This window comes from Spiroplasma endosymbiont of Nebria brevicollis (genome assembly GCF_964030895.1).
Classification (GTDB): domain Bacteria; phylum Bacillota_I; class Bacilli_A; order Mycoplasmatales; family VBWQ01; genus Spiroplasma_E.
In genome coordinates this window covers 692057-749727 of the sequence record NZ_OZ034986.1, presented here as the reverse complement: position 1 = coordinate 749727, position 57671 = coordinate 692057, and the positions used below count along the sequence as shown (strand labels likewise).

Genomic DNA, 57671 nt, shown 5'->3' with positions numbered 1-57671 from the left:
TGAATATGATTTAATTGATATTATAAATTTACAATTAAAAACTAATTGACACTTTGAAAGTTTAAAGGCAATTGAAAAAGCAATTTTAATTTTAGCTTCTTACGAAATTATCCATACTAATATTGATAAAAAAATTATTATTAATGAGGCAATTATTATTACTAAAACCTACTGTCCTAATGATGCTTACAAGTACATTAATGGTGTTTTAGATAAAATTAATAAGCAGTAACTGTAATTCATACATCCTATCAATGATATAATGTTAGTATAGTAATTTTAATAGTAAATTTTGGATTGGAAAAACAATATGGTTCCTGAGTATCGATTAATTAATCATTTGTTACTTTTAAAAAGTAACTATTTCTTTAAACGTGAAATTAAAAAAATCTTAGCAACTTTGCCGAGCAATGACTTTCGAACAGCTTATCATTTGGTTTTTAATAGTAACAAAAATTTAATGTTTATGAAAATTATTAGCGTTTACTTAGAATTAAATAAAATTAATTACAAAGAAAATATACAACTTGTTGCTAATTTTATTTTAACTATTACAGCTTTAAGTCCTGTTTTCTTACGTCAAACAAAATATTTAGGGAACTATGAACATGTAAAAACTGCCTTGTTACATATAGGTTCACAAGATATTTTTAACCAGTGATATAATGAAACCATAAAAAGTGATTTATTACCTGACTTTTTAAACAATAAACCACTACCTACTGACAAAGCTGATCATTTGCTAGCAATTAAAAAACTAATGCATATTAGTGGTCAAATATTTGTTCGTCTTAATAACAAGCCAACAAATATTTCTTATAATTATGATTTTGGTAAATTTTTAATGTTATTTTATCTGTTAGATTTAGAAACTAGAAAAACTTTAGTAAACCGTGATATTACTAGTTTCAATCTAAAAAGTGTTATTCCATATCAACAATTATTTACGAATAAATTATTAATTTTAGACAGTTTAATTAATAGCGCTATGTTTTTAGAACCAACGAATTTTAATTTATATATTAGAATTATGAATTATACTTTATTAGGAAACTATGAATAATTATCAAGTACAAGTTATTAGTTATGCTAGTAAGATGCTAAGTGTGAATAAAGATATTATTATTGCCTTACCACCTAATTTTGAAGAAACTAAAAGTTATGTTACTTACTTAGTATTTGATGGTAAAGATTTGTTATTAAATGACCATAATATCCTAACCAATAATAATAGTAATTGTGTGTATATTGGTATTAGTAGCACTAATAATATGACAAGATTTAATGATTTAACAACATATACTAATAGTGAAGTAAAAACATTAATGACAAAATATTTTCCGATCCTTGCTACTAGTGATATTAATAGTTTAGGTGGCAATGGCAAAAACTATTTAGCATTTATTGAAAATGAAGTCTTAACTTTTATTACTAATAAATTTAAACTAAAAATTACTTCATTAAATGCCCTTGGTTGCTCATTAGGAGCCTACTTTTGCTTACAAATGTTATATTGTTCAGCATTAACTTTTAAAACTATGATTTTACTATCACCTGCAATTTGATTTAATGAACAAATTATTAATGATTTGTTCATTAAAACTCTAAATAAAAATCAACCCCTAACCATTAAGTTATGAGTTGGTAAAAAAGAGCCCAAGTTTTTTGAAGGTAAAATCAATGCTAATTATGAAAGTAATAGTATACGATTAGAACAACTACTAATATCGCGTAAAATTACTACTACTATAATGATTGATAAAAATGGTAGTCATGGCTTTAAATGATGAATTAACTACCTAAATGATAATCCCTTAATTTTTGTTTAAAAAGATTAAGGTTTTTCATGTTTTTTAATAATATTAATAATTTTTAAAATTAAAATCATGCTTGCAAAAACTGCTACAATACTATTCGTAACAATAATAGCTGGTTGATTTGAAAGTGCGGCAAATGTAATTCATACTACCGCTGATAATTCAAAAATAATATACATATATAACGACAATGATTGCGTGTCACACGTTCTAATAATTTTAAAACTTTGTGGTATTAAAACAATACTAGTTAATACTGCACCTATCCACGATAAGATGGTAATGGTTGTCTCCATTTGTTATCTCCTATTTCTATGTTGGTATAATTAATTATCTCTCATTTTTCCAATTTTTCATACAATAAACTGCTTAATTAAAGAATTAACCAGTGATATTTAATAAAAAATCATTAATTTTAGTTATAATTACTTTATATTATAACAATTATACTTTATTTTTATTAGGAGGAATTATGTCAGAAGTTAAAAAGATTGTTAATTTTAATGACGAAGAAATTAAAATAATTAAAGATGATGTGAATAGTATTTATCAAAAAGTTTTAAATACTTCATTTAAACGTTTCTTTATTAGTAATAAATATAAATGATTGTCATATATAATTTTGATTGTCGGAGCCATACTATTTATTGCTGGTATTATTTATATAATGTTGCTTGAAGAAAAACTTTCAAAATAACATTTCTTCTTCTTCTTCTTCTTATTTCTGGTCTTGTTAGCATTATTTTTGCTGCTATATTTTTAACAATTGGACAATTTTTTAATAAAAAAATAAAAATGCTTTTCGTCAACATAATGCTAAATACATTAAGATGGCAGCTCATAATGCCTTTGAACAATTAGAAATTAAAGATAATTTTACGATTATACCAAAAAAATTTTTAGTATTTGGTAGTGGCATGAATCATCATGTGTGAACCGAAAAAAGTCTTAGTTGGCAATATTAATAAACAAGATTTTAATTGTGGAACAATGATTGAAAAAATTGTTCGTGTTCAAAGAACAGGAAAAACAACAACCACCCGCACTATATATAATCGTTATTTATATTTTACTTGTAATATTAATGCTCAAGATGTTGTAACTACAATTCAACCAGAAACTTTAGGTTCAAGAATTCTGGGTTCTAACCGTGGTGATCAATTAGAATCACCAGAGTTTGAAAAATTATTTGCACTTGATTATAGTGACCCAATAAAACTAAGAAAATTATTAACACCAAAAGTTATGAGCAATATGATTGATTTAGCTGCTACGCAAAAACCATTACCAAATATTTTTGTTAATGAAACACAAGTAACACTAATGTATTCATATATGAATATTAGTTCACCTAATAGTAGTAGTGCTAATCTACTTAACTTAATTATTAAAAACAGTAGTGAAGAAGACCTATTAAATGATGTTTTTGCCATGCTTGATTTTACATTAAACATTTTTATCAGTTCTTATGCATGAATCAGTAGTTTAGATTTAAATTCCGCGTTAGTTAATAAAAACTAATTAAGGATATAATAACAAACATTCCTGAGCAAAAAATGAGAAGAAAAAATACAATTGATAAAAAAATTTCTGGCTTATTAAAACCTACTGAGATATCTAAATATGAAATTGATAAAAACTCAAGAGAGATGGTTATAATGGTACCTAGAGTAAACAAAAAGATAAGTCGGTAGTTTAATCTTTAAAACGAATATAAGTATTAAAAATTGACTGGTATATATACCAGTCAATTACAATTTATATTAATTTTGTCATTTTAATTTTTTAGCAGTAATTCCAATAAAACCAGCAAGTATTACTAAACTAACTCCCCCATAAATATACATTTCCCATGTCATTTTAAATGTTCCTGATCAACAATTAAAATATGGTAAGGTTGAATATTTAGATGGTGAGCAATAACTAATAACATTTAAGGCAGGAGTTCCAATAATTAAATCAATTGGTAAGATAGAACCAACCACTCAAATAAGCAATCGGTAAATATAATACATTAGCTACAGCAAAAAATGAAGTCATTGTTTTAAATAACGATGCTAACATTAATCCCATGCTAATGGTGCTAACAAAGATAATTAAAATTCACGGAATAGAAATGGCAATTTGTTTAGGCAAAGCAATATTTCCTCAACCATAAGTTCCACCAAAATAAACTCCACCTCATAGTAATGTTCATAAGAATGAAATAATTGACATAACTAATCCCATGACTATAACAGCACTAACAAAAAACAAGGGATGAATATTAGTTGCTCCAATTCTTTTTAATAAAACAGATGTTTTAAATTCAATAATTGTTTGAGGAATAACAAAGATACCAACAGAAATAATATTAACAATGGCGATTCCAGCAATCATTTGCCGCACTAATGCTAATCTTGCTATAAAACAGACCCAGCATTTTGAATAGAGAAACCTTGAATTCCCAAAATTAAGATGGGATAAATAATTAAGAAAAACGGAACAAAGAAACCTTTCAAGTAATATTTAAACATTAATTTTAACAGCGATCGCTGTTTTTTAGGATTAGTACTTAAGGCATTAACTATTTTATTAGGGTCAGTTTGACCTTTTTTATTACGTAATAATTCTTTTCCAACAGCAACACTTGGTTTTTTATATTTTTTAAATTGTTGGAATGTATAGTCATGAACTGAACCATATTTTTTAACTACATCCTTAACTGTATGTTCTTCAATGATATCACCATTGTGCATATAGATAATACGTGTACAGAAACGTTCAATATCGCTCATGTTATGAGAAACTAGAATCATGGCTACATTTTCTTAACAATATTTTCTTCTAAGAATTCAAAGATTTCTTCACGTACTTCAATATCTAACCCCGTAGATACTTCGTCTAAAACACTAAGTCAGGTTTATGAATAACGCTTAACAAGATGTTTAAACGTTGCTGTTAACAACACCTTCTTTTTTTCAATTGTTCCTGAAGTTGGTTTTCGAATTGATGCTAAAATTTCAGTAATAGTTGATTTACCACTACCATTAGCACCAATAATACCAATTCTTTCACCAGGTTTAATTTCAATATTAAAACCTTTTAGTACAGTTTTTTCACTTTGTTGCTGAGTTTCATTCATAAATTTTTCTGAATTATCTGAGTGCGCTTGAAATTTTTTTAATTTTGCCACATTTAAACTTCCTTTCTTTTAAATAACTATTTACACTATAAGTTTATCATGAACATTAAAATAACCTTAAAAATTTAATGATAGTAAACTATTACATTAAAATAGGATTTGCTAGCACAACATAATATTATTTTTATTATTGTATCTAGAGCTTTAACTAATAAAAAATTATCAAAGAATGAAGAAAAATTATTTTGGTTTTCCTTAAATAAAATTGGACAAATGAAATAGATTGAACTGTATCAAATGAATTTAAAAAAATTGTTAATTATTTTTGTAAAGAGCAAGATTTTAATTTTGTAGTTACACTAATTATTAAAAATATAAGAGAAAATTTTGTTCTTAAAAAACGAATTGAAAAACTAGAAAATTTGGTTTTAAAAGAGGAGAATAATGATGATGAAATTAGGAAAAGGATTTTATAAAACTATAAAATCACAAGAAGATATAGACCAATGATGAAATTCAAAAATTTAGCAGCTAAATTACCTAAAACAACAATTGATAAAAAATCATATATGACTATATATTTAAAAAAATCAGTTCAAGTTAAAATTGATGAAATGGCTAAAAAATTGGGTGTTTCTAACGGATCAGTAATAGAACTTATAATTAATGAATTTGAACAAAAATAAATTATACAATACACAATATATTTTATAATGAGGTCTTAAATATGCGATTAATTTTAAAATTTTTAGGAATTATAGGTTTAACATCATTAACAACTATGACAATAATTGATTGTACAGCAAATGTTCCTACACCACCTAAGCCAACAACACCAACTTATAACGTTTCTATTGAAAAAATAACAAAAATTTCATTTTGACCTGTTATAGGTCATGAAAATGATAAAGCAATGAGATTTGAACAATATGATGCTGTAAATGTAAATGGTGTCACAGACTCTACATTTTGAAACACTAGTTTTGGTAGTTTCTTTTATGGCGTGATTAGTGATAATCCAACTTTAGTTTCACAAATAGAAAAGAAATTAAACATAAAAATAAATAATATGATTATTGACTTGTCAGTTAACATTAGTAATATTTCATTAACTTATTATAATGAAATATATACTCATGAGATTAAAGATTTTTTAATGAATTAAATGTCCAATTTTTTATTTGCGAACTTTTTTTGTATAATTTATTATTAAATAATGAAATAAATGATATTAATATTGTAAAAGTTAAACAATGTGATAATATTTGGTTATAAACATATAAGTTTTTAAACCCATTACTTTATTTAAAGGAGGTAAGAAAAATGATTTCAACCAAAACTATAATTGAAGAAGAAATTCAAAGTGATACAAAAGAAGTTTCATTTAAATTCATAAAACATGATGAAAATTGACATAATGGTAAAACATACAAATTTGATAATAAATCTGATGAAAGATATTCTCAATTTAAAACCGTTATAAATGAAGAAAATCAAGATTATTTTATTTATGATGAAATAATAAGAAGAAAAGAAAAACCAGTTTTGTTTTTACGTTTATTTGATATCAAAAGTGATGAATATTTAGAACTAATAACTTATCTTGAAAAAAACAAAGTAGTGCAACAAATTAGACATTTAAGTTATGAACAATTTTTCAATGAAATTGAAAATGATGAAGATCCAATTAAATCAGATGAAAGTAAAAATACAACCATTATTAAAACATCATTTTTAGATTTTATAGAAAATGTTAATCAAGAAAAAAATGATTGTTTTATAAAACAAGTAACAAAACCTTTTTGAAAACGTGTTCCATGAAAAATAGTCGGTTTAGCAGTATTTTTGGGTGCTTGATGTGCTATTCCAGTAATTGGTAATTTGGTTATAGCTCCTTTACTTGTTGGTGTGGTATCAGCTTCCATTTTGACTTGATTACCCTTTGTTACAGCAGGTTTAATAACAGGTTGTGTAGTTTCTGGTTACAATAAATACAAGTCAAGATTTAAAAAATGACTTTTTCCTAATTGAAAATCTAAAAATGAGATAAATTTAGAAAATAAATTGCAAGAACAAAAATTAATATTAGAAAAGGAACACCAAAAAGAACTATTTTTAAGTCTCACTCAAGAAGGAAAACAAGAAAGAATTTTGAATAGTTTTCATCAACTTTGAGAAAGAAATAAAAATAAAACTTTTGTCTCTTTGCAAAGTGAATTAAACGAAAAATTTTCTAAAAATAAAAAAGAATTAAACCAACAGAATTTAGAAAATTTTTGTAAAAGAAAAAATGAATTACAAGCAAAAGCAGAAGTTGAAAGAGCAAATTTAAGCACAAAACAAAATGTAATAATAAAAGATAGTTTAGGAATGATTGATTTTGTAGTTAGTAAAATTAATAAAGAAAATCAAAAACCTCAACCTGATGAACATGGTTTAAGAATTTATGAAAAAGAAGTTACTAATTTTTCCGAAAAAATAGAAGAAATTTTAAATAAAAATAAAAAAAGTGATAATATTGAGGAAGAAGATGTTAAAGAAAAATCACCAATTAGAAAGATGAGACAAATATCTTTATAATTTAAGAAGGAGGACAAAATTATGGATGAAGAAAATCAAGATTTAGCAAAAATACTTCGTAAACAAGCAGCTGAAGAAATGAAAAGAGAAAGAGATAGACAAAGACGTGAAGTTATAGAAAAAGCTGAGCGTGAAGAACGAGAAAAAAGAGAGAAAGTAGAAAAAGAAGCTCGTGAAAAACAAAACAAAGCTTCTTCAAGTCGCAGTTGATTTTAAGCAATCAAATTTGCTCATAGACAAATGATTTAATTTAATTCACAAATACATATGTTAAGCAATTCATTGATTTCTTTATTTTAACCCTTTGTTGCAATACGACCCGTTTGATAAAAATACTGACATAATCGTTGTATATGGTATATAATATATACATCATAATAGTGATGTGTCTAATTCTGTAAAGAGTTAGAAGTCTGATTTCACCCGAAAGGGTATGCCTTACGAAAGTAAGGAGTTTAAAAAGGTCTTTAAAGACCTTTTTATTTTTTATTTATTAATAATTTAATTAATTCTTTTTCAATTAAATTAATTAGGTAATAATTATTTTTTTTAATTCGTGATGAATTAATGCTACTACTTTACTAGCTGCTCTAATATTTTGAAATTCTTTATTATTAATCATGATTCAAAAATTACTTTAATAATTTTCTTGTTAGTTGACTAAAACTTAAGTCATTCTCTTTACAATATTGTTGTATTTTATCTTTTAATTCCTTTTCCGTTCAAACTTGAACTCTTACATCTTTCATGATTATCATTCATTGATAGCTAATTTGATGCACAATAACAAAGCTGATGTTCAGTTTGTATATAGACTTGCAGCAATCGCTTGACTCATTCCCGTTAGAGATTATCAGTACAAGCGATTAAGATATCTTTTAGACCCCTATTTTTCATTTCTGTTAGGTTTGCTAGTCAAAACTTGGCACAGTTTATTATTACAATTTAACTTTTGAAAAATTCAAATAAAAAAGACCGCAAGGTCTATGAACTTGTTTATTAATCTTTATTTAACTGTTTTTATTTGGTTTAGACCCACAAGGTAACCTTTCTAAGACCTTTAAACTGTCTAAAAAAGAGGCAAATTCAAAAAAACTTTTTACGCAAAATATCGATATCATTAATGAAAATATAATTGAAGAATGAAAGCATGGACAGTTAAGCGTTGATGTAATACCAACCAACATAGCAATGACAACCCTAGAAGATGAATTGCATACTAGAAACAGCACGTGAAGCTATTTTAAAACGTATGTTTGTTAAAAACTTTGAATTATTAAACAATATGACTATATTATTTTTGACACTAACCCAAGTATTAATATTGTAAATAAAAATGCTTTAGTAATTGCTGATGAAATCATTATTATAAGTGATAATTCAATCTATAGTCTTGAAGCTGTTAATATGCTCTCAAATAACTGAGAAATTATTTGTAAAGATTTAGGAATTAAAAATAATATTAATACTATTGTTTTAAATAATTTTGATCACTATCGAATTTCAAAAGACTTTGCAGAATATATTACTAATAGTAAATTTAAAAGTAAAATTCTTAAAACTCAAATTAAACGAAAGCAAAAATTTAAGAAAGCCGAAATAATGAGCATACCTTCCATTCTACTGGAGAAAGTAGAAAATCATACCTATTATATCACATCTACCAAGAACTAATTGAAAGAGGGATATTATAATGCCAAATAAAGCAACATCTAACTTATTCTCAAATTTTGATGATGTAGGTACTGAAGCTAATGCTGAAATTATTAAAAATAGTATAAACAGTTCTAAAAATACAATAGACAACGACCAATTTACTAAAGAAATAACTGAATCAAAAAAACTAATTAATGAGATTTCTAGTGGGTCTAAATTGACAAATATTAAATTAGCAAATTTAGTTCTAATCTATCTAAGGTAACAATTGATAAAAAATCATATATGACTATATATTTAAAAAAATCAGTTCAAGTTAAAATTGATGAAATGGCTAAAAAATTGGGTGTTTCTAACGGATCAGTAATAGAACTTATAATTAATGAATTTGAACAAAAATAAATTATACAGTACACAATATATTTTGTAATGAGGTCTTAAATATGCGATTAATTTTAAAATTTTTAGGAATTATGGGTTTAACATCATTACCAACTATGACAATAATTGATTGTACAGCAAATGTTCCTATTAGTGTAGAAATAGCAAGCATTGATAATATTTTCTTCATGTTATTTGCTCTCCTTTTTTGCTTTGATTTAATAATGTTTTATTTTGTACTAAGTTTTATAGGTAAGGGTTTTTCTTTTCTCCCACAACAAGCAAATACGCTTGTACTAACTGTCGATGTTAAACCCACAACACTTAAAATACTTATTAGTTTTTTCATAAATTTTTCTCCTTTAATTTATATTTTATTTGTAAGTTAGCATTGATTACCACAACCGTCTCAATCAACAGTTTTATCATTTTTCATAATTCCAGTAACAAATATTCCTTTTTTATCATCTACATCGTTTAAATGATTAATATTTTCACAAATAATTAAAGACATTCCTTTTAAAAATAAATTTTTATCGATAATTTGTTGTTGTAAGTCAACAGGGAATCTATTTAAAATATCATTTACATCTTTTTTAGTTTCATTAATGTTTTCTAATTTTAATAAACCATTAATCATTACCAAATTATTGAAGTCAATATAAATATCTATGTATTTATCTTTTTGATGTTCAAAGATAAATTTAATGAGATTAATACCTATTTCTTTTTTAAGATTATTTACTTTTTGAGTTAATTTAGTTTTTAAAACCATATTGGCACTTGGTACACTGGTTAAAGCAAGCATTCCTACTGTTAACATACTTAATAGTTTTTTCATATTTTTCTCTCCCTTTTGAAATATATCTTTACTTCGTTCATAGTTGCTGTTTTTTGCGTTGTTTAAGAATATCGATGTTTTTTGTGTATTAATATTCTTAAATTCAACGCTTTACCCTTGTTTAAACACTATATAAACATAATAATTATACAATGTTTTTAATTGATTTCAAATTTGACCTTTATTTAAAACTTTTTAAAGCAAAATCTTTTTCAATTTCTAAGATTTCTTCTAATAAGAAAAATTTAACAAATTTTTCACCTTCTTTTGCTTATTAAAACCTCATTTTATTTTTAAATAAAAATTAATGAATAAAACTTATACTAAGTTTATGTATATCTTCTAACAAATTTTACAAATCAAAGCATACAACTGAAAATTAGACCAACACCATGTAAAAATATTTAATGTAAATAGTTAAAATTACTCAATTGAGTAATTTTATTTTTTCCTTAACTTTTACAGTCATTTTTTGATTAATTTATTTTTTTAAGTAAAAAAATAAAAGAGTAGAATGTAGACGATAATTAGATTCATAAAAATCTCAACTGAAAGAATTTAAAAAGAGAGGTATAAAAATTATGAAATATTTTAGTCCAAGTTATTGATTTAAGTTGTGAGTATTAAGCGCTCCACTTTTTCAAGATAAGACCCAAGGTATTAATGTTAAGTCAATTGATACTAAAAATATTAAAGATTGAGCTAGCAAAAATACCACTAATATATTAGTGGCAGAACATCAACCATGAAATTTTACTAATTATAATCAAACAGATTTTATTATTAATAATTCAATAATAAATACTAGTATAACGACAGAATTATCAACTATTATGCCACATAAACATCGACATGAAAAGCACAGAAATAGACATAAAATTTATACTAAATGGAAAAGAAATTATGCAAGAAATAAAAATAGAAGAATTAAATAAAAATGTACAAGGACTAAAAGCAGATTTTGAGGATTTAAAAGAACAAGTTAATAATTTAACTGACAGAGTTACAAATTTAGAAAGAACATCAAATTGAAATTGTGCAAATATTGCAACAGTTACTGCTAGGGTTGTTTCTGTTATTCCTGTAATTAATACCATTGATGGAGCCATTGCAACAGTTACTGCTGGATTTTGTGGGATTTTAGGATTGTAGTATAAAAAAGATAAAGATACTTAGAAACATAAAAACCATTGAAGAATTAATAGATATTTCTGAAAATTTTTTACTTGATATTGAAAAAAACTTTACAGTTTTTAAAGAAGAATACAAGAAATCTCTTTTAAATTTACAAAATTATATGCATATTAACAATGAATCCAAAGAAACAAAAGAAGTTATAAAGCAAAAAATATTAGATTGAATAATCCCAGATTCTTTAATATGAAAATTTAAATTTTTTTAATTTTATAAACTTAGAAGGAAGGCACACTAATAAAGATTTAAAAGGAAACAGAAAGAAAGAAAATATAGAGACTAATGAAAAAGTATGAAAAAAAAATTACAATTTTGATTTATATAAAATTTAGTAGCCACTCATCCTGAGTGTAATGTAGAACTATATTAGTTATTGAAAAAGAAAGGATTTGTCCATGGTAATCGTAGCTAAAAGTGTAGTTACAAAAGATGTTCCCTCTTATGCTATTGTTGGAGACAACCCAGCTAAAGTTATAAAATATCGTTTTTCTAAAAAATAATAAAAAAGATTCAAAATCTAAAATGATGATTATTTAATTAGTACCCCATACCATAAATGAATATATAATAGACTTATTCCGGAACTAAAATATCTTTAGAATATAGGGGACTGATAATATTACCCTCATAAATCCTTTGCAAATTACCTACTTTTATTATTCCTTGTTTATTATTAATATTTATATCAATGTCATATTTAGTTCTATTTTCTAAATTTGTAGTTAAAGGAATGATATGTACTGCAATGATTGGTCTTACTTTCGAACCTTTAATTTCTAAAAAATTAACTCTTGCATTGTAAATATTTCATTTAATTATTTGAAGTTTCTTATTATTGCTCATTTTTTAAGAACTCCTTTAATAATTTTCTTGTTAATTGTGATAATGTTGTTTCATTTGCAGAACAATACTTTTGTATCTGCTCTTTTAATTCTTTTTCAATTCAAATATGTATTTTTTCTTGCATTATTTATCACTATTTAAAATTTCTTTACATGCTCCAATTTGACATTCTAGTTTATTATTTGCCATTATAATGACCACCTTTCAATTTTTTAATCTTAGTGATTGATATTATAATTATATACCTATAAGGTATATAATTCAAGTAATTATCACACTTAAAAAACAAAAAAAGTTACCAGAAATGGTAACCATTATTCATGCTAGATGCCAACCTTAATGAATAAATTTTTTCATACTTACCCTAAGTAAGTAATTTAACTGATATTATTATTCCCCTTAACTTGTCTTTTTGTACTATTAACTATTTATATATTAATTACTACTCAAAATGGTATGCAAATCAAATATTCAAAAATATGTACTTATATTTTAAAATTAGTTATTTTTTAACTAATTTTTTTGTAATTTCTCTTAAATCTTTATCTTTTTTTGTTTCTTTAAAACCATGGTCAATTAACATTTTATCATATTTAAACTGTTTGAATTTCATAATAGCACCTCTTATTTTTAATTTTACTATTTAATTATATCATATTTTAGATTACTAGTTTTCGTTTACTTCAATTCAAGAATTACTTAAGAACAAAGACTTTAAAAATAGTTCTCTAGTATTTGTTTTTTTATTATTGAAATTAATTTCATTATTTTGTTTAATATCATCAAAATCATAACCATAGGTACCTTTAGCAATATCTACCATTAAATTTTCTCAGTATTTTAAATAAAATTGTCTATCAGAACTTCATTTTAAATATAAACCAATTGAATTTAAAAATACACTGCATGATAATAAAGCTAGTCTTTTATTACCATTTGTTATTGAATGACTACGACATGTTCTTATCATTAAATCTATTGCCATATCTAGATTGACCTATTGAAAATATTGTTAAAAATAACAGATTTATTAAAACAAAATCTTAATATTGAAATATTACAAGAACTTATAAAACAAGGTAATACTTTAAATTCATTAAAGGAGAATAAATAAAACTGACATTATGACTTTTGATTATGTCTCAAAATTCTTTAAACATCCCCAGAATTTCTATGACCCATATGTTGAATTATCTAAAAGCAAAGAAAGAATTAGTCAACTAGTTGATTTTATTAATAACTTATAAGAAGAAAATTTAAAGCTTAAAACTAAATTGGAAACATTAAAAAAATAAAAAATTATTTTGTTGCTATATACTTCTCTCTTTAGGGGCATAAAAAACATTGATTATTAAGGTTTTATAAAAATTTTTACGAGAAAACATGAGTGGCATATTTTCATTTGCGAGTAGACCTGAGTTGTTGTGCTATAATTTTTCTATTATAGTACGAGTTAAATTAGTAGAGATGGAGTGTTTAAAAGTTTATGAAAAAAAGGGAGCGTGGCAAAGATGTCGATAACTCATCATTTTTATAAATAGATTCCTTGCTAACCCTCATTAGTAAATTTTTAATAAAAACAAGTAATCAAGTAGCTAGATTTAATAAACATTATTTATTAAATTTATTCAATAAAATCACAAAATAATTTCTGATTATTTTTCATAATAATTTAGGGAAAATACAATTATTTTGTTAAAATAAAAGTGATTTAATTTATTTCTGAAAGGGGTAATAATAGTGGAACAATATTTAAGTTTATGCCGTCATGTTATGACGCATGGCTACCAAAAAGATGATCGAACAGGAACAGGGACCATTTCCACTTTTGGTTATCAAATGCGTTTTTATTTAGCAGAAGGTTTTCCTTTATTAACTACCAAAAAAGTCCACTTCCCAGCTATTGTTCATGAACTATTGTGATTTATTGCTGGTGATACTAATATTGAATACTTAGTAAAAAATAATGTTCGTATTTGAAATGAATGACCATACAAAAATTATGTTAAAAGTGAATCATATCAAAATGAAACATTACAAGAATTTATCGAAAAGATAAAAACTGACCATAACTTTGCTGTTCAGTTTGGCGATTTAGGACCAGTCTATGGTAAACAATGACGTAACTTTAATGGTATAGATCAACTAGTTGACCTTGTTACAAATCTAAAAAATAATCCATTTTCACGAAGACATATTTTATCAGCTTGAAACCCTAGTGAAATTAGCAATATGGCTTTACCACCTTGTCATACTTTAATTCAATTTTATGTTTCTAATGATAAGAAATTATCTTGCCAACTATACCAACGCAGTGCTGATATCTTTTTAGGTGTTCCTTTTAACATTGCTTCGTATGCTTTATTAACTATTATGTTAGCACAAGTATGTGGTTATGAATTAGGTGACTTTGTTCATACCTTAGGTGACGCTCATATTTATAGTAACCATATTAGTCAAATCAATGAACAATTACTGCGTGCACCTAAAAATTTACCAAAGTTAGTTGTTAATAAAAACATTAGGAATTTATTTGATTTCCAATATCATCATTTTACTTTAGAAGGATATGACCCACATCCATTAATTATTGGTAAGGTTGCTGTCTAAATGATAAATTTAGTATGAGCTATGACTGAAGAGGGAGTTATTGGTACTGATAATTCCTTACCATGAAACATCAAAGCAGAAATGCAATACTTTCGAAGTATTACTATTAATACAACCGTAATTATGGGTGCCAAAACATTTGAAAGTATTGGTTTTCCTTTAAAAAAACGCTACAATATAATAGCAACACATCATCGAGAACGTTATCAACAATGACACAATATTGATAATATTGCCTTTAGTGATAATTTATTAGAATATTTACAACCATACAAAGGTAATAAAACCAAAGATATTTGTGTATTAGGCGGGAAAACAATTTATGAACAAGCATGAAAACTTGCTGATTACTTATATATTTCAATTATCAAACACCCCTACTCAGGTAACATCATCTTTCCAAATTTAGATTTTTCAGATTTTAAATTAATTAAAACAACCAATTATGACCAATTTACAGCTAAGATTTATCAAAGAAAGGAATTAATTTAAATGAACATATGAAAAGCCATTTTAACTTGACCCTACTTATTACAAACGTATACTAAGTCAGGTTCAATGACCAAAAAAGTATTAAAAGACCCTAGTTTAGTATCAGAAGCAAAACGCTATATATGACTAAAAAAACGAGTACGCTATATCAAATGATTATACAATATCAAACTAACTGTCCATAATGTTGACTTATGACCAAAACGTAAAGGTTGTGTTATGGTTGCTAATCACCAATCTAACTTTGATCCGCTGCTAGTATTATCAGTTAATGATTTTAGTTTACATGCTCCTTTAGGTTTTATTGCCAAAGAAGAACTTAAAAAAAGCCGTTTAGCACGACGTTTTATCTTTTTAATTGATGTGTTATTTATTGACCGTAATAATCCCAGAACAGCAGTTACTGCTTTTCAAGAAGCCAAAGAATTAATTAGAATTCCTCGTACTATGATGATTTTTCCTGAAGGAACGAGAAGCCATGGCCAAGAAATGGGCGAATTTAAAGCAGGCGCTTTAAAAATGGCATATCAAGCTTATGTTCCAATTATTCCAGTTTCAATTATTAATTCTTATCAAATTTTTGATAAAAAACATAAAGGAAAGATTCATGTACAACTTGTTTTCCATAAACCAATTGAACCAAGCCAATTTATCCACTTATCAACTGATGTTTTATCAAAACAAATCTTTAATATCATTAAAAATGGCATAATATCCTATGATAAACAAAAATAATAATTGCTTTTATAGTATAAAGGTGTTAAAAAGAAAGAAGTGAACATAATGCCTATAGAAATAGAAAATAAAGATAATACTATAATAGAAGAAATGAAAAAACAATTTAAAAAGATGAGTGTTGTCGGTATATCTAGTTTTGCTCAAACTATATTTCAATCATTAATTAGTATGAAAGTAGCACAAACGAAATTAAGTTGAGATAATTTTAAAAAAAGTTCCATGTATAGTTCAGGAATTATTATCTTAAACACATTTGTAGAACCAAAAATTTTTCAGTAAATTAGTAATATAAAATCTTGAATTTATAGTAAAATTAATCCACAAAAACAAACTAATGTTACTAAATTACAACTTGGATTATCAATGTTGAAGTTTACTATCACTAGTATTTTTCAAAGTTATGGTGAAGTAGTTTTAGATAAATTATCTAACAATATATTTGAAACTTTTCTTGATTTAGATATTTTAGAAAGTACTTTTACTAATGCACTTTTTACAGCAGCAATATCAATTATTGAAGAAAAAATAATTGATATATTAAAAGAAAATCTTGAAAAATTTGAAACTAATAAAAATGAAATCAGTGATTTAGATGATAGTAAAAGTCAAGATATAGAATCAGCAGGTATTATTGAACAAGAAGAACTAGAAAATAGTTCAATATCCAGTGATAGTAATGATGAAACAAAATTATTAGATGTTGAAACTGAAAGAGTTAGTTATAAATCTTTGCTACTAACATTACCATTATTTTTAAGTTCAACACTACTTGTATGACTTAATGAATCAGTTGATAATGGTATTGATATTAATTTTAAAACATTATCAACTGCTTTACCTCTTCTTACATTGTATAATCTAGATTCAGTGTTTTTTTCATTAGTTAATTGTATAGTTAATGGAGACGAGTTACCTTTTATTTCCTTATTCAAGAAATGTAATAAGAGTAATGAAATTGCAGTTGTTGTGGATAATAGTATTACTAATATTGAAGATCTTAGAGAAGTAGTAATTCAAGTTGATCAGAGACAAATTATTCCTATTAATATTAAAGAAATCAATGAAGAATATGATAATGAAAAGAAATATTCTTCTTGACCAAATTTAAGTACTGATAATTCAAAATCAAAAGAAGAGATTAGAATTAGAAGCCTTACTTTTTAAAAAAAGTAGCATTTTAAAACAATTCCATTTATAATTACTTGATATAATTTTTAAACATTAGAATGGAGAAACAACTATGAATAAACAAATCCAAGTATACAGTTCCAATGAACCTATTGGAGCCAAAAGTGTTACTTACAAAGAATTCTTAATTGTTAATAAAGTTAAAAGCAGAAATGCTTTTAGTAACATCGGTTCTGGTTTCAAAAGCATGTTCGGTGGAGAGATTAGTGGTTTAACAAAACTAACCAGTGATATTAGAAATGAACTACTAAGTTAATTATTAGCCCAAGCGCAAAGCATTGGTGCTAATTGCATTCTTGCTATTCGTTTTGAAACTAATGAATTATTCGAAGAAATATGAGACTAGATAAACTGAAATAAATAATGGATTAAACTAATTTACAAATGTTTATGAGTCTGTACTTTACGTAATCTCTCTTCTGTTGGTGCAAGTGTTTGTGTATTAACTTTGTTTTTATTAAAAGAAATATTTGTATTTTGTATTGCAAAATGATTTGAATCTTTTGAGTAGTCACTTGATTCAATTTCATGATCAGAAGTGTTGTCTCCATTAAAACTAGAACTTTCAAAATTCATACCACTATCTGTAGATATTTCTGAATTAATGCTACTTCTATGATAATCATTTTTAACTGAGTTTTCAAATTCGCTACTATTTCCTGAATTAATGCTTATACCACTATCTTGTCTTTTTATTAAGTTAGGATTAATGGGCAAACTTGATTGTTCCAAGTCATCTAAATTATTAAAACCGCGTTCTAATTGTTCAGATGATAATAAACTTTCATCTAAATCTGAAACTTTTGAATTGATAGAACTAACACTATATTGTCTAGAAAAAAACTCCTTTTTATTTTCTATTTCTAATATATTTTCGTTATTATTTCCAAGCATTCATTGATCACAGTGCTCTGATAAAAAAGCTAATGCTGCTGTTGGCGTATTAACTTTTGCTTCAAGTTCAAGTTTTGCATTATTTAATGATTCTTTGCTTCTAACAAAATTAGAATTTGTTGTTTTAAAAATTAAATCACTTGCTTTTTTAATTTCATCAATCATATTTTTAGTTTTTTGTCATGTTCAAGAAAATATATTTCGCACCTTTTGTCATCAATTGAGTTTTTGAAACTTAACTTTTTTTATTTCATTTATTTTACTTTCAACAGTTGTAATTTTTGCTTTAATATTCTCGAAATCAAAAAATTTAGAAAGTTGATAATCCTCAAAACTATTATATGAAAAATGTGTAGATAATTTTCATTAATAATATCATAATTTTTATCTCAATATAAAAAGTATTTCATTTCTGATGGTGTTGTTTCTGTTGCTTTCGCGTAATGATTAATAAATTTTTGATAATCATTATCTGCTAAATGTTTCTAATTCTTTATTAAAAGACTCAATTTGTTGTTTGTTGTAATTCTTTTTGGTTGATTTGATGAACGCTTAAGTTTGTATGAGTACTTAATTTACTTAATTCTGTTTTTTTATCTGCGCAATTAAAAACTGAATAATATCTGTTTGTATTTTTATTAATTGTTCGATGGTTTTTTGCTTGTCTTCATTAACTGCTATTACTGCTTCTTTTATTTTCACTATTAATTCCCTTATATTTTTTAGTTGTGTTTTTGCAATTTTATTTCCTCTATTAATTTGAAATTTAATGTTTGGTGTTGCAATTTTATATTTAATATCACTAAATTCAGTATGAGCAAAAATGTTAAAACTGATTTCTATATTCTCTGCTGTTGAACTTGCATTTTCAATATTTTTTTGCTTTCTTCAGTAGTCTCAAAACTTACTAACCCTTTTATGATATCCTCTTGCATTTGTTCTGGTAGTTTACTTTTTATTGCTTCTAAGTTAACGTCTCATTCTCAATCTTCTGAAATATTTTTTTTATTAAAATCAAAAAAATATAATAATGGAAATTCTAATTCTTTTAATTTTTCAGATACTTCTAATGCTTTAGAAGATAAATTGGGGTATCCTCATTCAATATACTCGTTTATTATTAATGGTGATTTAAGAATCTCTTCAGGTTCCAAAAATTGTACAAATTCATCATTTAATTTTAGCAAAATAGCAGTACAATTAGTAGCCGTAATTTCTCTAATTCATTAATTAGAACAGCTTTTGGCTTTTCTTTTACTAATTCAGTAGCAAACAATAAATAAGCACTTTGATTATCTGTTCCAATTATAATATTACCTTGACTATCTACTGCTATTGTTCTTACTTGTGTATTTATATCAGTAATTTTTGTAATTCAATTTTCATTATATTTTAATTCATATCCACCTGTAGATGTTGCAAAGAAAACATTATCTTTACCATCAATTGCTATTTCTTCAATACTAGAATTATTTTCTATGCCAATTACCTTAGTAGCTATTATTTCTTTATTTTTACCATTATATACCATTCCAGCACATTTATATAAGGATGGATTAAGACATATTCATCCGGACTCATCTCAAGTAAGAACAATAACAGTTAGAGAAGCCGCACGTTTACAAACTTTTTCTGATGATTATATATTATTGGAAGTCAAATGGCGCAATATAAATACACAATTAAAATAATTGCACATAGTCCTCAAAATCATGGATAATCTGGGTTTGATCATGGTTGACCCTCTAGATTTGATACTTGATACAAAATTATGAAAGAGTTTGGATTAGTATATTATGAAATTGGTAAACCTATAGAAATTTCAACAGCAGGACATAAATTAGTTCATTCCATGCAACAAGAAAAATCAGATTTAGAAGAACAAGTACTTTTAAATATTTTAATAGTAAACACAGAACTGTTTATTTCATTTACTTTAATTGGCATTTTTTGATTATTTTCTATAATATATAATCCATTATGTAAACCATAATACACATTATTTTGATTATCAACAGCAATTACATTAATGCTGCTGTTATTTTCTAATTTTATAAATGGGTTTCTTTTTATTAGAAGAATTATAAAGTATAATATTTCCATTATTCTCTTTTTTACTTAAAACTTTAAAAGTAGTAACTTCACTACTGTTTATTCCTGAAATATCTTTAATATATGCTGATATAAGATCATTAACTTTTCAGTCACCTTTTTGTATGCGTTCTTTTTCTTTTGCTTCATAAACTTTTTGTTCACTAATTTTAAACGTTTCAATTAATTCTTCTTGAAAACCTTTTGCTTCAATTTGATGTTTTTCTAGTGTGCTTATAGCTTTATCAAATTTTTGGTTTGTTTTTTCATAGCCATCTAATTTAATATCTGAACTTTCCGAATTAATTTCCTCTGGTAATATGAAATAGTTTCCTAACGTAAATTTATTAATACTTTCTATTCCAAGATAAGTATTAAGTAATAAATCAATATTTTGTAAATCTCCTCATAGTTCATCTTTTAAAACTCTTAATTTTTCTTTGTCCTTATTATTGCTAGTTTTGTTAATTTCCTTTAATACTTTATGTAATCTTTTTGGTTGATCTTCAATATTTATAAGTTGTAAATATTTTTTTGCCATTTCTATCTCATCGAATTTGTCTGTATTTTCTAATGCTTGTTTTTTTATTATTAGTGTTTTTAATTCATCTAAGTAAATAAAACATCTTAAAACTGGAAAATTTGATTTATCTATAAATTTTGGTAGAGATAATTGGTATATTTTTCAACAAGTTCAGAAAAATTTTCACTAAATAACTTATCTATTATCTTATTGACACTTGCTTGAATTTTTCCACTATTATTTGGTGATGTTTTAATGATTTGTTCTAAATAATTTTCAACATTCTGAAAACTTAATTTTAAATCATGGATTTTAGCAAAACTATCAGCCTTTATTAAAAAGTCTTTATTTTCTGCTAATAGTCTTTTTTGAAAATAATTTATTCTTTGAATATTGTTAACAAATTCAATTTTTTTAAGCAAAATATTTAATTTTTCTTGTTTATTATTTTCGAATATTTCCAGCGTTTCTTGTTTTTCTGAATCTTGCTTCTTAATTTCTTTATCTTCTTTTGCAATTAAAGATAATAATTCTTTCTTTAATTCCTTTATTTTATCTAATTGGTTTTGTATTTCTTCATCTATATTTGATTTACCTATTTTTAAAATTTTCAAATAACGCATTGAATAATATCCTACAAATAAATTTACTAACAACTGACTATTTGTTTTACATTTAATTTTATCAGTAACTAGATTTTCTACTTTACCATCTTCTTGTTTATATTCAAGATTTAATACGACATGATCATCATCTATTTCAGATAATGAAATTTTAAATTGTTCTAAATCTTTTTTAGTTAAATCAACCCCAGTTTTAATTCTTAATTCATTTAATAATTCTTTTTGTCAAATTAGTTTATCAATTTCATCACCAACCTCTTTGTTTTGAGAATATATAAAAATATTAATAATTTCTTCTGTATTATTAAGGTTATTAATTGCTTCTTTCAACTTATTAGCTTTTACTTTCATTGTTAATGGGTTCATTGCTTCAGGGTGACTAACTCCCAACTGTGATGCTTGTTGGATAATGGTAACTGTATTAATTTCATCTAATATTAACTCTTTTTTTGTTTGCAATAAATCTCCTGATATTGTTCTAAGATTTTTTAATTTTTCATCATTAAAATCATAAGTTTTAGAACTTTAACTATAGTTATTGTGTGGTATTAAAGTGACATTGGTACTAATAAAAGTATCATCATACTTTCTTAATACATCATTTTGAGTCAAGAGATAAACTTCTTTAAAATCAAGTAAACGTGGAGTAACACTTTTTATTATATCTGCTCAAGATGTCTTTTTACTTTCTCATAAAATATAATTTTGTGATTGTAAAAGAATTTCATCATTAAAATCTTTGTCTAATCCCAAACTTGTTTTTAATTCCAAAAAATTAAAAGCTGGAATTAAAACTTTTTCTTTAGTTTTTTCTATTTCTCCAGTTACCAAAAATCTAGGATTACCATTTTTTTCTTTCGAAGGTAGAAGTTCTTGTTTATTTAGTTTAATTTCTACTTGTTGCCCTAGTTGTAATTGTTCAGATTTTAATTTTGGTGACATTTTACATTCTCCTATACTTTAATTTTTCTTATTTAGCACACATAGTTTAATAAATATCTTTAAAAACCGTAAATATACATTTTTAATTTGTTAAAGCAATAGATTATAATATTATAATAATATTGTTGGTAGATGGTACTTTAGTATGGGATTCACCTTTACTAATTTATTTAATTGCCGTAGTTCAACCACGTGTACGTTTAACTGCTTCTTGTCACCCTTTATATAGAATCTTAGCATCTTCTGGTTTCATAACCGGACTATACTCTTTTTCAACAACATAAATTTTTTTAATCTCATCAATATTTTTTCAGAACCCAACAGCTAATCCCGCTAAATAAGCAGCACCCATGGCTGTTGTTTCTGTATTTTGCGGTTTAATTAAAGTCGTGCGACTAATATCACTTTGAAATTGCATAATATATGGATTATTGCTTGCTCCTCCATCAACTTTAATTTTAATGGTTAAGTTTTTTAAATCCTTATTAAGGTTAATATCTTCTTGCATCGCCATAATCATGTTTTGTGATTGGTATGCTAATGATTCAATAGTTGCTTTAACAATATGTTCACGTTTGGTTCCACGTTCTAAACCAAATATAGCACCACGGGCTGTTGAATCTCAATATGGTGCCCCTAAACCCACAAATGCTGGCACAACATAAACACGTTGTTCATCTTTAGGATCAACAATTTGTGAATATCATAAACTTTCATCAGAACGATACAATATCCGTAATTGGTCACGTAAAAACTGAACAGCAGCGCCTGCTACAAATACTGATCCTTCTAAAGCATAGACTGGTTTTTGTCCTGTTAGTTGATAAGCAACAGTTGTTAACAACCCTTGTTTTGACAACAATGGTTTATTACCAATATTCATTAAAATGAAACATCCTGTCCCATAAGTGTTTTTAACTTCACCAGCTTTCAAACATAGTTGTCCAAACAATGCTGCTTGTTGGTCACCAATCGCAGCAGCAATCATAATTTCAGTGTCATCATTTTTTGATAACATCCCTTTATAAGTTTTGCCAATTTCACCAGAACTAGGAACAACTTCAGGTAACATTATTTCAGGGATATCAAATAGTTCTAAAAGCTCTTTATCCCATTGCTTAGTATTAATATTAAATAACATTGTTCGTGAGGCGTTAGTAATATCAATAACATGTTTAGCTTGTACTTGATTGTTATGTGTACCTACTGTCATTTTGTAAATTAATCAACTATCAATGGTTCCGAATGCTAACTTACCATTTTTGGCAAGTTCTCGTCCCCCTTTTACATTGTCTAAAATTCATTTGATTTTGGTTCCTGAAAAATAAGCATCAATTAGTAGTCCTGTTTTTTGATGAATTTTATCTTTTCATCCCTTTTTAGTTAATTCATCACAATAATTAGCGGTTCTACGGTCTTGTCAAACAATGGCATTGTAAATAGGCAAACCTGTTTCTAAGTTTCAGACAACAGTAGTTTCACGTTGGTTAGTAATACCAATGGCTGCAATTTGGTTTGGACTAATACCACTTTTATTTAATGCTTGAACCATAGTTGTTAATTGGTTATTTCAAATCCCAATTGGGTCATGTTCTACTCATCCTGATTGTGGGGGATAGTGTTGGGGAATCTCAATTTGGTGACTACCAATAATTTGTCCCTTTTGATTAATAATTAAAGTGCGACAACTAGAAGTACCCTCATCTAAAGTCATAATATATTTTGTTTTAACCATGATATTTGTTTCCTTTCTTTGATTAGAATACCATTATTAATTGCATTAAACCACCAGCAAGTGCTCCTCCAAGTAATGGCCCTATAATAGGTACTGGTGCATATTTTCAATCACTTGCTCCTTTGTGTGTCATTGGTAAAATGGCATGAACAATTCTTGGACCTAAATCACGGGCGGGATTAATCGCAAAACCTGTTGGTCCACCAATTGCTAGACCAATTACCATTACTCCAATGCCCACTGTCGCAGCGCCAGCAAAACCACCACCTGTTGGTACTAAGTTTTTAATTGAAAACGTTGCTCCAACAATCATTACTAGCACAAATGTACCAATTATTTCAGTTACTGTATTTCAAATGTAACTACGATGAACTGGTGATGTTGAAAACGTTGCTAAAATATGATTTACATCTTCGGTATTGTTATATTCTTTGAAATATGCTAAATAAACAACAATTTGACCTAATATAGCACCAATGATTTGAGTAACAATATATATTGGAATATAAGCATAATTACCACCAACAAATGCTAACTTTTTCCCTGCAACTCATAGTCCAATCGTTACTGCTGGGTTTAGATGAGCACCTGAAATTTGACTTAACATCGCAGCAATCGCTACAGCAAATCCTCATCCGACACAAATAACAATTCAACCGCTATTTTCTCCTTTCGAATTTTTTAATAATGTGTTAGCCACCACACAATTTCCTAATAAAATTAGAATAAATGTGCCAAATGATTCGCCAACAATTACTTGTGCAATTTCTGACATTGTTATTACCTCCTTTTAAAATAATTTGTTATTTTAATAATTTCGTAACTAGTAAGGCAATGGCAGGTGCTGCACTTAAACCAGGTGATTTAATCCCTGCCACATTAATAAAGTTTTTGTTATTGCTAGCACTAGCAATAACAAAATCATCAGTATTAACACAAATTGGTCGTGAACCACTAGTTACTTTGCAAGTTTTATTCATGTTTAAAGATGGAATTAAACGTAATCCAATCTTATCAATATATTTAATATCATCAACAGTAATGATTCGCGTTTCATTTTTTGCAACATTATCAATCGCAGTTGGCCCTACTAAAATATGACCATCAGTCATAGGAGCAACAATTACTCCTTTGCCATGAATGGTAGGTACCATAAATAAGACATGGTTATTAATAATGTTGCGTTCTGTTTTTTCAAGAATACAATATTGACCTCTTCTAGTTTTTAAAGTAAAGTCATGACAACCAATCATATTAGCCATTTCAGCAGCATAGTGACCAGCAGCATTAATTACATATTGACAAGTAAAACTAATTTCTTTGTTATTAGTAGTACGACAACTAATTTTAAATCCTGATGTTAATGATTCTATGCTAATTACTTCATGGTTTAAAAATAATTGTGCTTTATGTTTAAGTGCACGATTAATTAAACTTTGTGTTAACAACACAGGATCAACAACATAAGATGCTGTACACAATAGTGCTCCAACAATATTGGGGTTAACGTTAGGTTCACATTTCATAACTTGTTCTTTTGTTAAAACTTTTAATTCATTTTCGCTGACCCCATTGGTTAACCCTCTTTTATACAATTTTTCCACTTCTAACATTTCTTCTTTACTAAACGCCAATACTAATGAGTCAACTTTCGCTCACGGAAAATTGAGTTCTTTAAATCAAGATTTTTCATAAATTTTACGTCCTTGTAGATTTAAAGTGGCATTGAGTTTACCTGGTGTTGGATCAAATCCACCATGAATAATTCCTGAATTACCTTCTGATGTTTCTTGGGCAACACGCAGATTTTTTTCAAAAATTGCTACTTTGTATTTGTTCTTAGTTAACTCATCACTAATAGCAGCACCAATTACACCTGCACCAATGATAATTACATCAAAATCAAATGTCATTGTTTACCCTTCTTTCAACTATTAAGAATAATATTATTCCATATATTAAGTATAGTGCATTTTATTTTTAGTTTTAGAATTTACAAATTCGTAATTATTATAGAATAAATTTACACATAATTCTCAACTTAACCTTTAATTTCTACTCCTGATTCTATAACTGTTACTTTTAATTGTAATTATTTAAAAAGATTGCTAATTATTACTTAAACCACTAATAGTAAACTGCTCATAAACAGTTTTCATATTTATTTTTTGTGGCTTTAATAAACCACTTTTATTAGGGCGCATAAAAGTATGGGTATATCATGAACATAATTGTTCATATAGTTTACTCTCTAATTTAATAACTAACAAACTATTAATGATTTCATATCATGTTAATTTAGTATTATGGGGACTAAATCCTTTTAAATCTCATTGTAAACAACATTCAATAATTAAAAAATTAGGGGTTGAGCATAATTGAAACTTATTATTTGCAACATAGCAATTAAATAATGAATTAACATAGTGGTTTCTTTGATTCATTTCCGTTACTCATTTATACAGTAATAAATTAAAATAATTACGTTGTAAATCTAAAAATGGTTGCATTGCTATATTTGCTAAATTTTTATTTAAACAAAAATCATACATTGGTAATTCTTTACGTAATGCCGTTAAACTCATGTCAGGGGCAAAAGCTAATAATTCATAGGGAATAATACGCATTTTTATAATATCCATTCTAAATATTTTTTATTTTAATTATTAATCAATATATTTTTGTAAAGTTTAACTTTGTTAATTAAATATTACGTATAAAGAGATAGTATCATTTTTTAATGAAAAAAACTGTTTCATTTATTCTTACAAGAATTCTTTTAAATATTTTAAATCCAACTCTCTTTCAAATAATTCATAAATTGATAACTGATTTTTTACAATAATTAAATTAAGATTATCAATGTTTTCTTTATTATCTAATCTAATTAAAATTTCATCAATTTCTTCTAAATACTTAAATGGATAATTGTATTTTTTAATAGTTCAATAGTAGCATTATTATTATTAGTATTCAAAATAAAAATTTTACCAACATCAAACTTAGTGACTGGTCCACTATAAATTAAGTTTCCCAAATCAATAATGGTACAGTTATCAACAATATCTTTAACCTCATTAATCATATGCGTAGTTAGAAAAATAGTTTTCCCTTCCGCTTTTAATTGTTTTAACACATTAGTAAAATACTTTCGCGATTCTGAATCTAAATTTGCTCCTGGTTCATCTAAAATAATTAATTGTGGATCATGAACTAATGCTTGAATTAACATAATTCGATTTTTCATTCCCGAAGAATAAGAATTTAATTTCTTATGCCGATGTTCTCATAAATTAAAAGATTTTAATAATTTTTCTAAATTAACTACTAAATCCTCACTATTAATTCCTGTTGTTTTACCTAAATACTTTAAAAAATTGTAAGCACTTAATCCTTGCGGAAAGTTTTCTAGGTTTAAAGCATAACCCATTCCTAATTTAGATTTGGCACTACCAGCAATATGACCATTAACAGTAATTTCTCCTTGATAGCAAGTGCTAGGAAAAGCACCAATAATTGATTTTAATAAAACAGATTTACCACTTCCTGATTGGCCAACTAAGGCATGGATAGTACCTTTGTAAACTATAAAATCAGCTTTTGGAATTTTAAATCTTTTAAAATTAATATTGTAATTTTTAACACTAATCATAACATCTGACATAAGATTTTTACTCCCTACTTAGTTATAGTTTTATTTGTTAATTATATCATTTGCTGAAATAGGAACTTAAAATATGAATGATGATGATAGCAATCCAATTTTATAAACGAAACATATAAATTCATTTTTCTACTTACCTAAATATGTTTGAAACATTTTTAAATAATTTATCATGCTCTGACCAAATGCCACATCTATTAATTTTCCATAATAACATCATTAAAACGACTATTATTAATATGATGATGACCTAAAACATATGAAAAAATCATTAAAAACGTCACACTAAAGAAAAAGATCAGTAGCAAAATTGATGAAAAACTAAATAATAATCAAATCCTAGCGATTTGAAATAATAATTGTAAAGTAACTTGGAGCAGAAAATAAATTGTTATTGCAGAAAAAGTAAAAGTACTCATAAAACTAATAACATATGGCAGCATAATCAATGCGGTAATTCGATTATTACTATAACCTAAAATTTTTAAACTAATAATGTCCTTCTTATTTTCTTGAAACATTAAATTTACTAATACTAAAATAATAACAACAGCAATAATTAATACAATAATAGTTAATGCTTTACAAACATTAACTAAACTATTAATGATAGCCACACTTTCTCCTTGTTCACCATAATTAGTAATCACATAACGTAGTAAAGTACCATTTAACGTAATGTCATTAATAATATTGTATTGATTATCAACATTAACAAAACTAACATTACGACAAATTTCCGGAGTAGCATCTGTAACTAACATATCATTAATAAAATTATCATAATTAGTAATTTTAATAGTACTAGATTTACTAATTCCTGTTTCATAGTCTTCATAACTTTTAATTAAATATTTAAATACTGATGATTGTTTAACAATCACATTTTGATTAAAATAATTATAATTATTAATTCCTGATACTCGAAAGCTAATTTGTGACCATGGTAAAGTATCAACGTCATTATTAGTTATCCGACTAACTATAGTATCACCAATTTTAAGATGCAATTGTTTTGCTAATTGTAAAGGGAAAATAGCATTAACATAACTGTCATTTTCAATATTAAACTCAATTAATGATTGTTTATCATTTTCACCTTGGTATTGAATTCATTGGGGAAAATCATTTGTTTGATAGGAAACAATATAAGCTTGTGAATTAACAAATGATAATGATGTTTCTCATTTTCCTTTTAATGTTGAATATTGGATACTAGTTGCTTGATTATAAATTTTAAAACCAAATGTTAAATATGGATAAGTATCATATGTTTTTCAAAAGGGAATCGCTTGTATTAGTAAATTATAAAGTGATTCACTTACTTTTTTAACTTGTGCTAGTAATAGGGGATTATTAGCAATAATTTTAAGGTTATTAGGGCTAATAAAATTATTATATCAGTCAGTTATAATTACACTAAAGTCAGTTATCTCATGATATGTTCCAACATTAATTCCTAGTTGAAATTGCTCGTTGGAAACTCAATGTCATATTTTATCACCGCTACTGTCGTCATAACTATCATCTTTTAGCAGTACATCTAATAATTGATTAATGTTAGGATTATTAGCATTAAATAAGCGATTACCTTTTTCAGTATAATTTACATTGGAATAAGTAGTAGAATAGTTATAAACATAAACAAAATTTAGTAAAAATAAAGCTACAAAAATATTAACAAAGAATATCGCCACAGCACTAGTAATTCGGAAACTATTACTTTTAGCAAATGCTAAAGTTAGTCTTAAATTCATTAACTTTTTAGTAAATTTTATATTAGTGCTTCTAGATTTTTTAAAACTAATTGGTTTCATGTTGGTATTGTGGTTGATTAATATTAATGGTGGTTTTGATATGAGCATTAAAAACACAGCTGTTAAAGTTAATCCTAAAATTAATGGTAAAATAAATAAACTAATAATTGAAGGAATAGTGCTAATAATAACAAAACTATTAGGGATAAACATAATTTTATTAATAGTAGTAGTTAAATAAAATTGTAAACCAAACGAAGCACCAAAACCTAAAACAATAGGTAAAAATAAAATGGTAACATAAGAAACTGCCATAATAATGGCTAAGGTTCGACTTTTGACTCCTAAACTCATTAAAATACCTAATGAAAATTTTTGCGAATTTAATTCCTTTTTTTAAAAAAATAGTAATAATAACAGCGCTAATAATAAATATCACAAAACCAAAAATACTAAAAATTAAAGTTTCAGCATTAGCTAGTTGAAAACTAATATTATTTTTAAATAAATCTTGAAAGTTAATCACATTTAAAGGACGAGTAAAATTAGTATTTAAACTTGTCATAAATGTTGTGTATTGACTACTATCCATATTAACAAAAAAGTAACTATAGCGAGAGTTGGTGTTATTGCTTGTTTGTGGTAATCATAATTTATTCATATTGGAATTATTGAGAAAGACTGTAAAGTCAGTATTATAAATACTATTTCAAATATAATTTGAAATAGTATAATCTTTTCCATTAATAGTTACGATACTATTAAGGCTATAATTAGCATTAGATTTAAGATTGCTTATTACTACTTCATTGTCTGCTGTTGGCATATGACCTTGTGTTAAAACAATCATATCAGAAGTTTTTAGATTATATTTGTTTTCAATATTACCTGTATTATTAACAAATGTTAAATTCTTATCATTAAAACCATTTTCTAACCGAATATGATAATTGCTGCTATTAATAGTAGCAATATTAGTTATTGAGTATTGCCCTGCTAATTGGTAATTATTTGTACCAAATTAATTAGTTAGTTCTTGATTAATTAATCACGCACGAAAATTATAATTTCATCTTTGAATTTCATCATTAGCACTACTATCAGGAGATGTGATAGTTTGATTATCAGAAATTAAATCTTTTTGGTCTTTAGTTAACTTAGTTGTGGGGAAAAAATGATTTTCAATTGTTTGGAACCCTTTATCACTAATCGTACCGCGAAATGCATTAATAGTATATTTATACATATTACTTTGATTTAAACTTGTGAAAACGCTATTAACATTTTCTCTACTATTAAGGGCACTATTAGTTAAAAACACTGATAAAAAAATTAATATAAAAATCCCAATGATACTTAATTAAATTTAAAGTGTCGCCAATTATGATACTTAATATATTTTCATAATATAAGTTTATCATTAATTACTTTTGTTTTAAAAAACAATATTGGAATAGGATTGAATAATCATTTTTACAAATTTGAAGACAAGAAAGTAAACTTATTCAAACAATGCCCTCCATTAAATTTTACAATTCAGGTTTTTTCAGTATATAATTAAATTATTAACTCATAGAATAGGTGATTCAACTGAAAGGTAACTTCATAAAAATGTTAAAGCACGCCCAAGACAACAAATACGCTGTCCCTGCTTTTAACTTTGATAATTTAGAAATTTTAAAAGGTATTATCCTTGCTGCTGAACAAGAACATTCACCAGTAATTATTATGGCTACTGCTAGTGCCATTAAATTCATGGGTTTAGACTATACACTAGCCATTGCTAATAGTGCCATTAATACAGCCACAGTGCCGATAGTCTTGCACTTAGACCATTGCTTTGATCCACACTTTATTAAAACCAAAATCAGTAGTGACTTTGGTTCAGTAATGCTCGATTGGTCTAAATACCCTTTAAAAGAGAACATCGAAAAAACCAAAGAAATTATGCAATTTGCAGCGCCTTTAGGAATTGCTGTTGAATCAGAAATTGGGCATGTCGGTGGTAAAGAAGACGACATGAATAGTGACACAAATATTTATACTAATATTGATGAAGCAGTCCTATTTAGAAATAAAACTAATATTAATGCCTTAGCCATTTCTGTTGGTACTCAGCATGGTGAATACAAAGGTAAACCATTATTACAAATTGATTTAATTAAACAAATTGCTAGCAAAATGCCAGAAATCCCATTAGTACTACATGGTGCTTCAGGTGTTGATGATGAACAGTTAGCATTAGCTATTAATGCTGGCATTTGCAAAGTTAATATGGGGACTGATTTAAAAGTTGCTTATGCTCAAAGTTTAAAAGATAGTTTTGAAAAAGATCCTAAATTATTTGATGCAAGGATTTTTGGTCAAGCTGCGATTGATGCTGTCCAAACTGTTTCGAGAACTAAAATTGTTGCTTGTGGTGCTAACAACAAAGCTAAATAATTTTCTTTTCATTATTTATTTTAATAAATATATAACAAAATAAATGTTTAATTTTTAAATTTTTAGGTTATAATTTTACAGTTAAGTGTTAAATAAATATTTAACTAAAAAGTAAGATATGTGATTCAAAAATCTTGATAGCAATTATTAGAGTTTGCTATTGAGTTTTTTTGTTTTTTAAAAAGATCCTGAGTTGTAAGTATGCTTGTAGAATAAAAAAGAAAAGAAATATTAGAACTTGATAAACCTACTACATATGAATAAACAACTAGAGCAAATTTAAAAGTCCAAAAACATGTCAAAACTAAATATAGTTTTCATTTTGAAAGGAAGAAAAATATGAATAATAATACTGCTTTAATGTTAGCTGTTGAAAATGGTAATTTAGAGGAAGTAAAAGAATTAATAGCTAATGGTGCTAATGCTAATTATGTTTCTAAAAGTAAGGAGTCTGTTTTAACGTTAACTGTTCGATATGGTCATTTAGAAATAGTTAAATTTTTATTTGAGAAAGGTGCTGATGTTAATTATGTTGGTTGAAATGACCAAAATACTTGCATAACTGCTGCTACAAATAATCGTATAGAAATGGTTAGAATGTTATTAGGTGCAGGTGCTAATGTAAATAATGTTGGTAAAACTACTGCTCCTTGTTCAACATTAGTTAATAAACGTGAAGAAACTAAAAAAACATGAGAACAATTTTTCGAAACTAAAAAAATAGTTGAAATGGAAGAATTATACTTTTATGAAAAAATTATGGAAATTAGTAATAATTGGGCTAACAATGAACAACTGATAATAAATTTATTAAACAATTTTCAAATTAAATTACAAAAAATAGAAAATTTAGACTCAGATATTGTAAATTTTTTAAAAAAAGAATTTATCAATAATTTCAAGATTGATGATGAAAAATATTCACTATTACATATAGCAGCATTATATAATATGAAAGAATTAACTAAATATTTAGTTGGTGAATGACCAACTGATATTGATTTGACAGATAAATCACAAAATTCAGCATGAGACCATGCTTGTTTATTATGACGAAAGGAAATTGCTTTTGCTATTAAAAATGCTAATCAAGCAACCGATGAAAATAGAAAATTTGTACAAGATAATCTTGTTGGATCATCAAAAGAAAGATATGCACACATTAAAAAAATGATATTGATGAAATGGATAGTCAAAATAGATTATGTATTATATGTTATTATAAGATTAGTACTGAATATATAAATGTTGATGGTTTAGAACATTTTAAAAAAGATGAAGTAAATTTAATGGATTTACAACATCCACCAGATCCTCAACAAGTTGGTATAAATCTCTCAGTCTAAAATATAAAGGACAAGTTCACACTAAGTTTTGTCCAACATAGAGGTCACCATCTCATTTGTCTTTTTTCAAATTTGCTATATATTCAAGACATTGTTGTTGGATTTAAAACCCATTATTAATATTTTCTCCAAAATTGTTTATAAAACAGATAAAAATTATGATTTTTCATTTTTTTAATGTTAGAATATCAAAGGGATAAAGTTTAAATGAGTGGGAAATCATTTTGAAGGAGGCACAGATGTGCAAAAAGTTTTAGTTTTTAAAAGCGAACAATCAGCATCAGAATACTTGGCTATTACTTTTGCTGCTAAGATTGCAAAAAACAATAGTTCAAATAAAAAAACTGTTTTAGGTTTTGCAACTGGTGTTACACCGTTATTAATGTATAAATATCTAATTCAGTTAAATAAAGGTACTTTTAAATCTGAAACAAATTTTTTAAATAATCAATCTGTTGATTTAAAAAATCCTGTTTCATGAGAAAATGTTATTACTTTTAACTTAGATGAATTTGTCGGTGTCGCCAAAGATCATCGTGAATTATTTTTTAATTATATGCAAGAATATTTATTTAAAGAACTTAATTTACAACCAGGAAATATTCATTTTCCTGATGGTAATGCTATTGATGTTAAATTATCTTCACGGAAGTATGAAGATGAAATTACTAAAAATGGGAACATTGAATTACAATTAATCTCATTAGGTATTAATGGGCACATGGCGTACAACGAGCCAGGAACACCATTGGATTCTTGAACACATGAAGCAAAGTTAACACCTGAAACAAGAAGAAACCTAGTTGCACAAAAGAAATTTGATAGCTTAGAAACAACTCCAACTTCTGCTTTAACAGTAGGAGTTAAAACTATTTTAGAAAAAATGAACGAAGTTATCATGGTTTCTTTTGGCAAATCAAAAGCCGAGATGACAAGACTAATGATTGAGGGACCAGTGAATTCTGAAGTTACTGCTTCTGCTTTACAAAATCATAAAAATTGTATTTTTGTTCTAGACAAAGATGCAGCAAGTAAACTAAATGGTAAAAATATAGAATTAATCCGTATGGACTAGTTTCTTATACTAAAATACCATTTTTTTTAATTAAATAGTTTAGAAAGGAAGAAACTAATATGTTTAATCAATTACAACGTTTAGGAAAAGTGTTAATTTTTCCAATTGCCGTATTACCATTTGCTGCTATATTAAACCGTTTAGGTGCCATTGGCTTAGATCCAACGATTGCTACCCAATATTCTGCAGGTTATTGAATTGGTTTTGTTATTAATGCCCCCGGAGCGGCTGTGTTTAATAACTTACCTCTAATCTTTGCTGTTGGTGTGGCCTTTGGCTTGGCGAAAGATAATCGGGGTGAAGCTGCCCTTGTGGGGACACTAGCATTCTTAATCTTATCTGTCTTTTTGGGAGATAAAGGAATTGCTTGATTAATGTACCATAATGTTTTAACAACTACTGGAAAAGTAACAGACCCTGCTACTGGTGGTTTAGTTGATTCAGATCCATTTTCAAAATTATTATATATTTTGAAAACCTCATATAACGGAACAAAAGGAACAACTAGTGTTGCTTATCAACTAGATACTGGAGTATTTGGTGGAATTACTGTGGGGATTTTATCTGCTATTTGTTATAACAAATTTAGTGGTATTATGTTACCAGATTACCTTGCTTTCTTCGGGGGAAGAAGATTTGTTCCAATGGTAGTAGGATTAGCAATGGTTCCTGTTGCTTTCTTATTTGCTGTGATATGACCATGATGTCAATTTGGTCTATCAGATTTGGGAACTTGAATAGGTGGCACTAAAGCTGCAGCACCTGCTGCTGCTACTCTATATGGTGTTGTTAATCGAATTTTACAACCATTTGGATTACACCATATTTTAAATACATTCTTATGATTCCAATTACCAATTAATGGTAAGAGTTTAGCAGATATCTCTCAATTTGGATATGATGGTGCTCCTAACCAAATGATTAACGGTGATATTAACGCTTTTGCTCAAGGCATTGTTGGTTCTGGAATTTGACAATCTGGATTTTTCCCAATGTTCTTAGGAGGATTGCCAGGTGCAGCTGCTGCCATGTGATACTGTGCTAAAAAAATTAAACGTAAAGAAACATTTGCTTTCCTAGCAGGAGTTGCCTTTGTGGCATTCTTAACAGGAATTGATGAACCGTTAGCATTTGCCTTTATTTTTGCAGCGCCACTGCTATGAATTGTCCATGCTATTTTTACTGGAATTATTTCAGGGATTACTGTCGCAATGGGAATTAAACTAGGATTTGGTTTCTCAGCTGGATTTATTGATTATGCTATTTCATTCTATCGTAGTTGACAAATGGCATCTTATTCAGCTAAAGTGTCATGAGCACCAACTTGATTAGCTAATCCATTATGAGTATTCCCATTAGCGATTGCTGCCTTTGGTACTTACTTTGGAACATTCACGTTATTAATTAAGAAATTCAATATTATGACACCTGGTCGTAATGATGATGAAGTAAAAATAAAATTAGAAAATACTAAACTAAAAGGTAATGCTAAATATGATTTACTAGCAACGGAAATTATTGGTGCCATTGGTATTGATAACATTCGTGAATTAGGAAATTGTACAACGCGCTTACGTATGGATTTATTAGACAATACTAAAATTGATGAACAACGTATTAAAACAGCAGGAGCTTATAATATCATTAAACTAAATACCCATGCTACGCAAATTGTTATCGGAAACGATGTCGAGCACGTAGCAGATCGGATGAAAGTTTTAATTGCGCAAGCAGAAAAAAATCCTGTTGATAAAACTACAACAACTAAAAAAACAGATACCGAAACTTAATAATTAATCAAAAAATCTTGTTACAATTAACCTAAAAATTAATTACGACAAGGTTTTTATTTTAACTTTAACATTTATAATGTTAATTTATCATTAAAAAAAAGTTTTAAAAAAAATATTATGTTACACTTTTAGTATTAACTTTCATAATATGTTTTAAATAACTCATTATCGTTTTTTTCGGTAAAAGTTATTTTTTTATGTTTTGATTTGTTAATATATTATAAAAATTATTGTCAATCCAAGATTAGATACAGAAAGGGTTAAAGTAATGCAAGATATTAAAAAAACATTTGTTGACGAAAGTGTATAAACACAATCATTAAGTGAAATAAACGATAAAAATTCGTTGATAGAATTAAACAAAATAGAAACACAATTGAAAGATATTCAAAGAGTGATTAAAGAGGTTTCTAATAGTGAAACAAATATAAATATTACTACTAACAAAGAAAACTATGATAATTTAAAAAAACAAACAATTATATATAATGAGCAAGTTAAAGCATATATTACTGCTAGCATTAGATTAGAAGTATTATCATGAAAAAAACAAGAAGCAGAAATTGAAAAAATTTTTTTAAGTTGCGTTGCTAAAAAAGAAAGCCGATTTATGGTAAGTCACCCTAAATTAATTACTAACTTGTTAATTAGTAAACCAAGTAATTGACTAGTAAAGATTTTACCAACAATTTTAATCTTTTGAAGTCGTAATGCTCGAGATAAAAGTCGCAAATGAATTAAAGCAAAAAGAGCTATTAGTGAAGATTTTAAAAAACAAAACATTAAAACTAAACCTGATTTTGATAAATACAGTAGCGAAAAATATCAAACTAGAATAAAAGAATGAAATGCAGCAATAAAAAGACATAATAAGAAAATTGAAAAATTAAAATTAGTTTTTAAATTGGAAGAGGCATTTAAAAATAATGGTATTAATGTTCAAAAAAAAATAACGGAAGAATATAAAGAAAATGTTATTAATTTTCAAGAAGAAAACAATGAACAAATTAAAGAAAAATTTAATGAACTAGAAAGTAATTTTAAGAAAGAATCTACTAAATTTAACAAAAATATTCTTGATTGTAAATCAGATAATGTTATGGAAATAGAACAAATTTTTACAAATTTTAAAAGAGAACTTAAAGACGAATTTTTATTTTCTAGAGTTGATGAACTTGCTTTAAAATCTTTTGAAGATAATATAAAAAATTTAATTATTGTTCAAGATTTAAAACAAAACTTTTCAGCAAAACATATTGAAACAAAATACAGTGAATGTATTGAAAAAATTAAAACAGAAGAAGAAGTATTTTCTTTAGAGAAAGAAGCAACTCATAAACAACTTGATGCTGTTAAAAACGAACTTGAAGGTTATCAAAAGATTTTAGACAGTTGTACTATGAATTTTAAAAACAAAGTAAATGCTCTCAAAACAAATTTAGAAATGATAAAAAACATTGTATCTACTAATTTTGATAAACAGGAACTTAAAGATCAAAGCATTTTTAGCAAAATTAGTTGTTTACAAGTTGAGTTAGAAACAATTTCCCAAACTTCTAGTTTTAATGTTACATGATATAAAAAACTTCCAAATTCTAATGAAAAAGCAGTTCTTGTATCAGAAAATGTTGTTGAAGAAATAAAAAACCAGGATGAAACTCATACACTTAAAAATCATAAATATTTAGTACCATCAAGACAAGAAAAGTTATTTAATGAACTTAAAAACTTAATTATTAAATTTTCTGATAGTTCTTCCGATGGAGGTGGAAAAATTCGCACCCTTGTTAAAACAGAATTTACCCTATCATTTATCATTGGGTTCTTTTAAATTTGGATGTAACTAACCATCATTCTTGACAGTACCAAACCGTAATGAAGATACCGTTATTGTTAATGGTACAGCTACTGATGGTAGAAGTCCTAAGGAATTAATTCCATCAAGTTCTTCAAGAATACTTCAAACCACTGACTCAATAGATGGTTTCTGCAACAGCAGTCAAAAATCATATAAAAAAAGTCTATCATTTAATTCAGAAACCTTAGATGTTAGTGGTAGTGAAAAAACAAACTCACTTAGTAAAACACCTATAAAACGCAGTTTATCAGCACAATAAGAAAGTTATGAAAAGGTTTGAACCATTCAAACCTTTTATTGTATGCAAAAATTAAAGTTTTTTTATAAAAATTTAAAAACTAACATCATTAGTAATTGCAATTTCATGACAAACAAGTTAATATTACTATGGTAATAAGCCCAAGTAGCTCAGTGGATAGAGCATCGCCCTTCTAAGGCGAGGGTCGGAAGTTCGAGTCTTCTCTTGGGCACCATTACAATTAAAAAGTTTATACTAAGAAGGTCTAAAAATGGTAAATCATGATAGTTATTACCAAGACATTATTGGTAAAATTAACCACCACATTAGTGCCAATGAATGAGTTCAAGCTATGAAATTGGTCAAAAATGAATTAGAAATGCCTTATATTCCTAGAAATTATGAAGTTACTTTACAAGATTTACATCATGAAATCGCTACTAACATTAAAGTAAATTCTAAACCACAAATTCATGAATGAAATTTAACAGAAATAAGCCAAGTATTAATGAATCCATTTGATGAAGAGTTTCATCCAGTGGCATTTTATTATTTTCAAAGCCATAATGTTAGGTTAATTTTGCCAACAATCAAAAAATATCTTGCTAGTAAAGACTTTAATAATATTAACAAAACACAACTATTATTGTTATTAAACAGTCAAGGGATTGATGAAACAATGACAGTAGTTAAAACTCATGGTACATTTCAAATTAATCCTAAACAATTAATTCCATGCCATGAATTGCCAATCTATACTAGTATTACAAAGTTATTTGAGGATGAAGTTCATATTGATAATCCTGGTATATATGGTATTTGTTTATTTTTATTAGATAGTTATATCGAAAATCTTTTGCCAGAACTACCTAATAATAATCAAGCATCAGCTTTAGCTGCAGCATTATATGTTCGTGCTTGCAGTTTTCAATCTATTACTGTAACATTAATAGCGAGTGCTAATAAGTTTCAAACAACTACCACCCTAGTTAAGAAGTACTTAAATATTATCAATCAACAAAAAATTGCATAAGGAGCGTTAAAATTATGAAATTAGAAATTATAAAAGATGAAAAAAATGGTCAAGGAAAATGACATGTTATTCTTGATGATAAAACTTGAAAAAAAGAATTAGACAAAGCAGAAGTTAAACTAATTGGTCAAATAGAAATTCCTGGATTTCGTAAAGGGAAAGTACCTAGTAAAATGGCTAAAAAACACGTTAAACCAGAAAGCATTCTTCAAACAGCAACTAAATCAACTATTGCTATTGCTTATGATTTTGCTCTAAGTCAAAAACCAGATTTAATGCCTAATAAACAACCTGAAGTTCAGATTATAAAAAATACTGATAAAGAATGTGAAATATTATTTTTCTTTGATTTACCATCTGAAATTGTATTAGGACAATATCGTGATCTTAAAATCGCTAAACCAACTCCAAGTGTAACAGATGAAGAAATTGATGAACAAATTAAATTATTACAAGACCGTTTTGCGATCTTTGCTCTTAAAGAGCATGGTGCCTTAGCACTTGGTGATACGGCTATCTTTGATTTCGTTGGATTTTTAGATGGTGCAAAATTTGCTGGTGGTGAAAGTAAAGGTATGGAACTAGAAATTGGTTCTGGAAAATTTATTCCTGGATTTGAAGAACAAATGGTTGGGATGGAAAAAGGTACTAAAAAAACATTTGAAGTTACGTTCCCAGAAGAATATCACGTCGCTACTTTAAAAGGACAATTAGTGAAATTTGAAGTTGAACTACATGAAATTAAAACTAAAACTATTAATGATAACTTAGAAGAATTAGTAAAAGATGTTAATATTCCTGATGTTACAACTTATGAACAATTATTAGTAAACGTTAAACAACAAATTGAATTACAAAAAACCATGACTATTAAAGAGCAATTTATGGAAGAATTAATTGCTAAAATTGTTCAAAATTCAAAAATTTTCATTCCTGGGTATGCTGTAAAAGTAGAAACTGACCGTTTAGAAGGCGAATTCAAAAAACAATTAGCTAGTCAAAATTTTACTATTGAAAACTACATTGCAGCTACTGGTATTAGCCATGAAGAAATTAGAAAAGAAATTGAAAAAGATGCTATCACACAGTTACAAAACTTTTTAATTATTGAAGAAGTAATTGAGCAAGAAAAAATTGAAGTAACAACAGCAGAAATTGAAAATCAATTAATGGGTTTTGCTAACCAATTTAAAGTAAGTATCAAAGAAGTTAAAAAGAACATTAAAGATTTATCACTAGTTACTACAACTTTAAAACGTAATAAAGCTTTTGATTTACTATGAGACAATAATGGAACAGTTCCTAGTGTAGAAGCTGGCTCATAGTCTATTAATTAAATAACCTAACTGTTATTTTTACTTCTTACAAGAAGTAAAAATATAAAAATATTGCTACTATAAGTAAATATATTAAAATTATATTAGTATGAATTAAACTAAGGGAGTAACTGTTGAATAAGTATAATATAAAACAAAAAATAGATTATTTAGCAATTAACTATTGCAAGTGCTAATGTTTTATATTATAATCCAGTTAATACATTATTCGAGGTGAGACAATGAAAGTAAAAAATCTTAACAATATTCCCGTACTAGTAACAAGAGGAAGCTTTGTGTTCCCCACAGTTGAAGTGGAGTTAGAAGTTGGTAGACATAAATCTGTTGCTGCTATTAATGAATCGAAAACTTATTTTAATTCACAAATTATTTTAGTTTCACAAAAAGATCCAAAAGTTGATAACCCACAGTTAAGTGAAGTTTATAACCATGGAACGTTATGTAAAGTAGAAATTAAGAAAACTCATCCTGATGGAACGCTTACTGTTGCCTTTTATGGTCAACAACGAGTTAAAGTAACTAAGTTTAATGATGCTAAGTTTTATACTGGCGATGCTGAAACTTTAGTTAGTACAAAAGTATCACAAGAATTAGAAGAAGAATTAATTCAAAGAATTGTTAACAACCTACAATTTATCTTAGATGTTCATGGTTCAATCCCACAAGGCGTAATTAGTCAAATTACCGATGGGATGAAAGCCAGTGAAATCATTGATAAAATGGCACAGTTTTTACCATATCTAACAATTAATAAACGTCAAGAAATTTTACAAGAAGATGATGTTCAAAAACGTTTAGAATTGTTGTTAAAAGATGTTGGTGGTCAAAAACAAGTAGGAGCTATTGAAAAGGATTTAACTGCTAAAATTAAAGATCGTATTGATGAACAACAACGTGAGTACTACTTACGTGAGAGATTACGTGCTATTAAAGAAGAACTAGGTGAAATTGACGGTAAGTCTAATGAAATGAAACGTTATTTAGAACGTTTAGAAACAGAAAACTTTCCAGAAACTATTAAAACCCGTGTTAAAGAAGAAATTGGGCGTTATGAAGATATGCCTCAAGCTTCTAGTGAGTCAAATATTATTCGTACTTACATAGACTGAATGATGAACTTACCATGATTTGAAAAAAACGAGGAAAAATTCGATTTAATCAATGCTAAAAAAATTCTTGATAAGTACCATTATGGATTAGAGAAAGTTAAAGAACGTATTATCGAATATCTAGCTGTTAAAAAAATGGCTAAATCAATGCCAGGACAAATTATTTGTTTAGTAGGTCCTCCAGGGGTTGGTAAGACATCTTTAGCAAAATCAATTGCTGAAGCCATGGGTCGTACTTTTGTTAAGGTATCACTTGGTGGTGTTAAAGATGAATCTGAAATTCGTGGCCACCGTAAGACTTATATTGGAGCTATGCCAGGAAGAATTATCCAAGGTATGAAACGTGCTAAGGTAGTTAATCCACTATTCTTATTAGATGAAATTGATAAAATGTCTTCTGATTACCGTGGTGATCCTGCCAGTGCTATGTTAGAAGTTTTAGACCCAGAACAAAATGCTAATTTCTCTGATCATTATATTGAAGAAAATTATGACTTATCACAAGTTATGTTCTTAGCTACTGCTAACTATATGGAAGGAATTCCTGAACCATTAAAAGACCGTATGGAAATTATTGAACTATCTTCATATACAGAATTAGAAAAAATAGAAATTGCTAAAAAATATTTAATTCCTCGTGTTATTGAAATTACAGGATTAACTAATAAATTACTAAAGTTTAAACCAAATTCTATTGAAGAAATGGTTAAATACTATACAAGAGAATCTGGTGTTCGTCAACTAGAAAGACTTTTAAACAAAGTTGCTCGTAAATTCATCGTTAAACTTTTAAACAAGAATATTACTACTGATGAAGTTACTGCTGACACTGTTAAAGACTACTTAGGAAAACAAATCTTTGATTATACGAAAAAAGAAAATGAATCACAAGTTGGTGTTGTTACCGGATTAGCTTATACTCAATATGGTGGTGATATCTTACCGATTGAAGTTAACCACTTTAAAGGAAAAGGTAACTTAGTCTTAACCGGAAAATTAGGAGAAGTAATGAAAGAATCTGCTTCGATTGCTCTTGACTATATTAAAGCTAATACTATTACTTTTAATATTCCTGATATCTTCTTTACTGACCGTGACATTCATATTCACGTACCTGAAGGTGCAGTACCAAAAGATGGCCCAAGTGCCGGTATTACTTTAACAACAGCCATTATTTCTGCTATTACAAGCAAGCCAGTTTCAAAAGATATTGGCATGACAGGTGAAATTACCCTTCGTGGACATGTTTTACCAATTGGTGGATTAAAAGAAAAATCAATTTCTGCGAATCGCAGTGGATTAAAAACTATTTTAATTCCCAAAGCCAATGTGAAAGACTTAGAAGATATTCCTGAAGAAGTGAAGAGAAAACTTAATATTGTTCCTGTTGAATTTTATCTTGATGTTTTTGACTTTATTTTCAATAAGCATAAAGCCAAAATTAATACTTCAACTATTAATTCTATTAAACCTTTACCTTCAGTATCTGAAGAAAGTTAAGATGAATTATAAAATTAAAAAAAGTTAGTTAGAGGGACTAGTTTGTAATAAAGTGTCGCAAACATTTTTTCTTCTTGTTTCTGGTATTGGTTTATTAATTATTTTTGGCATTTCTGAAGTAGATTTATTTTTGGAATACATGCTCTAAAATGATTATTTCCAGAGTTTTCTATATAAATATGATTTTCTTTAACTAAACCTTCCTTTGTTTCTGTAAAATAATCACTCCCATCGTCTTTTGTAGTTATTAAAAACCCACAATAAGTTTGAACACTATTATCATTTGGCGTTCGTTGACTTTCTCAAGAAATTAATTTAATTTCTTTATTATATTCTTTTCAAACATATTCACACAAGATTCTACCGTCAATTTTAGGTTGTCCCCAACGTTTTTCAACAATATCACGATTGAGTAAAATTTCTTGACCATTAATAATAAAATTATTCATATAACTAACAACTGCGAGATCATACTTTAGAGATGATTTTAGTTCTTCTTTTAATCAAGAATTATCTTTTTGTAAATGTTCCTTAAAGTATTCTTTACTAATATTTACTAAATCTCAAGAATTTAAATTAATACCAATTGCCTCTAAACCTTGAGCAAACGAATCAAAAAAAACAAGTACCGTCCATCTTAGTTTGTTTAATATCAAAATTTTCCTTAATTTGTTCTTCAGTAATAGTTGTTGGTAGATTGTCAAATTCTGATTCAGTATTAATTACTTTTATGTTATTAGTTTTTCATGGTAATGCTATTAGTTGTGATGATGAAGTATTTTGTAAATGAAATTTACTTAATCATTTAAGGGGAATTTTTATATATTCGCCATCTGGTACTATACTTGTATTCTTAACTCATTTTTGAAATTGTTCAAATAGGGTTGGATAGTACGTTTTAAATGCTTGAATATTTATTTTATATTCTTGACTTTCATTTGTATTTTTATATTTTTTTACTGTATTTCACAAATTATCAAGCTCTGATTTAGTATTAATTACTTTTATGTTATTAGCTTCAGATGTTTTTGAATTATCATCAAATGTACAATTTTTAATTGTTTCGTTTTTATTTTCAAATATACATCCTGGTGAAAATTTGGGATTTTTACCAAATAATTTTGCTCCTGAGCGAAAAAAACAATCTGTGTAACTTATATTATCACCAAGACCAGTGAAATTATTTTCAAATGTACATTTGGTAGTACTTAGTATTTATAGTTATTCCAATCATGTCTTCCAAATAAATTCGCGCCGGATATGCTGAAATTTGTATAAGTAGTTTCATAACTATTTTTATATTTATTGGTGTTGCTATTATCACTAGTTTCAAACTTATAATCATAATCATTTGGTTTTTTTCTTTAAAACTGCCAAAATACTTACAATCTATAAAATTAGCTGATGCATTATCACTAAATTCACAATTTTCAAATATACTACCATTAACGGGTGCAGTACCACTAAATATTCTATTTTTTATTTTCATATCTTTTTTCTATTTATTTGTAATTTACACATTGTTTATACTACCATAAGTACTTGATTCCAAAGATTGAGGAGGTGTTGTTAAATTAATTTCATCTTTGAGAAATTCAAAAGATTGACAAATTATACTTGGAAGGGCACAACTATATGCAGCGGATGCTAAAAAGAACCCTATGCCACAACCAATTCCAACTGCTCCTCATGAACCTAATTTGTCATCTGTTTTAGGATTATAACCCGAACCAGGAGTTTCTACTGTTAGTTCATTTAAATATTTATTAAAAGAATAAAAACTTACTGCTCCTGTTGCTGCTGCTGATGTAGCTAATATTAATAATGATACACCTACTTTAACTCACTTTGGTCATTCCTTAGTATTAGTATTTTGGTTAATAATTGGTTCTGTATCTGATATATTTATTTCTGCTGCTTGTGGTGTCTCTACTGTTACTATTGCGTTTACTTCTTCATTTAGTATCATAAAATCTCCTTTAAAAATAAAAAAACCATATGCCTCTTAGACAAGACAAATAGGTTAAAAACTTGTATTAAGTTCATACTAATTATAGCAATTATAAAAATAAAATACAACATTTAGTAGTTATTTGGATAGAATAATTATTTTTAGTTCAGGAATTCTAACTCAGGTAACTTAACCTAACAAAACTAATAATTTTCTTAATTTTACTAAATTATAAACCTTTCTTTTCTAAATCCATATATAATATTATATACGAGGTGTTACTAAATGGAACGAATTAAACAAGCAGTATTTTTAACAAGTGCTGTCAAAGCAGAACAATGACCCCAAGATGAGACTCCTGAGTTTTGTTTTGTTGGAAGAAGTAATGTTGGAAAATCAACATTCTTAAATACAGTATGTAATAATGGTAAGTTAGCTAGAGTTTCACAAACGCCTGGTAAAACCCAAATGTTAAATTTTTTTACAATTAATAATAATGAATGTCGGTTTGTTGATGTTCCAGGATATGGGTTTGCTAAAGTATCAAATGATAAAAAAATTCATTTTGCTACTATGATGGAAGAATACTTCCAATCACGAACATCATTAAAAGCAGTCTTCTTATTATTAGATTTTCGTCATGCTCCTAGCAAAGATGATATCGATATGTTAGAATATTTACAACACCATCATTTAAAAATTTATTTAATTGGTACTAAATTAGATAAAGTTAAAAATAGTCAGTTGGTTAAAAATAGAAAACTATTATTGTCAACATTAAACTTGGCTCCTACTACTGCTATTATTTTATTTTCTAGTATTACTAAAAAAGGAATTGCAGAAGTAGTTAATGTACTATCACAAAATATTTCATAAAGGAGAATAAGAATGACTAATAATACCACTAACGATATTGCTACTAGTAAAGTAACATTACCTGATATTGCTTGTACATCTTGTGCTAGTGTTATTGAGAATCATTTTAATAAGTTACAAGATATTACTGTCAATATTAATTTTGGTACCAAAAAAGCATTATTTACTTATAATCCTAAAGTTTGAAATGAAGAACAAATTCAAAAATCAATGCATAGTTTAGGCTATGAAGTTTTTATTCTTGAGACTGATATTCAAAGTTTAGATACAAGTCATGAACATAGTAGTGAACAACATCAAATACATATGGAAGAATTACACACTCAAAGTCATTTCCACAATATTAAATTACGTGATTTAATTGAAGTTGTTCTTGGATGAATATTACTTATCCCATTATTACTAATTGAGATTCCTAGTACTCCATTTTTCGATGTGTTTAGAAATTCCTATCTTCAATTAGGATTAACTATTCCTATTCAATTTTATTTTGGTCGCAAATTTTACTTTGGAATTTATCGTGAATTAGTGAAACAAAAGTTTCCAGGTATGCATACCCTAGTAGCATTAGGGACTACTACTGCTTTTATTTTTAGTATTTATTTAATGGCAATTAAAGACACTACCCATTTATTTTTTGAAGTTAGTGCTTCGATAGTAATGATTGTTTTACTTGGTGATTTAATTAGTGCCATTGCTCAAAAAAAAGCAACTAATGGTTTAGAAAGTTTAATGTCATTAAAACCCAAATCAATTTTACGATATGATTCAGTTACTAAAAAAGAAGCATTTGTTAATTTAGAAGATGTCCAATTAAATGATATTTTAGTGGTTCGTAAAGGTGAAAATATTCCAACTGATGGGATTTTAATTAGTAAAAGTGCTTTAATTAATGAATCTATGTTCTCTGGTGAAAGTAAAAGCATTACCAAACTTAAAAATCAAAGTGTGATTGGTGGTACTGTTAATATTGATGAAAGTATTCAAATTAAAACTTCCAAGATTGGTAAAGATACTGTCCTTGCTAGTATTATTAAAGCTGTCGAAGATGTTCAGACCCAAAAACCACAATTACAAAAAATTGCTGATAAAATTGCTGGTTGATTTACACCAACCATTATTATTATTGCATTATTAGTCTTTATTATTCGTTTTTGAGCCGTTAATGATAGTTTACAACAATCGCTAGCGATTGCTATTTCTACTTTAATTATTGCCTGTCCATGTGCTTTAGGGATTGCAACGCCGTTAGCAGTTGCAGTTGGGATTAATAAAGCTGCTAAAATAGGAATTATTTATAATAAGACCAGTGCCTTTGAAAGAATCACCAAAATTGATACTATTTGTTTTGATAAAACTGGAACCTTAACTACTGATAATTTAATGATTACTAAAGTTTATGGTCAAACTAAACACATTAACAAAGCTATTGCTTTAGAAAAATATTCAACTCATCCCTTAGCATTAGCTTTTAATTTATATGCTCAAACTAATGATGTTACTGATTTACCAACGGTGGATCATACTAAAGAAGAAATAGGTTATGGGTTAAAGGGAAAATGTGGTAATGAAAATTTACAAATTTCTTCACTTATTAATTTACAAAGTGCTAAAATGCCATTAAGTCCCTTTTTAACAAGTCAAAAATTAGATGTTAGTGACCAGCAACAAATTATTTTGGCATTAGCAATCAATAATGTTATAACTAATATCTTTGTTTTAAGTGACCAATTGCAAGCAAATGCCATTGCCACGATTGCTAAAATTCGTAAACAGGGAATAAAGGTAGTATTAATCAGTGGTGATAGTGAAGAGCAAACAGCCAATATTGCTAAAAGAGTTAGTATAGAAAACTATTATGCTAATATCAAACCGGTTGGTAAAGCCCAATTAGTTGCTGATTTACAAGCCCAAGGTCAAAAGGTAGCTTTTGTTGGTGATGGTATTAATGATGTTGTGGCATTACAACAAGCAGACTTAGCTATTGCCATGGGTACTGGTAGTGATATTGCTAAAAAAATTGGTGATATCACTATTACCAACAATGACATCAGTGCTGTTTATAAAGCTATTGTTTTAACTAAAAAAACTAAAAATAATATTTGAATGAATTTCATTTGAGCATTTGGTTACAATTTGGTTATTATTCCTTTAGCAGCATTAGGATTTATTATTCCACCATTAGCAGCAGCAGCCATGGCATTTTCTGACATTACTGTTGTTGGTAATTCCTTAATTTTTAAATGACGAAAATATAAATATTAGACTTACAGGTAAAACTATTTTTTGATAATGTTTTAAATATGTTGGGACAGTATTATGAGATGACAACAAATTCTTTTTTTTAAATTAAAATTTACCACTTTATTATTTATATTTTATTTTTTTATCGTATAATTAAAATTATGAAATTCTAATTAATATGTGTTAAATTTTAATTTATTAGATTTTTGATAAAGTAAGGGAGAAATAGAAAATGAAAAAAATACTAGCTTTATTAGGCATTTTAACGTTTAGTGCAACAGCAGCAACATCAGTTGTGGCGTGTAATCCAAATCAAGATACTAAACCATTTACTTTTGATCAAGAAAAAGCTGCTTTAGAAAGTGGAAGTTTACACTACTATGAAAAAGATTCAACTCCACAACCAAGCACGCTTAATGCTAAACAAGCAATTGTTTGAAGATTACAACAACATGACAAATCATTTGCTCATGTTAAAATTAGTGATTTTCAAATTTCAACAACTAGTATTGATAGCAAAACAAAATATATTACTAATGATAAACTTGAAAATGATGTTAAAATAGATGATGCTTTTAGAACTAATGTAGTTGTTACTATTACCCCAAAAAATGCTAGTTCTACAGCAGTAACATTTACTAATTCATTTTTATTCCATCAAGTTGCAAATGAAGATTTAAATGTTATTAAGAATTGAAACTGCACTGAAAACCATGCAGATCATATTTTTATTGATCCAACCACTGTAAAATCAGAAGTGATTTTTAAAGAAGTTATTTGAAATGCTGTGCTGGGTGAACCATTAGATTATGCCAATAATAAAGCCAAATTTGATGTTGAAATAGATGTAATTTAGCAAAAGTACAAGATTTAAAAGAAAATGCTTTCGCTCAAGGAATTACATTTAGTATTAATGTTAAAGAACAATTTACATCACAACAAACTGGTTTAACTTTTAACAAAGAAAAAGTTACCTTTGATACATTTTATATTGCATACAAAAAATAACTAATACCCATTATTAATATTAAAAACACTTGATTTTTTAGTTGCCATATTCATATCCTCCGTTTCTTTTTTTATAATTTAATTATAGTCAATTATCAAAATTAAATTAAAATTTAACCTACCAAAGACATTTTTTATTTTTTCATATCTTTTAAAACATAATTATTAATAATATGACCAACCCCATGGTCATCATTACTAGGAGCAATTAGTTTTCCAAATGGTTTTAAAGCAATATTAGCGTTTTCCATCACGACAGGATGTCCAGATATTTCAAACATTGGTAAATCATTAAAACCATCACCAATGGTTAGTGCATCTTTAGGATCAATTTCTAACAAATTACATAATCATTGTACAGCAGACCCTTTGCTAATATCTTTGACACCAATTGAAAAAACATTAGTGTGATATTGTACAATAGTTAAATGAGGAAATTCACTTTTAAAAGCACTAATAAACTTAGTAATATTTTCTGCTGATAAATATTTTTCTAAAATTACCATGATTTTCGAAATAGGCATGGTAATATCTTTAAAATCTTTTAATTGGACAATTTTAATTTGTAAATTTTCTACTCATTTCCCTCAACTATTAGCTGCATGGTTAACATATAAGGTATCAATACTATTAAAATGTAAAATCATTTTATCATTATAGTTAGTTAAAAATTTGTATAGTTTAGTAGTATCTGTTTGCTCTAATTGTTGTAAATAAATTCATGCTTGTTTTTCATATGATCAAATTTCAGCGCCATCATTGCCAATAATATAACCATCATATTGATCAGCATTAATCATTTCACCAACTCTAATGGCATTCTCACCATATCTACCAGTATTAATAACAACTTTAATATTATTTTCCTGGGCTTTTAAACATGCATTAAGATTAACTTCGCTTAAAGCACTGGCACTATCAAACAGGGTACCATCTATATCAGTGAAAATTATTTTTATCATAATTGAATTCCTACTTTCTAGTTTTATTTTGTTTGTTATATTATAAAGGTAAAAATTTAAAAATACTAACTATATTATAAAAACCCATTAATATGGGCTTAAAAGTTAGATAGTTTATAAATGTTATTAATATTAAATATACGTTAATATTTAATTTGGATATAAAAAACAACCTTTGGATAATAGGTTGTAAGGATAAAAAATATTTAATTTATGGTGCGGAACAAGGGACTCGAACCCTCACACCTCTCGGAGCCAGAGCCTAAATCTGGTGCGTCTACCATTCCGCCAATTCCGCATGTGTATAGTTATGTATGGTGTCCCGTATAGGCCTCGAACCTACAACCCTCAGATTAAGAGTCTGATGCTCTGCCAATTGAGCTAACGAGACGTTTAAGGAATAAAAAACAAGTAGTTTATTGATTACTTGCTATTTAGATATTAACAATGGTGACTCGTACGGGGATCGAACCCGTAATGTAGGAATGAAAATCCTATGTGTTTACCAATTCACCAACGAGCCAATAATAGTTTACAGAATAATGGCGCCCAGTATAGGATTTGAACCTATGACCCTTCGATTAACAGTCGAATGCTCTGCCGCTGAGCTAACCGGGCTTTTAGTAAACCTTAATTATTATATGGGAGAAAAGTATAATTTGCAATAAGTAAAAAGGTTTTTTTAAAAATATTTTTTAAAATAGAAGTTTTTATCAAAAATAAATTGGATTTATCACGATTTTTTTTGTTTTAAGTTAAAATAATAATATCTCATTTCGGGGCGCAGGAATTTATTCTAACCAACTTACGTCCTATTTTGATAATTTAAAAAATTATGTTAAACTAATATGGTCTTTTTTTAAATAAGGGCGTATTACTTTATAGTTGCTGATTTTGTTAAAAATTAAATTTTTTAACAAAATCAGCAAACTTCTATTTTTGATTTAAAATCAAAAATATTTAGATTTTTCTTGCTTTATGTACTATTGAAATTTTATCACATAAATGTTGAGAAAGGTCTTTAATAAATTATGAAAAGGAAAAAAAATTATGGAAAAAGATATTGAAAAAGAAATACAAGAGTTACATGATAAAATTGAAGAATTAGAAAAATCAAAACAAGATAATGGAAGATTTCTTTCTGACAAATCAGTTGAAACAATCACTAAAAGTGCAGGTAAAGGCTATAAATGAAATCTTATTATAATAGGAATATTCTTTCTTATTTTTTTGATAATCTTTATTGTTGTTACAGTTATAATAGTTACGCACTTACCACACCATCATAGTAATATTTAAAATCCCAGTTAATGGGATTTTAAATATTATTCATACTCAAATCTGAAGTTTTTTTAGGTTAAACTAAGTAATTTATTATCACTATTATTAACTTATCATTTTCTTTTTTTTCAAACTACACCCATAATTTCTCCTTAATTTATTTTTTAAATTATTAAAGATAATAATGTTATATCATGGATTTAATATTATATGTATTTCTAAAAAAACAGACTATTTTATTAAAAGAAAAGAATTACAAATATCTTTTTTAAAGTTTTAAAAATAATTCATAAAAATTTTAATGAATATAAATCATTCATAATTAATTCTAGTAAACTAAATATAGTTTTTAACTCATTGTTTTATTTTTGAAACAAATGGGTTTTTATTTTTTAATGAAAGAGATGAAATTATGACTAATATAGAAATTTTACAAGCTTTTGCTAAAGCAAAAGATGAAACAAGAAATAATAATGAATTAAAAAATAATTTAGATACAACTATAAATAATGAAAAAAAATTGGATTCCGAAGTAACATCAGAAGACCAACTCATTGAACATAGTATTGTTAATAAACAAAATGATAGTGAATGGTTAAAACAAAAAAATGAAGAAAAAGTTATTGATTTAGAAAAATTAAAAAAAGAAATAGAAATTGTGCTAATGAAAAAGAAATACCTTGAGAGAAAACATTACGAGTATATTCCAATACTGAAACAGACAAAATTACTAATAATAAATGCAAAAAAGGGTATGTCCAATAAACTGTATAATTTATTTTTCTTCAAATTCATTAATTATTAACTCTATTGCTGTTCCATTAGCAACACCTAATTTTTTAGCCATTTCATAAATTTTAACTTGAATTGATTTTTTTAAATATATAGTCATATATGATTTTTTATCAATTGTTACCTTAGATAGATTAGAACTAAATTTGCTAATTTAATATTTGTCAATTTAGACCCACTAGAAATCTCATTAATTAGTTTTTTTGATTCAGTTATTTCTTTAGCAAATTGGTCGTTGTCTATTGTATTTTTAGAACTGTTTATACTATTTTTAATAATTTCAGCATTAGCTTCAGTACCTACATCATCAAAATTTGAAAATAAGTTAGATATAAGTTCTTGGTAAACGTGATAGGTATAAGTATGGTTTTTTACTTTCTCCAGTAGAATGGAAGGTATGCCCGTTATTTCGGACTTTTTAAAATTTTTGTTTTCTTTTAATTTGAGTTTTAAGAATTTTACTCTTAAATTTACTATTAGTAATATATTCTGCAAAGTCTTTTGAAATTCGATAGTGATCGAAATTATTTAAAACAATAGTATTAATATTATTTTTAATTCCTAAATCTTGGCAAATAATTTCTCAGTTATTTGAGAGCATATTAACAGCTTCAAGACTATAGATTGAATTATCACTTATAATAATGATTTCATCAGCAATTACTAAAGCATTTTTATTTACAATATTAATACTTGGGTTAGTGTCAAAAATAATATAGTCATATTGTTTAATAATTCAAAGTTTTTAACAAACGTACGTTTTAAAACAGCTTCACGTGCTGTTCTAGTATGCAATTCATCTTCTAGGGATTGCTCTCTATGTTGGTTGGTATTACATCAACGCTTAACTGTCCATGCTTTCATTCTTCAATTATATTTTCATTAATGATATCGATATTTTGCATAAAAAGTTTTTTTGAATTTGCCTCTTTTTTAGACAGTTTAAAGGTCTTAGAAAGGTTACCTTGTGGGTCTAAATCAATAACTAATACTTTGTGGTTTTTTAAATCAAGTGTGGTTGAAACTTATACAATATAGATTGAATAAAGTATAAAATATGGTATATCATATATATGAGTATAACACTTGTTATGCAAGGGGGGGTATAGCCCTCGAGTTCTCCTAATCAGAAATGGTTAGGTGTTTTTTTATTTAAGTACCTAATTAGATTATTTTTCCATTACTTTTTCTCCTTACTCTTTTTATCATTCATGGCCTTTAATTGAACTTGTCAAGTAAAGTGGACAATAAAAAGAACCTTATATAATTATTATTATAAATGTTACATTAAATCTAATTTCATAGGAATAAACTTAATATTTGTTTGGGAATGAGCTAATCGATATTCAATTGGACTCATTCCTTTTAATTTTGGTTGTGGTCGATGATTGTTGTAAAAATAAATATACTTAGGTAAATTTTCTTTAATTCATTCAATAGTTCGTTTTTTTCTTGGAATCTGATATAAGAATTCAGTTTTCATAGTTGCAAAATTACGGTCTAATAAATTATCATATCTTAAACTGCCAGATTTTAACCTATAATCAAACTTCTTTGTTCTAATTTTGGATTTTAAACCCATATTTTTCATACACCTATAAACAATATGTGGTTGTATGTTTAACTTATAAATTTTCTTTATTCAACAACAAATCATGTTATAACCATAAATTTCTTTGAACGCATAAAATGTACTTTTAATTATATTAGCAATAAATGGAATCCATTTATTAAACTGTTTCATACCATTGTTAAGTCATTTATAATAACCAGATTTTGAAACTTTTAATAATTTACAAAGATAATTAACTGGATTTTTTGTTTGTAATTGAGATATCGCCTGGCACTTTCCCTTTGTCGATATCTCTAAATACTTTTTTTCTTTAATCGTTTCATTTTTATATAGATCTGTATTGTTGTCCACAGACATATTTTTTACTTTTTCTCTTTATTTAAAATATTAATTTAACAAAAATAAAACCTAATACAAAAAATATAATACATAAGAGTGGAATAATTTACGATTTTTATCTTTTAAACTCCTCACTAAATTATTTAATACTAACAAATAGCCATTTCTAACTATTTACTTTATAATTAAACTAGACAAAATAAATCAGGAGTGACTAAAACATGACTACTAATAATACCAAAGATATCAAACAAGAAATTCTAATACTAAGAACACTAATCAAACAATGAAACTATGAATACCATGTTTTAGATACCCCTACTGTCACTGATGCCATTTACGATAGTACTTATAAACGACTAGTAACCCTAGAAACCCAATACCCACAATTTCTAACTACTGACTCACCAACACAAACCGTTGGTGGTAAAACTAACTCAACATTACCTAAAATTATTCACCAAACACCCATGCTTAGTTTAGCCAATGCTTTTAATTACCAAGACTTAATAAAATTTGACCAAAAAATTAAAAAAATCTTATCACAAGACCAAATACAATACGTTTGTGAACTGAAAATTGATGGTCTTTCAATTGCCGTTGCATATATTCATGGTCAACTTAAAACCGGCGCGAGCCGTGGTGACGGCACATCTGGTGAAGACATTACTAGTAACATCCTAACAATTCAAAATATTCCCCATACCCTTCCTACTAAAAATAATTTAGAAGTTCGTGGCGAAGTTTATTTAAGTAAAGAAGAATTTAAACGAATTAATACTAATCAACAACAACAAAACCTACCACTATTTGCTAATCCTCGCAATGCTGCTGCTGGTACTATTCGTCAGTTAGATACTAGTATTGTTAATTCTCGTAATCTGAATGCCTTTCTTTACTACTATGTTAATGCCGTTAATGATAATATTAAAACTCACCACCAAGCATTACAAACTTTACAAAAATATGGCTTTAATGTCAATGACCATTATCAGCTATGTAATAATATTGATGAAGTGTGAACATATGTCCAAAAATTTGAGCAACTAAGAACTAACTTGTCCTATGAAATTGACGGAATTGTGATTAAACTTAATGATTTGAGTAGTTATGATTTACTAGGACGTACTAATAAAGCACCTAAGTGAGCGATCGCTTACAAATTCCCTGCTGTAACTAGTGTCACGAAACTATTAGACATTTTTCCAACTGTCGGTAGAACTGGCAAAATTACTTACAATGCTAAATTAGAACCAGTCTTGATTGCTGGAACAACCGTTACCTTTGCTACTTTGCATAATAGTGATTACATTACAACTCGTGATTTACGGATTAATGACTTAGTTAGTGTCAAAAAAGCTGGTGATATCATTCCCGAAGTCATTTCTGCTATTATTGAACAACGGACAACGAAAAGTATTGCTTTTACCAAAGCTACTAATTGCCCTGATTGCCACAGTGTTTTAGAACAAGTGCCACCCGAAGTTGACCAATTTTGCATTAATAGTGATTGTAAAGAACGTATTTTAAAATCATTAATCCATTTTTGTAGTCGTGATGCCATGGATATTATGGGTTTAAATGAAAAAATCTTACAACGTTTTTTAGAACTAAAATGAATTAAAACTATTAGTGATATTTATAAATTAGTTAATTTAAGACAAGAAATTTTATCACTAGCACGCTTCGGTGAAAAATCATTTACTAACCTGGCAACTAATATTCTTAATTCCAAGCGAAATTCCTTAGAACGCTTATTATTTAGTTTAGGTATTCGTCACGTTGGTCAAAAAACTGCTACTGCTTTAGCAAAAAAATATTTAACTTTAGAAAATATTATGCAAGCATCTTATGCTGACCTAGAAAATACCAATGACATTGGTACAACCATTGCTACTAGTTTAATTGATTATTTTGCAAATCCGATCAATATTCAATTAATTAATAATTTGCAAACTTTAAATCTCAACTTTAATTACTTAGGCAAACAACATTCGCAAATTCTTGCTGGTAAAACCTTCGTTTTAACTGGTACCTTATCAAAAAGTCGTAATGAATTTGTTACTTTACTAGATAATTATGGCGCTAAAATTACTAATAGTATTAGTAATAACACTAGTTATTTAATTGTTGGTGAAAATCCTGGTAATAAATTAGCACAAGCACAGAAACTTAATGTTAAAATTATTAATGAAGAACAATTACAAATCATATTGAAAGAGGTGTCAAAAAATGCCTAAAGCAACAACCCTGACCGCTGAGATGATTCATCACCTTGCCAAAGAACTAATGTTTGACATTAGTGATGAACAATGTGCCAATTTATTATTAGAATTTAAAGCCATTGCAGAACAAATGAAAATAGTTACAGAAATAGATACTGACAATATTGAACCTTTAGATTACCCACTATCTATTGTTAATTCATATTTACGTCCTGATGTTGCTAGAATACCATTTTCTAGTAAAACAGTATTAGAAGTCGCTCCCCAAGTAAGTAATGATTATGTTGTTATTAATCAGGTGATTAACCATGAAAATTAATTACCACCAATTGTCAATCCGACAACTACACGAAATGTTAATGAATGAGGTTATAACACCAATTCAACTTGTAACTTCAGTTTATAAACGTTTAGAAAAATGAAAAAATTTAAATGGTGTTGTTACTTCTTTAGCACCACAAGCCATTAAACACGCTAAAGAACTAACCCAAACATCCATGGATAAGAGCAATTTACTAATGGGAATCCCATTTGTTATGAAAGATAATATTGCTACCATTGATAATTTAACAACTGGTTCTTCAAAAATTCTTGCTAATTTCATCCCCAATTATGATAGTACTGTTAATAAATATTTAACTAAAGCCAATGCCATTAATATTGCTAAAACTGCTTTAGATGAATTAGGAATGGGTGGTGATGGCCTATATGCAGCCACAGGGCATGTTCTTAACCCTTGAAATCCAGAACACATTACAGGTGGTAGTTCTAGTGGTAGTGCAGCGCTTGTCGCTGCTGGGATTGTTCCATTTGCGCTAGGAACTGATACTGGTGATTCGATACGCAAACCCGCTGCTTATTGTGGTATTACTGGTTTTAAACCAACTTATGGTTTAATTTCCCGTAATGGTGTTTTTCCCTATGCTCCTAGTTTAGATACCGTTGGTGTCTTTACCAATCATGTCGAAGATGTAGCCATTGTTTTAGATAATCTTG

The 57671-nt window shown here is 27.0% G+C and carries 72 protein-coding genes, 5 tRNA genes and 2 pseudogenes (2 of these 79 running past the window's edge); 43 read left to right on the top strand and 36 right to left on the bottom strand.

Annotated elements, in window-relative coordinates:
• The 3 genes from AAHM98_RS04400 to AAHM98_RS04390 form a co-directional block, all read left to right on the top strand.
• Window positions 1-232 carry the 3' portion of a transcription antitermination factor NusB gene (locus tag AAHM98_RS04400; protein ID WP_342275684.1) on the top strand. 176 nt of this gene lie to the left of the window's left edge, so the window shows 232 of its 408 coding nt (coding positions 177-408); the start codon falls outside the window, past its left edge; it ends in the stop codon at window positions 230-232.
• Window positions 233-310: 78 nt separating this feature from the next.
• Window positions 311-1063, top strand: coding sequence for a hypothetical protein (locus tag AAHM98_RS04395; RefSeq protein WP_342275683.1), 753 nt, complete (start codon window positions 311-313; stop codon window positions 1061-1063).
• Window positions 1056-1829, top strand: a complete 774-nt coding sequence (locus tag AAHM98_RS04390) for an alpha/beta hydrolase-fold protein (protein WP_342275682.1) — start codon at window positions 1056-1058, stop codon at window positions 1827-1829. The genes AAHM98_RS04395 and AAHM98_RS04390 overlap by 8 nt, the downstream gene beginning before the upstream one ends.
• A 5-nt stretch (window positions 1830-1834) precedes the next feature.
• On the opposite strand, the gene AAHM98_RS04385 is transcribed toward AAHM98_RS04390, so the two are convergent.
• The gene (locus AAHM98_RS04385) at window positions 1835-2113 is read right to left on the bottom strand and encodes a SemiSWEET family sugar transporter (RefSeq protein ID WP_342275681.1); all 279 of its coding nucleotides are present in this window, start codon (window positions 2111-2113) and stop codon (window positions 1835-1837) included.
• Window positions 2114-2289: 176 nt separating this feature from the next.
• Between AAHM98_RS04385 and AAHM98_RS04380 the strand changes: the two genes are divergently transcribed.
• Window positions 2290-2514 (top strand): hypothetical protein, encoded by a 225-nt coding sequence (locus AAHM98_RS04380; RefSeq protein ID WP_342275680.1) that lies wholly within the window; start codon window positions 2290-2292, stop codon window positions 2512-2514.
• A gap of 215 nt (window positions 2515-2729) precedes the next feature.
• Window positions 2730-3338 (top strand): DUF3137 domain-containing protein, encoded by a 609-nt coding sequence (locus AAHM98_RS04375; RefSeq protein WP_342275679.1) that lies wholly within the window; start codon window positions 2730-2732, stop codon window positions 3336-3338.
• A gap of 402 nt (window positions 3339-3740) precedes the next feature.
• Here the strand turns inward: AAHM98_RS04375 and AAHM98_RS04370 are convergent, their stop codons facing one another.
• The 3 genes from AAHM98_RS04370 to AAHM98_RS04360 form a co-directional block, all read right to left on the bottom strand.
• Window positions 3741-4205: a hypothetical protein gene (locus AAHM98_RS04370; protein ID WP_342275678.1), complete on the bottom strand. Its 465-nt coding sequence runs from the start codon at window positions 4203-4205 to the stop codon at window positions 3741-3743.
• A gap of 14 nt (window positions 4206-4219) precedes the next feature.
• Complete coding sequence (locus AAHM98_RS04365; protein ID WP_342277237.1) at window positions 4220-4594, bottom strand: hypothetical protein; 375 nt, start codon at window positions 4592-4594, stop codon at window positions 4220-4222.
• Between the two features lie 125 nt (window positions 4595-4719).
• A complete protein-coding gene (locus AAHM98_RS04360; RefSeq protein WP_342277236.1) occupies window positions 4720-4992 on the bottom strand; it encodes an ATP-binding cassette domain-containing protein in 273 nt (90 codons plus the stop codon).
• A gap of 455 nt (window positions 4993-5447) precedes the next feature.
• On the opposite strand from AAHM98_RS04360, the gene AAHM98_RS04355 reads away from it, so the two are divergent.
• From AAHM98_RS04355 to AAHM98_RS04320, 8 genes are all read left to right on the top strand, one after another.
• Complete coding sequence (locus tag AAHM98_RS04355) at window positions 5448-5627, top strand: hypothetical protein (RefSeq protein WP_342277235.1); 180 nt, start codon at window positions 5448-5450, stop codon at window positions 5625-5627.
• A gap of 41 nt (window positions 5628-5668) precedes the next feature.
• A complete protein-coding gene (locus tag AAHM98_RS04350; protein ID WP_342277234.1) occupies window positions 5669-6106 on the top strand; it encodes a hypothetical protein in 438 nt (145 codons plus the stop codon).
• Window positions 6107-6264: 158 nt separating this feature from the next.
• A complete protein-coding gene (locus AAHM98_RS04345; protein WP_342277233.1) occupies window positions 6265-7521 on the top strand; it encodes a hypothetical protein in 1257 nt (418 codons plus the stop codon).
• 21 nt (window positions 7522-7542) lie between these two features.
• Window positions 7543-7737 carry a hypothetical protein gene (locus AAHM98_RS04340; RefSeq protein WP_342277232.1) on the top strand — a complete coding sequence of 65 codons (195 nt, stop codon included), beginning with the start codon at window positions 7543-7545 and terminating at the stop codon, window positions 7735-7737.
• A 991-nt stretch (window positions 7738-8728) separates the two neighbouring features.
• Window positions 8729-8851 (top strand): hypothetical protein, encoded by a 123-nt coding sequence (locus AAHM98_RS04335; RefSeq protein ID WP_342277231.1) that lies wholly within the window; start codon window positions 8729-8731, stop codon window positions 8849-8851.
• 77 nt (window positions 8852-8928) lie between these two features.
• Window positions 8929-9195 (top strand): hypothetical protein, encoded by a 267-nt coding sequence (locus AAHM98_RS04330; protein ID WP_342277230.1) that lies wholly within the window; start codon window positions 8929-8931, stop codon window positions 9193-9195.
• Window positions 9196-9214: 19 nt separating this feature from the next.
• Entirely contained in the window at window positions 9215-9442 is a 228-nt protein-coding gene (locus AAHM98_RS04325; RefSeq protein WP_342277229.1) for a hypothetical protein, read from the top strand.
• 178 nt (window positions 9443-9620) lie between these two features.
• Window positions 9621-9947 carry a hypothetical protein gene (locus AAHM98_RS04320; protein WP_342277228.1) on the top strand — a complete coding sequence of 109 codons (327 nt, stop codon included), beginning with the start codon at window positions 9621-9623 and terminating at the stop codon, window positions 9945-9947.
• On the opposite strand, the gene AAHM98_RS04315 is transcribed toward AAHM98_RS04320, so the two are convergent.
• Window positions 9944-10399, bottom strand: a complete 456-nt coding sequence (locus AAHM98_RS04315; RefSeq protein WP_342277227.1) for a hypothetical protein — start codon at window positions 10397-10399, stop codon at window positions 9944-9946. The two genes, AAHM98_RS04320 and AAHM98_RS04315, sit on opposite strands and share 4 nt — an antisense overlap.
• 581 nt (window positions 10400-10980) lie before the next feature.
• Here AAHM98_RS04315 and AAHM98_RS04310 point away from each other — a divergent pair.
• The 3 genes and pseudogenes from AAHM98_RS04310 to AAHM98_RS04300 form a co-directional block, all read left to right on the top strand.
• Entirely contained in the window at window positions 10981-11334 is a 354-nt protein-coding gene (locus tag AAHM98_RS04310) for a hypothetical protein (RefSeq protein WP_342277226.1), read from the top strand.
• Entirely contained in the window at window positions 11303-11551 is a 249-nt protein-coding gene (locus tag AAHM98_RS04305) for a hypothetical protein (protein WP_342277225.1), read from the top strand. The genes AAHM98_RS04310 and AAHM98_RS04305 overlap by 32 nt, the downstream gene beginning before the upstream one ends.
• Window positions 11552-11991: 440 nt before the next feature.
• Window positions 11992-12122: pseudogene (locus AAHM98_RS04300) on the top strand (CatB-related O-acetyltransferase); the annotation flags it as partial.
• A 44-nt stretch (window positions 12123-12166) separates the two neighbouring features.
• Here AAHM98_RS04300 and AAHM98_RS04295 read toward each other — a convergent pair.
• The 3 genes from AAHM98_RS04295 to AAHM98_RS04285 form a co-directional block, all read right to left on the bottom strand.
• Window positions 12167-12436: a hypothetical protein gene (locus tag AAHM98_RS04295; protein WP_342277224.1), complete on the bottom strand. Its 270-nt coding sequence runs from the start codon at window positions 12434-12436 to the stop codon at window positions 12167-12169.
• Entirely contained in the window at window positions 12426-12560 is a 135-nt protein-coding gene (locus tag AAHM98_RS04290) for a hypothetical protein (protein ID WP_342277223.1), read from the bottom strand. The genes AAHM98_RS04295 and AAHM98_RS04290 overlap by 11 nt, the downstream gene beginning before the upstream one ends.
• A 543-nt stretch (window positions 12561-13103) precedes the next feature.
• A complete protein-coding gene (locus tag AAHM98_RS04285) occupies window positions 13104-13421 on the bottom strand; it encodes a hypothetical protein (RefSeq protein WP_342277222.1) in 318 nt (105 codons plus the stop codon).
• A gap of 755 nt (window positions 13422-14176) precedes the next feature.
• On the opposite strand from AAHM98_RS04285, the gene thyA reads away from it, so the two are divergent.
• From thyA to AAHM98_RS04255, 6 genes are all read left to right on the top strand, one after another.
• Window positions 14177-15046, top strand: coding sequence for a thymidylate synthase (gene thyA, locus AAHM98_RS04280; protein WP_342277221.1), 870 nt, complete (start codon window positions 14177-14179; stop codon window positions 15044-15046).
• Window positions 15047-15538 carry a dihydrofolate reductase gene (locus tag AAHM98_RS04275; protein WP_342277220.1) on the top strand — a complete coding sequence of 164 codons (492 nt, stop codon included), beginning with the start codon at window positions 15047-15049 and terminating at the stop codon, window positions 15536-15538.
• The gene (locus AAHM98_RS04270; protein ID WP_342277219.1) at window positions 15539-16273 is read left to right on the top strand and encodes a lysophospholipid acyltransferase family protein; all 735 of its coding nucleotides are present in this window, start codon (window positions 15539-15541) and stop codon (window positions 16271-16273) included.
• A 48-nt stretch (window positions 16274-16321) separates the two neighbouring features.
• Window positions 16322-16555: a hypothetical protein gene (locus AAHM98_RS04265; protein ID WP_342277218.1), complete on the top strand. Its 234-nt coding sequence runs from the start codon at window positions 16322-16324 to the stop codon at window positions 16553-16555.
• 84 nt (window positions 16556-16639) lie between these two features.
• Window positions 16640-17440 carry a hypothetical protein gene (locus AAHM98_RS04260; RefSeq protein ID WP_342277217.1) on the top strand — a complete coding sequence of 267 codons (801 nt, stop codon included), beginning with the start codon at window positions 16640-16642 and terminating at the stop codon, window positions 17438-17440.
• Between the two features lie 76 nt (window positions 17441-17516).
• On the top strand, window positions 17517-17720 hold the full coding sequence (locus AAHM98_RS04255) for a heavy metal-binding domain-containing protein (RefSeq protein ID WP_342277216.1): 204 nt from the start codon (window positions 17517-17519) through the stop codon (window positions 17718-17720).
• Window positions 17721-17842: 122 nt separating this feature from the next.
• Here AAHM98_RS04255 and AAHM98_RS04250 read toward each other — a convergent pair whose 3' ends face one another.
• The 4 genes from AAHM98_RS04250 to AAHM98_RS04235 form a co-directional block, all read right to left on the bottom strand.
• The gene (locus AAHM98_RS04250) at window positions 17843-18565 is read right to left on the bottom strand and encodes a hypothetical protein (RefSeq protein WP_342277215.1); all 723 of its coding nucleotides are present in this window, start codon (window positions 18563-18565) and stop codon (window positions 17843-17845) included.
• Between the two features lie 372 nt (window positions 18566-18937).
• Window positions 18938-19060, bottom strand: coding sequence for a hypothetical protein (locus tag AAHM98_RS04245; protein ID WP_342277214.1), 123 nt, complete (start codon window positions 19058-19060; stop codon window positions 18938-18940).
• 137 nt (window positions 19061-19197) lie between these two features.
• Window positions 19198-19545, bottom strand: a complete 348-nt coding sequence (locus tag AAHM98_RS04240) for a hypothetical protein (RefSeq protein ID WP_342277213.1) — start codon at window positions 19543-19545, stop codon at window positions 19198-19200.
• Window positions 19539-19889, bottom strand: a complete 351-nt coding sequence (locus AAHM98_RS04235; protein ID WP_342277212.1) for a two-component regulator propeller domain-containing protein — start codon at window positions 19887-19889, stop codon at window positions 19539-19541. Before AAHM98_RS04235 ends, AAHM98_RS04240 begins: the two co-directional genes overlap by 7 nt.
• Here AAHM98_RS04235 and AAHM98_RS09015 point away from each other — a divergent pair.
• Window positions 19876-20001: pseudogene (locus tag AAHM98_RS09015) on the top strand (DNA cytosine methyltransferase); the annotation flags it as partial. The gene AAHM98_RS04235 and the pseudogene AAHM98_RS09015 overlap by 14 nt on opposite strands.
• A 128-nt stretch (window positions 20002-20129) precedes the next feature.
• Window positions 20130-20351 (top strand): hypothetical protein, encoded by a 222-nt coding sequence (locus AAHM98_RS04230; RefSeq protein WP_342277211.1) that lies wholly within the window; start codon window positions 20130-20132, stop codon window positions 20349-20351.
• A 45-nt stretch (window positions 20352-20396) separates the two neighbouring features.
• Here the strand turns inward: AAHM98_RS04230 and AAHM98_RS04225 are convergent, their stop codons facing one another.
• The 11 genes from AAHM98_RS04225 to AAHM98_RS04175 all read right to left on the bottom strand — a co-directional run bounded on the left by AAHM98_RS04225 (window position 20397) and on the right by AAHM98_RS04175 (window position 31014).
• Complete coding sequence (locus tag AAHM98_RS04225; protein WP_342277210.1) at window positions 20397-20990, bottom strand: hypothetical protein; 594 nt, start codon at window positions 20988-20990, stop codon at window positions 20397-20399.
• A 110-nt stretch (window positions 20991-21100) separates the two neighbouring features.
• A complete protein-coding gene (locus AAHM98_RS04220; protein ID WP_342277209.1) occupies window positions 21101-22054 on the bottom strand; it encodes a hypothetical protein in 954 nt (317 codons plus the stop codon).
• A 66-nt stretch (window positions 22055-22120) separates the two neighbouring features.
• Window positions 22121-22537: a hypothetical protein gene (locus AAHM98_RS04215; protein ID WP_342277208.1), complete on the bottom strand. Its 417-nt coding sequence runs from the start codon at window positions 22535-22537 to the stop codon at window positions 22121-22123.
• Between the two features lie 166 nt (window positions 22538-22703).
• A complete protein-coding gene (gene glpK, locus AAHM98_RS04210; protein ID WP_342277207.1) occupies window positions 22704-24272 on the bottom strand; it encodes a glycerol kinase GlpK in 1569 nt (522 codons plus the stop codon).
• 22 nt (window positions 24273-24294) lie between these two features.
• Window positions 24295-25047 (bottom strand): MIP/aquaporin family protein, encoded by a 753-nt coding sequence (locus AAHM98_RS04205; RefSeq protein WP_342277206.1) that lies wholly within the window; start codon window positions 25045-25047, stop codon window positions 24295-24297.
• 28 nt (window positions 25048-25075) lie between these two features.
• The gene (gene glpO, locus AAHM98_RS04200) at window positions 25076-26185 is read right to left on the bottom strand and encodes a type 2 glycerol-3-phosphate oxidase (protein ID WP_342277205.1); all 1110 of its coding nucleotides are present in this window, start codon (window positions 26183-26185) and stop codon (window positions 25076-25078) included.
• Window positions 26186-26380: 195 nt separating this feature from the next.
• Window positions 26381-26914, bottom strand: coding sequence for a hypothetical protein (locus AAHM98_RS04195; RefSeq protein ID WP_342277204.1), 534 nt, complete (start codon window positions 26912-26914; stop codon window positions 26381-26383).
• 266 nt (window positions 26915-27180) lie between these two features.
• Window positions 27181-27936: an ABC transporter ATP-binding protein gene (locus tag AAHM98_RS04190; RefSeq protein ID WP_342277203.1), complete on the bottom strand. Its 756-nt coding sequence runs from the start codon at window positions 27934-27936 to the stop codon at window positions 27181-27183.
• Between the two features lie 197 nt (window positions 27937-28133).
• On the bottom strand, window positions 28134-30008 hold the full coding sequence (locus tag AAHM98_RS04185) for an FtsX-like permease family protein (RefSeq protein ID WP_342277202.1): 1875 nt from the start codon (window positions 30006-30008) through the stop codon (window positions 28134-28136).
• The gene (locus AAHM98_RS04180) at window positions 29914-30543 is read right to left on the bottom strand and encodes a hypothetical protein (RefSeq protein ID WP_342277201.1); all 630 of its coding nucleotides are present in this window, start codon (window positions 30541-30543) and stop codon (window positions 29914-29916) included. The genes AAHM98_RS04185 and AAHM98_RS04180 overlap by 95 nt, the downstream gene beginning before the upstream one ends.
• A 171-nt stretch (window positions 30544-30714) precedes the next feature.
• Window positions 30715-31014, bottom strand: coding sequence for a hypothetical protein (locus AAHM98_RS04175; protein ID WP_342277200.1), 300 nt, complete (start codon window positions 31012-31014; stop codon window positions 30715-30717).
• Between the two features lie 290 nt (window positions 31015-31304).
• Here AAHM98_RS04175 and AAHM98_RS04170 point away from each other — a divergent pair, with 290 nt between their 5' ends.
• From AAHM98_RS04170 to lon, 10 genes are all read left to right on the top strand, one after another.
• Entirely contained in the window at window positions 31305-32135 is an 831-nt protein-coding gene (locus tag AAHM98_RS04170; protein WP_342277199.1) for a class II fructose-bisphosphate aldolase, read from the top strand.
• Window positions 32136-32474: 339 nt separating this feature from the next.
• On the top strand, window positions 32475-33380 hold the full coding sequence (locus AAHM98_RS04165; protein ID WP_342277198.1) for an ankyrin repeat domain-containing protein: 906 nt from the start codon (window positions 32475-32477) through the stop codon (window positions 33378-33380).
• A gap of 342 nt (window positions 33381-33722) precedes the next feature.
• Window positions 33723-34556 carry a glucosamine-6-phosphate deaminase gene (locus AAHM98_RS04160; RefSeq protein WP_342277197.1) on the top strand — a complete coding sequence of 278 codons (834 nt, stop codon included), beginning with the start codon at window positions 33723-33725 and terminating at the stop codon, window positions 34554-34556.
• Window positions 34557-34615: 59 nt separating this feature from the next.
• Window positions 34616-36346: a PTS transporter subunit EIIC gene (locus AAHM98_RS04155; protein ID WP_342277196.1), complete on the top strand. Its 1731-nt coding sequence runs from the start codon at window positions 34616-34618 to the stop codon at window positions 36344-36346.
• Window positions 36347-36725: 379 nt separating this feature from the next.
• A complete protein-coding gene (locus tag AAHM98_RS04150) occupies window positions 36726-38180 on the top strand; it encodes a hypothetical protein (protein WP_342277195.1) in 1455 nt (484 codons plus the stop codon).
• A gap of 25 nt (window positions 38181-38205) precedes the next feature.
• Complete coding sequence (locus tag AAHM98_RS04145) at window positions 38206-38466, top strand: hypothetical protein (RefSeq protein ID WP_342277194.1); 261 nt, start codon at window positions 38206-38208, stop codon at window positions 38464-38466.
• A 138-nt stretch (window positions 38467-38604) separates the two neighbouring features.
• Window positions 38605-38680, top strand: a tRNA-Arg gene (locus AAHM98_RS04140).
• A gap of 36 nt (window positions 38681-38716) precedes the next feature.
• Complete coding sequence (locus AAHM98_RS04135; protein ID WP_342277193.1) at window positions 38717-39478, top strand: DUF3196 family protein; 762 nt, start codon at window positions 38717-38719, stop codon at window positions 39476-39478.
• Window positions 39479-39492: 14 nt separating this feature from the next.
• Entirely contained in the window at window positions 39493-40803 is a 1311-nt protein-coding gene (tig, locus tag AAHM98_RS04130; RefSeq protein ID WP_342277192.1) for a trigger factor, read from the top strand.
• Window positions 40804-41036: 233 nt separating this feature from the next.
• Window positions 41037-43424, top strand: coding sequence for an endopeptidase La (gene lon, locus AAHM98_RS04125; RefSeq protein ID WP_342277191.1), 2388 nt, complete (start codon window positions 41037-41039; stop codon window positions 43422-43424).
• A 98-nt stretch (window positions 43425-43522) separates the two neighbouring features.
• On the opposite strand, the gene AAHM98_RS04120 is transcribed toward lon, so the two are convergent.
• Together AAHM98_RS04120 and AAHM98_RS04115 are read right to left on the bottom strand one after the other, a co-directional pair.
• Window positions 43523-44080 carry a hypothetical protein gene (locus tag AAHM98_RS04120; protein ID WP_342277190.1) on the bottom strand — a complete coding sequence of 186 codons (558 nt, stop codon included), beginning with the start codon at window positions 44078-44080 and terminating at the stop codon, window positions 43523-43525.
• Entirely contained in the window at window positions 44001-44396 is a 396-nt protein-coding gene (locus AAHM98_RS04115; protein WP_342277189.1) for a hypothetical protein, read from the bottom strand. Before AAHM98_RS04115 ends, AAHM98_RS04120 begins: the two co-directional genes overlap by 80 nt.
• Window positions 44397-44430: 34 nt before the next feature.
• Between AAHM98_RS04115 and AAHM98_RS04110 the strand changes: the two genes are divergently transcribed.
• Window positions 44431-44577: a hypothetical protein gene (locus tag AAHM98_RS04110; protein WP_342277188.1), complete on the top strand. Its 147-nt coding sequence runs from the start codon at window positions 44431-44433 to the stop codon at window positions 44575-44577.
• Window positions 44578-44604: 27 nt separating this feature from the next.
• Here AAHM98_RS04110 and AAHM98_RS04105 read toward each other — a convergent pair whose 3' ends face one another.
• Together AAHM98_RS04105 and AAHM98_RS04100 are read right to left on the bottom strand one after the other, a co-directional pair.
• A complete protein-coding gene (locus tag AAHM98_RS04105) occupies window positions 44605-44913 on the bottom strand; it encodes a hypothetical protein (RefSeq protein WP_342277187.1) in 309 nt (102 codons plus the stop codon).
• A 24-nt stretch (window positions 44914-44937) separates the two neighbouring features.
• The gene (locus tag AAHM98_RS04100; RefSeq protein WP_342277186.1) at window positions 44938-45393 is read right to left on the bottom strand and encodes a hypothetical protein; all 456 of its coding nucleotides are present in this window, start codon (window positions 45391-45393) and stop codon (window positions 44938-44940) included.
• A gap of 267 nt (window positions 45394-45660) precedes the next feature.
• Here AAHM98_RS04100 and yihA point away from each other — a divergent pair, with 267 nt between their 5' ends.
• The 3 genes from yihA (at window position 45661) to AAHM98_RS04085 (ending at window position 49351) form a co-directional block, all read left to right on the top strand.
• Entirely contained in the window at window positions 45661-46251 is a 591-nt protein-coding gene (gene yihA, locus AAHM98_RS04095) for a ribosome biogenesis GTP-binding protein YihA/YsxC (protein WP_342277185.1), read from the top strand.
• Window positions 46252-46263: 12 nt separating this feature from the next.
• Window positions 46264-48516, top strand: coding sequence for a cation-translocating P-type ATPase (locus AAHM98_RS04090; RefSeq protein ID WP_342277184.1), 2253 nt, complete (start codon window positions 46264-46266; stop codon window positions 48514-48516).
• Window positions 48517-48727: 211 nt separating this feature from the next.
• Window positions 48728-49351, top strand: a complete 624-nt coding sequence (locus AAHM98_RS04085) for a lipoprotein (RefSeq protein ID WP_342277183.1) — start codon at window positions 48728-48730, stop codon at window positions 49349-49351.
• A gap of 286 nt (window positions 49352-49637) precedes the next feature.
• Here AAHM98_RS04085 and AAHM98_RS04080 read toward each other — a convergent pair whose 3' ends face one another.
• The 5 genes from AAHM98_RS04080 to AAHM98_RS04060 form a co-directional block, all read right to left on the bottom strand.
• A complete protein-coding gene (locus tag AAHM98_RS04080; protein WP_342277182.1) occupies window positions 49638-50465 on the bottom strand; it encodes a Cof-type HAD-IIB family hydrolase in 828 nt (275 codons plus the stop codon).
• A 214-nt stretch (window positions 50466-50679) separates the two neighbouring features.
• Window positions 50680-50763 (bottom strand) — tRNA-Leu (locus AAHM98_RS04075).
• 17 nt (window positions 50764-50780) lie between these two features.
• A tRNA-Lys gene (locus AAHM98_RS04070) sits at window positions 50781-50856 on the bottom strand.
• Between the two features lie 57 nt (window positions 50857-50913).
• A tRNA-Glu gene (locus AAHM98_RS04065) sits at window positions 50914-50988 on the bottom strand.
• Window positions 50989-51008: 20 nt separating this feature from the next.
• Window positions 51009-51083, bottom strand: a tRNA-Asn gene (locus tag AAHM98_RS04060).
• Between the two features lie 432 nt (window positions 51084-51515).
• Between AAHM98_RS04060 and AAHM98_RS04055 the strand changes: the two genes are divergently transcribed.
• Together AAHM98_RS04055 and AAHM98_RS04050 are read left to right on the top strand one after the other, a co-directional pair.
• Window positions 51516-51764 (top strand): hypothetical protein, encoded by a 249-nt coding sequence (locus tag AAHM98_RS04055; protein WP_342277181.1) that lies wholly within the window; start codon window positions 51516-51518, stop codon window positions 51762-51764.
• A 394-nt stretch (window positions 51765-52158) separates the two neighbouring features.
• Window positions 52159-52551, top strand: coding sequence for a hypothetical protein (locus AAHM98_RS04050; RefSeq protein ID WP_342277180.1), 393 nt, complete (start codon window positions 52159-52161; stop codon window positions 52549-52551).
• Between the two features lie 405 nt (window positions 52552-52956).
• Here AAHM98_RS04050 and AAHM98_RS04045 read toward each other — a convergent pair whose 3' ends face one another.
• The 4 genes from AAHM98_RS04045 to AAHM98_RS04035 all read right to left on the bottom strand — a co-directional run bounded on the left by AAHM98_RS04045 (window position 52957) and on the right by AAHM98_RS04035 (window position 54468).
• The gene (locus tag AAHM98_RS04045; RefSeq protein WP_342277179.1) at window positions 52957-53139 is read right to left on the bottom strand and encodes a hypothetical protein; all 183 of its coding nucleotides are present in this window, start codon (window positions 53137-53139) and stop codon (window positions 52957-52959) included.
• Between the two features lie 77 nt (window positions 53140-53216).
• Complete coding sequence (locus tag AAHM98_RS04040; protein WP_342277178.1) at window positions 53217-53402, bottom strand: hypothetical protein; 186 nt, start codon at window positions 53400-53402, stop codon at window positions 53217-53219.
• A complete protein-coding gene (locus tag AAHM98_RS09010; protein ID WP_425289605.1) occupies window positions 53342-53515 on the bottom strand; it encodes a hypothetical protein in 174 nt (57 codons plus the stop codon). Before AAHM98_RS09010 ends, AAHM98_RS04040 begins: the two co-directional genes overlap by 61 nt.
• 305 nt (window positions 53516-53820) lie before the next feature.
• Entirely contained in the window at window positions 53821-54468 is a 648-nt protein-coding gene (locus AAHM98_RS04035) for an IS3 family transposase (protein WP_342277177.1), read from the bottom strand.
• A 203-nt stretch (window positions 54469-54671) separates the two neighbouring features.
• Between AAHM98_RS04035 and ligA the strand changes: the two genes are divergently transcribed.
• The 3 genes in view from ligA to AAHM98_RS04020 are tightly spaced (each overlapping or abutting the next) and all read left to right on the top strand, a layout consistent with a single transcriptional unit that may run on beyond the window.
• The gene (ligA, locus tag AAHM98_RS04030) at window positions 54672-56690 is read left to right on the top strand and encodes an NAD-dependent DNA ligase LigA (RefSeq protein ID WP_342277176.1); all 2019 of its coding nucleotides are present in this window, start codon (window positions 54672-54674) and stop codon (window positions 56688-56690) included.
• Window positions 56683-56994, top strand: coding sequence for an Asp-tRNA(Asn)/Glu-tRNA(Gln) amidotransferase subunit GatC (gene gatC, locus AAHM98_RS04025; RefSeq protein ID WP_342277175.1), 312 nt, complete (start codon window positions 56683-56685; stop codon window positions 56992-56994). Before ligA ends, gatC begins: the two co-directional genes overlap by 8 nt.
• Window positions 56984-57671 carry the start of an amidase family protein gene (locus AAHM98_RS04020; RefSeq protein WP_342277174.1) on the top strand. The gene runs 788 nt beyond the window's last position, so only the first 688 of its 1476 coding nucleotides appear in the window; its start codon is at window positions 56984-56986; its stop codon lies beyond the right edge, outside the window. Before gatC ends, AAHM98_RS04020 begins: the two co-directional genes overlap by 11 nt.